The sequence below is a fragment of the Rhizobium sp. SU303 genome (genome assembly GCF_021052345.1).
Lineage (GTDB): Bacteria > Pseudomonadota > Alphaproteobacteria > Rhizobiales > Rhizobiaceae > Rhizobium > Rhizobium laguerreae.
The window spans coordinates 2,237,109-2,291,605 of sequence record NZ_CP088095.1 but is presented as its reverse complement, the minus strand read 5'-3'; the positions used below and the strand labels follow the sequence as shown (position 1 = coordinate 2,291,605).

At 62.1% G+C, this 54,497-nt stretch carries 56 protein-coding genes and 1 tRNA gene (2 of these 57 cut by a window edge); 29 read left to right on the top strand and 28 right to left on the bottom strand.

Annotated features, from left to right (window positions below; translation table 11 throughout):
* The 4 genes from RlegSU303_RS11515 to RlegSU303_RS11500 all read right to left on the bottom strand — a co-directional run.
* Positions 1 to 1,714 carry the 5' portion of an acetyl-CoA carboxylase biotin carboxylase subunit gene (locus RlegSU303_RS11515; RefSeq protein ID WP_094085891.1) on the bottom strand. The gene continues 308 nt to the left of window position 1, outside the view, so 1,714 of the gene's 2,022 nt are visible here — the first part of the coding sequence; its start codon is at positions 1,712 to 1,714; its stop codon lies off the left edge, out of view.
* A 75-nt stretch (positions 1,715 to 1,789) separates the two neighbouring features.
* Entirely contained in the window at positions 1,790 to 2,494 is a 705-nt protein-coding gene (locus tag RlegSU303_RS11510) for a hypothetical protein (protein WP_011652111.1), read from the bottom strand.
* A gap of 97 nt (positions 2,495 to 2,591) precedes the next feature.
* On the bottom strand, positions 2,592 to 3,512 hold the full coding sequence (locus RlegSU303_RS11505) for a DMT family transporter (RefSeq protein WP_168275761.1): 921 nt from the start codon (positions 3,510 to 3,512) through the stop codon (positions 2,592 to 2,594).
* A 130-nt stretch (positions 3,513 to 3,642) separates the two neighbouring features.
* Positions 3,643 to 3,727, bottom strand: a tRNA-Leu gene (locus tag RlegSU303_RS11500).
* A 182-nt stretch (positions 3,728 to 3,909) separates the two neighbouring features.
* Between RlegSU303_RS11500 and lipB the strand changes: the two genes are divergently transcribed.
* Complete coding sequence (lipB, locus tag RlegSU303_RS11495) at positions 3,910 to 4,629, top strand: lipoyl(octanoyl) transferase LipB (RefSeq protein WP_131629937.1); 720 nt, start codon at positions 3,910 to 3,912, stop codon at positions 4,627 to 4,629.
* 94 nt (positions 4,630 to 4,723) lie between these two features.
* Here the strand turns inward: lipB and RlegSU303_RS11490 are convergent, their stop codons facing one another.
* The 3 genes from RlegSU303_RS11490 to RlegSU303_RS11480 all read right to left on the bottom strand — a co-directional run bounded on the left by RlegSU303_RS11490 (position 4,724) and on the right by RlegSU303_RS11480 (position 6,502).
* A complete protein-coding gene (locus RlegSU303_RS11490; RefSeq protein ID WP_131644159.1) occupies positions 4,724 to 5,089 on the bottom strand; it encodes a hypothetical protein in 366 nt (121 codons plus the stop codon).
* A gap of 316 nt (positions 5,090 to 5,405) precedes the next feature.
* Complete coding sequence (locus RlegSU303_RS11485) at positions 5,406 to 5,924, bottom strand: BON domain-containing protein (RefSeq protein ID WP_017960581.1); 519 nt, start codon at positions 5,922 to 5,924, stop codon at positions 5,406 to 5,408.
* 83 nt (positions 5,925 to 6,007) lie between these two features.
* Positions 6,008 to 6,502, bottom strand: a complete 495-nt coding sequence (locus RlegSU303_RS11480; protein ID WP_131644158.1) for a peptide deformylase — start codon at positions 6,500 to 6,502, stop codon at positions 6,008 to 6,010.
* A gap of 242 nt (positions 6,503 to 6,744) precedes the next feature.
* On the opposite strand from RlegSU303_RS11480, the gene mgtE reads away from it, so the two are divergent.
* Positions 6,745 to 8,160 carry a magnesium transporter gene (gene mgtE / locus RlegSU303_RS11475; protein ID WP_017960579.1) on the top strand — a complete coding sequence of 472 codons (1,416 nt, stop codon included), beginning with the start codon at positions 6,745 to 6,747 and terminating at the stop codon, positions 8,158 to 8,160.
* A gap of 63 nt (positions 8,161 to 8,223) precedes the next feature.
* On the top strand, positions 8,224 to 8,616 hold the full coding sequence (locus RlegSU303_RS11470; RefSeq protein WP_017960578.1) for a MerR family transcriptional regulator: 393 nt from the start codon (positions 8,224 to 8,226) through the stop codon (positions 8,614 to 8,616).
* Between the two features lie 27 nt (positions 8,617 to 8,643).
* Here RlegSU303_RS11470 and RlegSU303_RS11465 read toward each other — a convergent pair whose 3' ends face one another.
* Both RlegSU303_RS11465 and RlegSU303_RS11460 read right to left on the bottom strand, forming a co-directional pair.
* The gene (locus RlegSU303_RS11465; RefSeq protein WP_131644157.1) at positions 8,644 to 9,633 is read right to left on the bottom strand and encodes a heparan-alpha-glucosaminide N-acetyltransferase; all 990 of its coding nucleotides are present in this window, start codon (positions 9,631 to 9,633) and stop codon (positions 8,644 to 8,646) included.
* A complete protein-coding gene (locus RlegSU303_RS11460) occupies positions 9,633 to 10,397 on the bottom strand; it encodes a DUF599 domain-containing protein (protein ID WP_131644156.1) in 765 nt (254 codons plus the stop codon). The genes RlegSU303_RS11465 and RlegSU303_RS11460 overlap by 1 nt, the downstream gene beginning before the upstream one ends.
* 358 nt (positions 10,398 to 10,755) lie before the next feature.
* On the opposite strand from RlegSU303_RS11460, the gene RlegSU303_RS11455 reads away from it, so the two are divergent.
* Complete coding sequence (locus RlegSU303_RS11455; protein WP_131644155.1) at positions 10,756 to 11,955, top strand: acyltransferase family protein; 1,200 nt, start codon at positions 10,756 to 10,758, stop codon at positions 11,953 to 11,955.
* Position 11,956: 1 nt separating this feature from the next.
* Here RlegSU303_RS11455 and RlegSU303_RS11450 read toward each other — a convergent pair whose 3' ends face one another.
* A complete protein-coding gene (locus RlegSU303_RS11450) occupies positions 11,957 to 12,394 on the bottom strand; it encodes a VOC family protein (RefSeq protein ID WP_131644154.1) in 438 nt (145 codons plus the stop codon).
* Between the two features lie 357 nt (positions 12,395 to 12,751).
* Between RlegSU303_RS11450 and RlegSU303_RS11445 the strand changes: the two genes are divergently transcribed.
* Positions 12,752 to 14,155 (top strand): L-serine ammonia-lyase, encoded by a 1,404-nt coding sequence (locus RlegSU303_RS11445; RefSeq protein WP_131644153.1) that lies wholly within the window; start codon positions 12,752 to 12,754, stop codon positions 14,153 to 14,155.
* Positions 14,156 to 14,216: 61 nt separating this feature from the next.
* Entirely contained in the window at positions 14,217 to 14,654 is a 438-nt protein-coding gene (locus tag RlegSU303_RS11440; protein WP_003559632.1) for a DUF1489 family protein, read from the top strand.
* Between the two features lie 35 nt (positions 14,655 to 14,689).
* Here the strand turns inward: RlegSU303_RS11440 and RlegSU303_RS11435 are convergent, their stop codons facing one another.
* The 8 genes from RlegSU303_RS11435 to RlegSU303_RS11400 form a co-directional block, all read right to left on the bottom strand.
* On the bottom strand, positions 14,690 to 15,139 hold the full coding sequence (locus RlegSU303_RS11435) for a GNAT family N-acetyltransferase (RefSeq protein WP_131718532.1): 450 nt from the start codon (positions 15,137 to 15,139) through the stop codon (positions 14,690 to 14,692).
* 200 nt (positions 15,140 to 15,339) lie between these two features.
* Positions 15,340 to 15,615 (bottom strand): hypothetical protein, encoded by a 276-nt coding sequence (locus tag RlegSU303_RS11430; protein WP_131718531.1) that lies wholly within the window; start codon positions 15,613 to 15,615, stop codon positions 15,340 to 15,342.
* Positions 15,616 to 15,728: 113 nt separating this feature from the next.
* Positions 15,729 to 17,300 carry a serine hydrolase gene (locus RlegSU303_RS11425; protein WP_131718530.1) on the bottom strand — a complete coding sequence of 524 codons (1,572 nt, stop codon included), beginning with the start codon at positions 17,298 to 17,300 and terminating at the stop codon, positions 15,729 to 15,731.
* A gap of 134 nt (positions 17,301 to 17,434) precedes the next feature.
* A complete protein-coding gene (locus RlegSU303_RS11420; RefSeq protein ID WP_131718529.1) occupies positions 17,435 to 18,220 on the bottom strand; it encodes a hypothetical protein in 786 nt (261 codons plus the stop codon).
* 202 nt (positions 18,221 to 18,422) lie between these two features.
* Positions 18,423 to 19,028, bottom strand: coding sequence for a transglutaminase-like cysteine peptidase (locus RlegSU303_RS11415; protein WP_065280051.1), 606 nt, complete (start codon positions 19,026 to 19,028; stop codon positions 18,423 to 18,425).
* A 374-nt stretch (positions 19,029 to 19,402) separates the two neighbouring features.
* Entirely contained in the window at positions 19,403 to 20,377 is a 975-nt protein-coding gene (gene pip, locus RlegSU303_RS11410) for a prolyl aminopeptidase (protein ID WP_131718528.1), read from the bottom strand.
* Between the two features lie 374 nt (positions 20,378 to 20,751).
* Positions 20,752 to 21,363, bottom strand: coding sequence for a PilZ domain-containing protein (locus RlegSU303_RS11405; protein ID WP_003539887.1), 612 nt, complete (start codon positions 21,361 to 21,363; stop codon positions 20,752 to 20,754).
* Between the two features lie 124 nt (positions 21,364 to 21,487).
* A complete protein-coding gene (locus RlegSU303_RS11400) occupies positions 21,488 to 22,132 on the bottom strand; it encodes a PAS domain-containing protein (RefSeq protein ID WP_094085903.1) in 645 nt (214 codons plus the stop codon).
* A 264-nt stretch (positions 22,133 to 22,396) separates the two neighbouring features.
* Between RlegSU303_RS11400 and RlegSU303_RS11395 the strand changes: the two genes are divergently transcribed.
* Complete coding sequence (locus tag RlegSU303_RS11395; RefSeq protein ID WP_131718527.1) at positions 22,397 to 23,185, top strand: rhomboid family intramembrane serine protease; 789 nt, start codon at positions 22,397 to 22,399, stop codon at positions 23,183 to 23,185.
* Between the two features lie 93 nt (positions 23,186 to 23,278).
* Positions 23,279 to 23,713, top strand: coding sequence for a CBS domain-containing protein (locus RlegSU303_RS11390; RefSeq protein ID WP_072638383.1), 435 nt, complete (start codon positions 23,279 to 23,281; stop codon positions 23,711 to 23,713).
* Positions 23,714 to 23,778: 65 nt separating this feature from the next.
* On the opposite strand, the gene RlegSU303_RS11385 is transcribed toward RlegSU303_RS11390, so the two are convergent.
* The 3 genes from RlegSU303_RS11385 to folE form a co-directional block, all read right to left on the bottom strand.
* Positions 23,779 to 24,741: a patatin-like phospholipase family protein gene (locus RlegSU303_RS11385; protein ID WP_094085905.1), complete on the bottom strand. Its 963-nt coding sequence runs from the start codon at positions 24,739 to 24,741 to the stop codon at positions 23,779 to 23,781.
* 116 nt (positions 24,742 to 24,857) lie between these two features.
* Positions 24,858 to 25,310 (bottom strand): phosphoribosyl-AMP cyclohydrolase, encoded by a 453-nt coding sequence (gene hisI / locus RlegSU303_RS11380; RefSeq protein WP_131619872.1) that lies wholly within the window; start codon positions 25,308 to 25,310, stop codon positions 24,858 to 24,860.
* A gap of 25 nt (positions 25,311 to 25,335) precedes the next feature.
* On the bottom strand, positions 25,336 to 25,950 hold the full coding sequence (gene folE / locus RlegSU303_RS11375) for a GTP cyclohydrolase I FolE (protein ID WP_018495797.1): 615 nt from the start codon (positions 25,948 to 25,950) through the stop codon (positions 25,336 to 25,338).
* Between the two features lie 309 nt (positions 25,951 to 26,259).
* Between folE and RlegSU303_RS11370 the strand changes: the two genes are divergently transcribed.
* From RlegSU303_RS11370 to RlegSU303_RS11345, 6 genes are all read left to right on the top strand, one after another.
* Positions 26,260 to 26,706, top strand: coding sequence for an iron-sulfur cluster assembly scaffold protein (locus RlegSU303_RS11370; protein WP_017960560.1), 447 nt, complete (start codon positions 26,260 to 26,262; stop codon positions 26,704 to 26,706).
* A gap of 5 nt (positions 26,707 to 26,711) precedes the next feature.
* Positions 26,712 to 27,116 (top strand): membrane protein insertion efficiency factor YidD, encoded by a 405-nt coding sequence (gene yidD, locus RlegSU303_RS11365; RefSeq protein WP_131718526.1) that lies wholly within the window; start codon positions 26,712 to 26,714, stop codon positions 27,114 to 27,116.
* 11 nt (positions 27,117 to 27,127) lie between these two features.
* Positions 27,128 to 27,541 (top strand): DUF2267 domain-containing protein, encoded by a 414-nt coding sequence (locus tag RlegSU303_RS11360; RefSeq protein ID WP_206121030.1) that lies wholly within the window; start codon positions 27,128 to 27,130, stop codon positions 27,539 to 27,541.
* Entirely contained in the window at positions 27,538 to 28,065 is a 528-nt protein-coding gene (locus RlegSU303_RS11355; protein WP_131718525.1) for a DUF1697 domain-containing protein, read from the top strand. Before RlegSU303_RS11360 ends, RlegSU303_RS11355 begins: the two co-directional genes overlap by 4 nt.
* A gap of 124 nt (positions 28,066 to 28,189) precedes the next feature.
* A complete protein-coding gene (thrS, locus tag RlegSU303_RS11350) occupies positions 28,190 to 30,175 on the top strand; it encodes a threonine--tRNA ligase (protein WP_131718524.1) in 1,986 nt (661 codons plus the stop codon).
* Positions 30,176 to 30,281: 106 nt separating this feature from the next.
* Entirely contained in the window at positions 30,282 to 31,136 is an 855-nt protein-coding gene (locus tag RlegSU303_RS11345) for a lysophospholipid acyltransferase family protein (protein ID WP_131718523.1), read from the top strand.
* 3 nt (positions 31,137 to 31,139) lie between these two features.
* Here the strand turns inward: RlegSU303_RS11345 and RlegSU303_RS11340 are convergent, their stop codons facing one another.
* On the bottom strand, positions 31,140 to 32,237 hold the full coding sequence (locus RlegSU303_RS11340; RefSeq protein ID WP_131718522.1) for a hypothetical protein: 1,098 nt from the start codon (positions 32,235 to 32,237) through the stop codon (positions 31,140 to 31,142).
* Positions 32,238 to 32,350: 113 nt separating this feature from the next.
* Here RlegSU303_RS11340 and RlegSU303_RS11335 point away from each other — a divergent pair, with 113 nt between their 5' ends.
* The 3 genes from RlegSU303_RS11335 to RlegSU303_RS11325 all read left to right on the top strand — a co-directional run bounded on the left by RlegSU303_RS11335 (position 32,351) and on the right by RlegSU303_RS11325 (position 34,798).
* A complete protein-coding gene (locus RlegSU303_RS11335; protein WP_131718521.1) occupies positions 32,351 to 32,935 on the top strand; it encodes a nitroreductase family protein in 585 nt (194 codons plus the stop codon).
* Complete coding sequence (locus RlegSU303_RS11330) at positions 32,935 to 33,546, top strand: flavin reductase family protein (protein ID WP_131619874.1); 612 nt, start codon at positions 32,935 to 32,937, stop codon at positions 33,544 to 33,546. Before RlegSU303_RS11335 ends, RlegSU303_RS11330 begins: the two co-directional genes overlap by 1 nt.
* Before the next feature lie 109 nt (positions 33,547 to 33,655).
* Entirely contained in the window at positions 33,656 to 34,798 is a 1,143-nt protein-coding gene (locus RlegSU303_RS11325) for a DUF2336 domain-containing protein (RefSeq protein WP_094085911.1), read from the top strand.
* Positions 34,799 to 34,897: 99 nt separating this feature from the next.
* Here RlegSU303_RS11325 and RlegSU303_RS11320 read toward each other — a convergent pair whose 3' ends face one another.
* The gene (locus tag RlegSU303_RS11320) at positions 34,898 to 35,317 is read right to left on the bottom strand and encodes a hypothetical protein (RefSeq protein WP_131718520.1); all 420 of its coding nucleotides are present in this window, start codon (positions 35,315 to 35,317) and stop codon (positions 34,898 to 34,900) included.
* A 128-nt stretch (positions 35,318 to 35,445) separates the two neighbouring features.
* On the opposite strand from RlegSU303_RS11320, the gene RlegSU303_RS11315 reads away from it, so the two are divergent.
* The gene (locus RlegSU303_RS11315; protein WP_094085913.1) at positions 35,446 to 35,904 is read left to right on the top strand and encodes a GNAT family N-acetyltransferase; all 459 of its coding nucleotides are present in this window, start codon (positions 35,446 to 35,448) and stop codon (positions 35,902 to 35,904) included.
* Between the two features lie 19 nt (positions 35,905 to 35,923).
* Here the strand turns inward: RlegSU303_RS11315 and RlegSU303_RS11310 are convergent, their stop codons facing one another.
* The 3 genes from RlegSU303_RS11310 to parE form a co-directional block, all read right to left on the bottom strand.
* Positions 35,924 to 37,141, bottom strand: coding sequence for an AI-2E family transporter (locus RlegSU303_RS11310; protein ID WP_017960548.1), 1,218 nt, complete (start codon positions 37,139 to 37,141; stop codon positions 35,924 to 35,926).
* A 116-nt stretch (positions 37,142 to 37,257) separates the two neighbouring features.
* The gene (locus RlegSU303_RS11305) at positions 37,258 to 38,412 is read right to left on the bottom strand and encodes an esterase-like activity of phytase family protein (protein ID WP_131718519.1); all 1,155 of its coding nucleotides are present in this window, start codon (positions 38,410 to 38,412) and stop codon (positions 37,258 to 37,260) included.
* 195 nt (positions 38,413 to 38,607) lie between these two features.
* Positions 38,608 to 40,707 (bottom strand): DNA topoisomerase IV subunit B, encoded by a 2,100-nt coding sequence (parE, locus tag RlegSU303_RS11300; protein ID WP_094085917.1) that lies wholly within the window; start codon positions 40,705 to 40,707, stop codon positions 38,608 to 38,610.
* Positions 40,708 to 40,926: 219 nt separating this feature from the next.
* On the opposite strand from parE, the gene RlegSU303_RS11295 reads away from it, so the two are divergent.
* The 5 genes from RlegSU303_RS11295 to RlegSU303_RS11275 all read left to right on the top strand — a co-directional run bounded on the left by RlegSU303_RS11295 (position 40,927) and on the right by RlegSU303_RS11275 (position 45,768).
* On the top strand, positions 40,927 to 41,826 hold the full coding sequence (locus tag RlegSU303_RS11295) for an alpha/beta hydrolase (protein ID WP_131718518.1): 900 nt from the start codon (positions 40,927 to 40,929) through the stop codon (positions 41,824 to 41,826).
* Positions 41,827 to 42,013: 187 nt separating this feature from the next.
* Complete coding sequence (gene tpiA / locus RlegSU303_RS11290) at positions 42,014 to 42,784, top strand: triose-phosphate isomerase (protein WP_094085919.1); 771 nt, start codon at positions 42,014 to 42,016, stop codon at positions 42,782 to 42,784.
* 131 nt (positions 42,785 to 42,915) lie between these two features.
* Positions 42,916 to 43,452 (top strand): preprotein translocase subunit SecG, encoded by a 537-nt coding sequence (secG, locus tag RlegSU303_RS11285; protein WP_094085920.1) that lies wholly within the window; start codon positions 42,916 to 42,918, stop codon positions 43,450 to 43,452.
* Between the two features lie 143 nt (positions 43,453 to 43,595).
* Complete coding sequence (locus RlegSU303_RS11280) at positions 43,596 to 45,224, top strand: CTP synthase (RefSeq protein ID WP_012757532.1); 1,629 nt, start codon at positions 43,596 to 43,598, stop codon at positions 45,222 to 45,224.
* Between the two features lie 73 nt (positions 45,225 to 45,297).
* Entirely contained in the window at positions 45,298 to 45,768 is a 471-nt protein-coding gene (locus tag RlegSU303_RS11275) for an SRPBCC family protein (protein ID WP_017960542.1), read from the top strand.
* A 38-nt stretch (positions 45,769 to 45,806) separates the two neighbouring features.
* On the opposite strand, the gene RlegSU303_RS11270 is transcribed toward RlegSU303_RS11275, so the two are convergent.
* Positions 45,807 to 46,895 carry a citrate synthase/methylcitrate synthase gene (locus RlegSU303_RS11270; protein ID WP_131718517.1) on the bottom strand — a complete coding sequence of 363 codons (1,089 nt, stop codon included), beginning with the start codon at positions 46,893 to 46,895 and terminating at the stop codon, positions 45,807 to 45,809.
* Positions 46,896 to 46,979: 84 nt separating this feature from the next.
* Here RlegSU303_RS11270 and RlegSU303_RS11265 point away from each other — a divergent pair, with 84 nt between their 5' ends.
* The 6 genes from RlegSU303_RS11265 (at position 46,980) to RlegSU303_RS11240 (ending at position 53,930) form a co-directional block, all read left to right on the top strand.
* Positions 46,980 to 48,125, top strand: coding sequence for a citrate synthase (locus RlegSU303_RS11265; RefSeq protein ID WP_131718516.1), 1,146 nt, complete (start codon positions 46,980 to 46,982; stop codon positions 48,123 to 48,125).
* A 139-nt stretch (positions 48,126 to 48,264) separates the two neighbouring features.
* The gene (locus RlegSU303_RS11260; protein ID WP_017960539.1) at positions 48,265 to 48,783 is read left to right on the top strand and encodes a FecR domain-containing protein; all 519 of its coding nucleotides are present in this window, start codon (positions 48,265 to 48,267) and stop codon (positions 48,781 to 48,783) included.
* A gap of 5 nt (positions 48,784 to 48,788) precedes the next feature.
* Positions 48,789 to 50,645: a CHASE2 domain-containing protein gene (locus RlegSU303_RS11255; protein ID WP_131718515.1), complete on the top strand. Its 1,857-nt coding sequence runs from the start codon at positions 48,789 to 48,791 to the stop codon at positions 50,643 to 50,645.
* Between the two features lie 99 nt (positions 50,646 to 50,744).
* On the top strand, positions 50,745 to 52,700 hold the full coding sequence (locus tag RlegSU303_RS11250; protein WP_131718514.1) for a DEAD/DEAH box helicase: 1,956 nt from the start codon (positions 50,745 to 50,747) through the stop codon (positions 52,698 to 52,700).
* A 65-nt stretch (positions 52,701 to 52,765) separates the two neighbouring features.
* Positions 52,766 to 53,200, top strand: coding sequence for a GNAT family N-acetyltransferase (locus tag RlegSU303_RS11245; protein WP_131718513.1), 435 nt, complete (start codon positions 52,766 to 52,768; stop codon positions 53,198 to 53,200).
* A 25-nt stretch (positions 53,201 to 53,225) separates the two neighbouring features.
* A complete protein-coding gene (locus RlegSU303_RS11240; RefSeq protein WP_131718512.1) occupies positions 53,226 to 53,930 on the top strand; it encodes a class I SAM-dependent methyltransferase in 705 nt (234 codons plus the stop codon).
* Here RlegSU303_RS11240 and RlegSU303_RS11235 read toward each other — a convergent pair.
* Positions 53,899 to 54,497 carry the 3' portion of a molybdopterin molybdotransferase MoeA gene (locus RlegSU303_RS11235; protein WP_131718511.1) on the bottom strand. Its footprint extends 625 nt past the window's final position, so only the last 599 of its 1,224 coding nucleotides appear in the window; the start codon falls outside the window, past its right edge — the gene reads right to left on this strand; its stop codon occupies positions 53,899 to 53,901. The genes RlegSU303_RS11240 and RlegSU303_RS11235 overlap by 32 nt on opposite strands.

The following is a 54,497-nucleotide window of genomic DNA, read 5'->3' as shown; positions in this document are numbered from 1 at the left end:
TACGCAAGCCGTTCAGAACGGGGCGGATCTGCGCGGTGATGTCGCGACCGCCGACCTTGCCGTTCCAGACAGGGTCGCCCGGTCTCCAATCGGTGGCAACACTCTGGCTCCCGCCCTCGATCGCCCCATCGATCGCGATATCCATATCGAAGGGGATGGTGACGAGGCCGTCGAGCAATCTTGCTGCGACATGGTTGTCGCCGATCTTGACCACCCAATCCTCGCGCAGCACGCCCGCTGCGGCGCGCAGGCGATCGGCGAAACGTTCGCGGCGGTTCGTCTCGATCAGCGAGGCGGAAAGCGCGATGCCGGCAAGCACGGCTTCTTGCGCCCGGTCCGGTTTCATCGGCGCAAAGCCATCGGGATATTCCTCGGCGATGAAGCCTGTGGAAAGCCGGCCCTCGCGCCAGCGCGGATGTTTCATCAGCGCCGACAGGAAAGGCACATTGTGCTCGATGCCGTCGACGACGAAGCCGTCGAGCGCCTGACCCATGGCCTCGATCGCTTCCAGCCGCGTCGGCGCCCAGGTGCAGAGTTTGGCGATCATCGGGTCGTAATACATCGAAATCTCCGCACCTTCGAAGACGCCGGTATCGTTGCGGACGACGACATTGCCGGTCCTGCCTTCCGCCGGCGGCCGGTAGCGCGTCAGGCGGCCGATCGAGGGCAGGAAGTTGCGATAGGGATCTTCGGCATAGAGCCGGCTCTCGACCGCCCAGCCGTCAAGCCTGATATCCTGCTGGGCGAAGGGCAGGGGCTCTCCGGCCGCGACACGGATCATCTGCTCGACGAGATCGATGCCGGTGATGAGTTCGGTCACGGGATGCTCGACCTGCAGGCGGGTGTTCATTTCGAGGAAATAGAATTTGCGGTCCCGGTCGACGATGAATTCGACGGTGCCGGCGCTCTGGTAATCGACGGCTCTCGCCAGAGCCACCGATTGTTCGCCCATCGCCTTGCGGGTGGCTTCATCGAGGAAGGGCGAGGGCGCCTCTTCCGCCACCTTCTGGTTCCGCCGCTGGATCGAGCATTCGCGCTCGCCGAGATAGACGACGTTGCCATGCGCATCGGCCAGGACCTGGATCTCGATATGGCGCGGCTCGACAACGAATTTCTCGATGAAGACGCGGTCGTCACCGAAAGAGCTTTGCGCCTCCGAGCGGGCGCGCTCGAAGCCGTCGCGCACTTCCGCCTCGTTCCAGGCAATGCGCATGCCCTTGCCGCCGCCGCCGGCCGAGGCCTTGATCATGACGGGATAACCGATCCCGCCCGATATCACTTCCGCATGGGCGGCATCCTCGATGATGCCGAGGTGGCCGGGCACGGTGGATACACCGGCGGCATTGGCGAATTTCTTCGATTCGATCTTGTCGCCCATCGCCATGATCGCTTTCGGCTTCGGGCCGATGAAGATGATGCCCTGCTTTTCCAGTTCAGCGCAGAAGGAGGCGCGTTCGGACAGGAAGCCGTAGCCGGGATGCACCGCCTCGGCGCCGGTTGCCTTGCAGGCGGCAATGATCTTTTCGGCGACGAGATAACTCTCCGACGCCGCGGCCGGGCCGATATGAACGGCCTCGTCGGCCATCTCGACATGCAGCGCGTCCCGATCCGCATCCGAATAGACCGCGACGGTCAAAATGCCCATGCGGCGCGCAGTCTTGATCACGCGGCAGGCGATTTCGCCGCGATTCGCGATCAGGATTTTCTTGAACATCGAGACTCCACCCAGAAATGCATCCCGGAGTTTTACGCACAAAACACCGGAACGCACAATCAGGCTTGCGGAGCGTCAGGCGACGGCAGCTTCTGCGACGGGTTCCTCGTCGACGATGCGCAGCCAGCGGCTGCGCCGCGGCTCGGCATAGTCGCGCAGCTCGACGGCAGCCATGATCCCCGCCCAGTGCGGATGATTGGCGCCGCGCAGCGTTGCCTGCTCGATCTGCTGGAGAACGCCGTATTCGACCGACGAGACCGGGATGACGCCGCCTTCGGCGACGCTTCTGAAGATGCGCATCGCATAGTCGATGTCCTGGCGGGTGATGCCCCGGCGATCGATGGCGCGCGACAGCTTGTAGCCACCGATATTGTCGGTGATCGCCAGGCGGAGCTGATCGAGGGCGAGCGCTCTCAACTCGACTGGGACATCGGCCGAAATCTCCATGACGTGGAGAATGAGTTCGAGCTCGAGCGCCGAGTTGACGACACCATCGGTCGTGAACATGCGCATGATCCAGGCGACGTTGATTTCATCCAGCGAGCCCTGCGGATAGGTGTAATGGACGATGAAACCGGCGAGCTGCTCCACGAAGAAAGCGTTCCAGTCGGCACACTTTTCAGGGCAGGAATTGTTGAGCGCCAACATCGCCACGACATCGTCGGATGTCCGGATTCCCTCCGGAAAACTATGTTTGCGCAGCAGTACTATATCTTCGGCCGTCAGCCGATGCTTGCCGGCCACGACACAGGCCGGAAAAGCGAGACGAAATTCGCTCATGTTTTAACTCCAGGCTTCATCATGAAGCCGGAAACGGTTTTACCGCCTGCGAATTGACGATCCCTCAAGAAGAGGAGTTAACCCGATATTCCCCGGGTCAGGAAGATTTTAACGATTGCGCCTGCAGCCGCTCGCGCCAGATGATGAAGAGGCCTGACGCAACGATGATGAAGATGCCGATCCATTTGGAAAAGCTCGGGAAATCGTTGAACAGCGCATAACCGAGAACGGTCGCCGAGATGATCTCGAAGTACTGGAACGGCGCAAGCAGCGACAGCGGCGCGAGGCGGAAAGCCCGGACGACGAGCATATGCGCATATCCCGAGATCGAGCCAAGGGCGAGAAGCAGAACAAGGCCGAGGCTGGAGGAGGGCAGAGAGACGGCAAAATCGGCATTGCCGGAACTGCTGCCGACGAGAAGGGCGGCCGCCATGAAGACCGTTCCGCCGATGCCGGCCATCGTCTGCATGGTCAGCGGCGAATCGGCCTCGCCGATGGCGCGGTTGAGGAACAGATAGAGCGAGAACAGAAAGGCACAGGCGACCGGCAGCAGCGCCTTCAGGCCGAAGATTTCGTAGCTCGGCTGAATGACGATCATCGCGCCGCCGAAACCGACGACGATCGCCGTCCAACGCCGCCCGCCGACCTTCTCTCCGAGAAACAGCGCCGACAGGGCAGCCAGCATGAAGGGCTCGACGAAATAGATGGCGAAGACATCGGCGAGCGGCATGTATTTGACGGCAACGAAGAACAGCAGGCTCGCACCACCATGCAGCGCACCACGCAGCAGGTTCATCCACGGCCGTTGGGCCGAAAGCGCCTTCAGCCCGAAAAGGGCGAAAAGAATCGGCAGGGTGCAGGCGATTTGGAAGAAGAATCGGTAGAAGGTCACCTGACCCGGCGACATCGCCTCGAAGGTCGCCATATATTTGGCGATGGCATCCATGATCGGCAGGATGAACATGGCGCCGGACATGATGGCCATGCCCTGCAGGGAGTTTTGATGGGGCTCTGACATGGCTGCTGATTCTTGCGAGGATCACGCCATCAACCATGAGAAGGCCGGGCATTCAAGCCGAGCAATCGCAAATGGCTTCGAGGTGAAAACGAAATCGTCGCTTAGAGAAGAGCGTTTCCCTGAAGGGAAATGGTGCGGTCGAGAAGACTCGAACTTCCACGGGTTGCCCCACAGCGACCTCAACGCTGCGCGTCTACCAATTCCGCCACGACCGCATCGTGGTAGGTGCCGATTTGCGTCGGCGGGGCAGCATGTAGCAAAAGCATCTGGGGTGCACAAGGGCGGATATGACAGTTTTTTTGAAATCCGCTCACAGCATTTGAATTGGCCCCGAAACGGGTCCATATAGCTGTGCTGCCGCCCCTTTTTTCAGGCATTTCGGGGAGAGCGGCAAGGAATGGCCATGCTTCGCACCGATCTCGAATTTTCCATGCTTCCCCAACTCGGAACCCGGCCGGTACGCTGGCGCATCACCGATGGCCTCGTCCCCTATGAGGAGGCGGTGGAGACGATGGAGCGCGAGGTGGCGGCAATCGCCGATGGCGGTGATGAGCTCGTCTGGCTCGTCGAACATCCGCCGCTCTATACTGCCGGCACCAGCGCCAATGCGAGGGACCTCGTCCAGCCGAACCGGTTTCCGGTCTTTGCGACAGGGCGTGGCGGTGAATACACCTATCATGGACCCGGCCAGCGCGTCGCCTATGTCATGCTCGATTTGAAGAGGCGGCGCCAGGACGTGCGCGCCTTCGTCGCTGCCCTCGAAGATGTCGTCATCCGCACGCTGGACATGATGAATGTGCGCGGCGAGCGACGTGAAGATCGCGTCGGCGTCTGGGTGCGCCGGCCGGAAAAGCCATTGCTGGCCGATGGGACGATGGCCGAGGACAAGATCGCCGCCCTCGGTATAAGGCTGCGGAAATGGGTGACCTTTCACGGACTGTCGCTCAACGTCGACCCCGATCTCGATCATTTCGGCGGCATCGTGCCCTGCGGGATTTCGGCCTACGGCGTGACCAGCCTCGTCGATCTTGGCTTGCCCGTGATGATGGCTGATGTCGATATGCGGCTGCGCACCGCCTTCGAAGCGGTTTTCGGCGAAACGACGGGCGAAATCTGACGCTTTAGGGAACAATCGCCGGCGTAGAGATGGATTGAAAAAGAGAGGGCCGATTTCCGGCCCTTTCTTTTATCGGATCCCAGCCTTTATTGGATCAATGCGTCGCGCGGCATGCTTCGGTGCGGGAGGCGCCGCTGTCTGCACCCTTGGTGTGGGAGCCCTTCGGGCCAATCATGCTGTGGCATGGGGGCAGGGGGTTGATACCGGCCGTTGCGGTCTTGTCGACGACAGGAGTCGCCATGGCGCTTGGGGCGAAGCCGTCGCTGTCATTGGTGTAGTCGCTGGAATAGGCCGGGGCCTTGTGGCTGCTATAGTGGACCGGAGCCGGCTTCGACATCGGGCTCGGGGCGAAGCCGTCGCTGTCATTGGTGTAATCGCTGGAATAGGTCGGCTGGGCGAAGGCAGCGCCTGCGAGGCTGACGGCGAAAATGGACGCGGCAAGGGCAAATTTGATGCGCATGATCTATCTCCTCAATCTACTGTTGAATTCCACAGCATAAAGTAACCCTCGGCACACACGAGTTCGCGCTCCAATTCAGGCAATTTTGTGATAATATGGCGGAGCAGCCGCGACCATTTGTCCGAATGAAATCACAGTGTTGTCAACGGAATTGACGTTCTCGTGACAGAAGCCGCCTAACAGAAACCGGCGATTAGACTCGTGAAAAGACAGTCGTTGCTACAATCTTAAATTGTTAACTTTTGGTAATGTTGAGAACGATCATCAACGGAAGGCGGCAGCCCTCCCGTTGATGATCTGCGCTGTGCGTAATGCGTTAGTCCTCGTTCGGGATATGCGCGTCGACACCGGTCAGCTGCAACTTATTGCGGACATGATGGACGCCATCGACCGAAAGCGCGCCGAGTTCGACCTTGCGGGCAATGCCGATCGTCTCCACCGATCCTTCCAGGGTAACGACGTGACCGTCTGCATGAACCTCGACGCTGTCGATATCGACCTCGGGAATGTTTTCGAGATTGTCGTTCACCCGCGCTTCGAGATCGTCGCTTTCATCGCGGTCGATCGTATCGGCGCGCAGCGAATCTTTCAGGCGGTTCTCGTTGCCGTCTTCATCCGTGCCATCGATCCGAAAGCCCTTGTTGGGATCGCTGTCGAAATTGGCCGCGGTCTCGCCGTAAGGACGATTATCCGGGCCGCCGGTGCCGGCGCCGCTGCCATCGGCATAGGGCCAGCCTTCGTCGAGATTGCGCTCTTCGAGGTCGCGATAATCTTCCTCCCGGGAAAGCTCAGGCTTCTCCCGGGAAAACTGGGTCTTGTCACCGATCCTTGCCATTGCACTCGCTCCTTGTTTCTTTGCTGGAAACGCCGGCGACGGCGAATGGTTCGGCGTGGACGGCGATTTGGCAGCCGTGATTGTCAGCCCTGGGCCTTCCCCCATTTCTTCACGAGACGGTCGCGCTTCAGCCGTGAGAGGCGCTGCAGCCAGAAAATGCCGTCGAGCTGGTCGACTTCGTGCTGGATGCAGATAGCGAGGAAATCTTCGGCACCGTCCTCGTGCACGGCGCCCTCGGCGTCCTGATAGCGGAAGCGGATCGCCCGCGGGCGCGTGACCTCGTCTGTCGCGCCGGGCATCGAGACGCTGCCTTCGGTATGGTTCATCGTCTCCTTCGAAAACCAGGTGATATGAGGATTGACGTAAAGGCGCACGCCGTCGGCCTTGTCGAGCTCCAGCACCGTGACACGGCTGAAGACGCCGATATGGGCGGCGGTGATGCCGACGCCGGGGGCTGCGCGCATCGTCGCCAGCAGGTCCTCGGCAAGCGCTGTGAGCGAGGAATCGAAGACCGTCACCGGCGCGCAGACAGTCTTGAGGCCCGGATGCGGATAACGCAGAATCGGACGGATGGGCATGGGGCAGGCTTCCTCTGCTTGGACGGGTGAGGAAACTATCGCCGGCCGCATGCATTGTCATCACGAAGCACGGTTTAGCGCTTTACGGCACGGATGCTTTGGGCTAGCAGGGGCCAAGAATTCCGGCTGCGGGAGCCTCGCGCGGGATTCGCTTATCCGCTTGTTGACAATGTGTTTTCGGCCGACATTTGCGAATGCGGCGCGGCAGTCGTTGAAATTCGAACCAGATGCGAGGGCGGCATATGACGACGACCGACACAGAAGATCGCATTCGCCGGCGTCCCGATGATGAGGATGCCGATATTTACGACGAGGACGGCAATGTCCGCGGCGACTTCCTGGCGCTTGTCGGCGCTGCGATCGCCGACCGCGACACGCTGTTCCTGCGCCAGAACGTTGCCCGCCTGCATGAATCCGAAATAGGCGACCTGCTGGAATCGATCCAGCCGGATCAGCGCCTGGCGCTGGTGCGCCTGCTCGGCGACGATTTCGACATGACGGCGCTGACCGAGGTCGACGAGGCGATCCGCCGCGAAATCGTCGACCAGATGCCGAACGCGCAGATCGCCGCCGCGATTGGCGAGCTCGATTCGGACGATGCCGTCTACATTCTCGAAGACCTCGACAAGGAGGACCGCGAAGAAATCCTCGCGCAGCTGCCGTTTACCGAGCGGGTGCGGCTGCGCCGGGCGCTCGACTATCCGGAAAGCTCGGCCGGGCGCCGCATGCAGACGGAATTCGTCGCCGTGCCGCCATTCTGGACGGTCGGCCAGACGATCGACTACATGCGCGATGAAGAGGATCTGCCCTATTCCTTCTCGCAGATCTTCGTCATCGATCCGACCTTCAAGCTGCTCGGCGCCGTCGATCTGGACCAGATCCTGCGCACCAAGCGGCAGACGAAGATCGAGCAGATCATGCGCGAGACCAACCATCCGGTTCCGGCCGAGATGGACCAGGAGGAGGCGGCCCAGCTCTTCGAGCAGTACGACCTTCTCTCGGCCGCCGTCGTCGACGAAAACGGCCGGCTGGTCGGCGTGCTGACCATCGACGACGTCGTCGACGTCATCCACGAGGAGGCGGACGAGGACATTAAGCGCCTTGGCGGCGTCGGCGACGAAGAGCTGTCGGACAATGTGCTCTCGACGGTGCGTTCGCGCTTCCTGTGGCTTTTGATCAATCTCGGCACGGCGATGCTGTCGGCAAGCGTCATCGGCCTGTTCGACGCCTCGATCGAGAAGATGATCGCGCTTGCAGTGCTGATGCCGATCGTCGCTTCGATGGGCGGCAATGCCGGCACGCAGACGATGACGGTGACGGTGCGCGCGCTCGCCACCCGCGATCTCGACATCTACAATGCCGGCCGCATCATCCGCAGGGAGGCGGGCGTCGGCATCCTCAACGGCATCGTCTTCGCGACGATCATGGGCGCGATCGCCGGCACTTGGTTCCACGACTACCAGCTCGGCGGGGTGATTGCGGCGGCGATGATCATTAATCTGATAGCGGCGGCCCTTGCCGGCATCCTGCTGCCGCTGTTGCTCGACAAGATGGGAGCCGACCCGGCGATCGCCTCTTCGGTCTTCGTGACGACGGTGACGGACTGTACCGGCTTCTTCGCCTTTCTCGGCATCGCCACATGGTGGTTCGGCATCTGAACCGCCAAAAATTGACTATTACGTAAAAGTCAATATTATCGTCTGTCCGACGACGGGGAACACATGCCGGTGAACAAATTTTATAGCATAACGGAACTGACGCGCGAATTCGGGGTCTCGACGCGCACGCTCCGCTTCTACGAGGACGAGGGACTGATCCATCCGGAGCGGCGTGGACGCACCCGTCTGTTCCGGCAAGCCGACAGGCGGCTCATCGCAGAAATTCTCCGCGGCCGGCGCATCGGTTTCACCATCGCCGAGATCCGTGAGATCATCCAGGTCTACAAGGAGCCGCCGGGCGAACTCGGCCAGCTGAAGCTCCTGATGAAGCGCGTCGATGAGAAGCGCGACGACCTGCGCCAGAAGCGCAAGGATATCGACGACACGCTGGCGGAACTCGACGCGATCGAAGAGACCTGCCTCGGCCGCCTCGCCGAAATCGGCGTCAACACCTGAAAAGCGCCGCAGAGCGATTACCGGCCTTTATTGCGCCTCGGCGCTGCATTCGGCAGCAATCGTCTGAACCCGCTCGTCGTTCTGTATATCGATCGCGCCCTCCTGCAGCGGCATGAACAGGGCTTGCGCCTGCAATTTCCCCAGCGTGCACTGGCAGAAGCTGTGGCAGAGCGCTTCGCCTTGCTGCATGACGCAAGAGGCGTTGCATTGCCTTAGGTAAGTTGCGACCGGATCCGGGGCTTGCGGCGGGAGGACGAGGGAAATCCCATAGGCGACGCCAATCAATACGGGCTGGTGGATGAGATAGAAGGCAAGGCTGTGGCGGCCGAGCCTTGCCGGCCACCAGGAGCCGGTGCCGACGGCGGCAAGCCGGTGCGGCAGCTTGGTTCTGATGGCGATCGAGGCGATACTCAATCCAGCGAAGAAGGGCGTTGCCCAGGGAAACAGCGGCACGTAGTCGTTGGACCGTTCCGGCGTCACCGCAAGGCCGATCCAGGCGAGATATCTGGGATCGAAGAAGGATGAGCGAAGCAGGCCGGGTGGCCCGAAATTATCGGTGATCCAGGCGGCAAAGAGCACGAGCGTAGCGATGAGCGTGACGGCGAGCGGCAGTCTCAAAAAAACGACGCCGACGAGCGTGAGCACCGCGATGCAGTGCAGGATGCCGAAATAGATCCACTCGTTCGGCATCGCGATGCGTGTGGCAATCGAGATCACCGCGGCTGCCGCGGCGATCATGCCGAAACGCTTCCAGAAGGACGGCCAGCGAATCTCAGGCGTGCTTGAGAGCACCAGGCTGATGCCGACGATGAAGAGAAAGGTCGTGGCGATCGCCCGGGCATAGATCTTCAGCCAGCCGGTTTCGGCCGTGCCCGGCGCGAGATAGCCCATGAACTCCATGTCCCAGCTGAAATGGTAGCTCGCCATGGCGATCAGCGCGATGCCGCGCGCCGTATCCAATAGACCGATGCGCGGCGGTTTTGCCGTTGCATCGGCTTCGCTTGCCGGCATTGTCATCAAAGTTCCTCGGACAAATCATTTCCGTCGCTCGACGGCCTATCGCGGCGAATAGAAGAAAGGTGGAGATTTGATGGCGGTCCGCTATCCATGATCGCCAGCCGCGCTTGCGAAAAAAATTGCCGTCGTGTCAGCACGACGATGACGATCGCCGTCGTCAGCATGAAGACATAGGGGTTGATGAACCAGCCGAGATAGCCGATCGACAGGAAGATTGCCCTGAGGCCCTCGTTGAAATTGCTGCCGGCAATGACGTTCATGCGGATGACGCGTTCGGCCGCCCGCTCAGCGGCGATGACGTCGCGCTCGGTGTCGCGCATCATCGGGATCGAGCCGAAGAGGATGGTGCAATAGTTGAACAACCGGTAGGACCAGCCGAATTTGAAGAAGGCGTAACCGAAAAGTGCTGCCAGTCCGCCGACCTTCATCTCGAAAACGGCATGGCCGCCATGGAAGACGAAGGGCAGGTCGGCGAAGACTGCGTCGACCTTCTCCGTCGCGCCGAGCAAAGCAAAGCAACTGCCGATCGCGAAGATCGAAGTCGAAGCGAAGAAGGCGGTGCCGTTCTGAAGGCCGGCCATGATCTGCGTGTCGATCATCTTCAGGTCGCGGCGCAGCGAATTGTAAATCCACTCCCGGCGCCGTTCGGTCATCGCATGGGTCAGGCTGGTGCGCCCGAAGAAGGTACGGCCATGCAGCAGCCAGGAATAGCCCATCCACACAAAGGCAAAGAAAGCCAGAGCGATATAATCCGCCGTCGTCATCAGTGATTCGGTCTCCGCATGAACGCGGCCACTATGCCGCAAGTCGGATTATGCCGCATGGCCGAGTTCGGCGGCTTTACGCGGGCTTTCGGCCATGCGGCAGTTCGGCATAATCGAGCCGTCGGGAAACGACAAGGTTTGGTGGATCGTCGACCGGCACTTCTGGACTAAAAATGGCAATGCGGCGTCCGTCAGCTCGCAGATTGAGGGCGGGGACCTAGCGCTCTCACGCTGGAGCGAAGTCAGTGCCATCGATCGCGCCTGCAACCGCCAGATGAGTGCGCCGCGTTAACCGCTTGTAAAGTCGTGATGGCCAATTGTCAGGACTGAACCTGAACTCCGAAATCAAAAGTGACCCATGAGTCGGCCGGATTACATCCCGAGTCTTGATGGCCTGCGCGGTGTCGCTGCGCTTCTGGTCGTTGGAGCCCATATTGGCCTTATCTTTCCGATCACAGCTCCGCATCTCGTGACGATGGGCGACGAAGCTGTCGGTTTGTTTTTTGCTCTCAGCGGCTTCCTGATGGCTCATCTTTACGGCTCACGGCCGGTCACGAAAGAAAATGTGCTGGATTTTCTTGTGAGCCGCTTTGCCCGCATCTATCCGGTTTACCTGGTGGCCGTCGTTCTCGTAGCGATGCTGTCGAGCATGCCAAATCTGGATTTTGTTCAGCCGATCGCTGGCGTCACGGATTTTCTGCGCCATGTCTTTCTTCTCGGCTCGAGTGGTGTTTTCTGGTCGATACCACCCGAGATCCAATTCTACCTGCTCTTTCCTGTCCTGTGGCTCTGCCTGGCTCAGCCGCAGCGCTATAGCGGCATGATTGTGGGCCTCACCGTGGTCGTCGTGGTGGATGGCCTGGTTGAATTGCCAGGCCCGGGAATAGTGCTCGTCTCCAAGCTTCCTTACTTTCTTTTCGGCGCACTTGCCGGGATCATGCATTCCCACTGGAACAGATGGATTCCATCCGCCCTCACAGGAATTCTGACGCTTTTCCTTGTTGCGGTGTTTTTCACTTACCGGCATATCTTGCCCGGCTTTTCCCCGGAATTTTGGAGCCTGCAAAGTGCGGTGGCCGCTGCCGTCATTGTCGGGCTCGTCGCTCGACAACCTCCGATCGCAGCAGATGTCCTGGCAGCGGCACCGGTGCGGTTTCTAGGGAAGATCAGCTTTTCGCTTTACCTTTTCCATGTCCCCATCATGTTCCTGGCGCGTCTGACCTTTGATGCCTTGATGCCCGAACCGGCGCTCATCGTGGTGACGCTTTGCATTGCGGTCGTCGGGGCATGGTTCATCCACGAGACGATAGAGGTTCCAGGCCGGCGGCTGCTGGTCCTGATATGGCAGGACAATCGCTGGCGTCCGGTTTCGCGCGAAACTCCGGCCGACCAAATGGACCGCGCAATTCTCGACCTGCAGGAGATCGAAAAGCGCCTGGGGAACGGCGCAACGTCAGCCATGGCCGATCAACGACAAATCTCGACGACGGCCGAGCCCTGGGATGGAGGCGACGGCACGGTCATTCAAGATGATCGCAACGGGAAGCTTCGCGCATAGGTCAGCTAAGTTCTTGGGCGAGTCCGATGAGAAGCCCTCCAGGCCCGCGGATGTAGCAGAGCCGATAGGTGTCTTGATAATCCACGACTTCGCCGACGAGCTGCGCGCCGCGCTTGCGGAGCCTCTCAAGCGTCTCGTCGATGTCATCAAGGGCGAACATGACGCGGAGGTAGCCTAGAGCGTTCACCGGGGCATTGCGGTGATCCGCAACGGCAGGCGGCCTGATGAAGCGGGAGAGCTCGAGCCGGCTGTGGCCATCAGGCGTGCGCATCATGGCAATCTCGACGTGCTGATCGCCCAGTCCAGTCACCCGTCCAGCCCATTCTCCTTCGATCATGGCCCGCCCTTCGAGCTCGAGGCCGAGCTCGCGAAAGAAATCAATCGTCTCTTCGAGGTCATCGACGACGATTCCCACGTTGTCCATCCGTTTGAGCGCCATGTGTCCAATCTCCCAATCTGCAAGGTGTCGTCTAGCATCGACGTCAGCAGGACATTGGGAGTCGGGGCAGACTGTCAAGATAAGGCTACCGGTTCTTCCGCCGCATAGGCTTCATTGAATGCAGCAATGAGTGGCAAGGTGGACCACTCGGTTTAGCGCATAATCCTTCCCGAAAATCGGATTCGATTTTCGGGAAGGATTATGCGCACACTCAAAGTGCCTGCGCGTCCTATTGGACACGCGGCGCTCCAGTGTGCAGCCGGAATGTCGCACCGGCTCCATGCGATGTCGGTGTGCTGCACGGATTCGAAACCGACCTCGCTTAAACTTGCATCCTCGTATTCAGAAGGCGCACCCATGTTTCTCTCGGTATTCGATGTCTTCAAGATCGGTGTCGGGCCGTCGAGCTCGCACACGATGGGTCCGATGTCGGCGGCCAACCGGTTTCTTGAGCTGATCCTCTCGAACGAATGGCCGCGCCCGTCGTCGGGCGCGCAGGTCACAGCCATCAAGGTCAGCCTGCACGGCTCGCTCGCCCATACCGGTATCGGCCACGGCACGGGCAGGGCTGTTATTCTCGGGCTGATGGGCGAGGCGCCCGACAGCGTCGATCCCGACCGGATGGACGGCATCGTCGATGCGGTGGAGCGCACCGGCCGCATCACGCCGGAGGGCCATCCCGCCTATCAGTTCCAGCCGAAGACCGACCTGATCTTCGACAAGAAGCAGCCGCTGCCCGGCCATGCCAACGGCATGGTGTTCTCCGCCTATGACAGGGACGGCCGGCTTCTCGTCAAGCGCATCTATTATTCGGTCGGCGGCGGCTTCGTCGTCACCGACACCGAGCTCGAGCAGATGCGGGCGAAGAAGAACGCGCCCGGCGGCACGCGTGTGCCCTATCCCTTCTCCACCGCCAAGCAGATGCTCGAGATGGCGGAACGCTCGGGGCTGTCGATCGCCCAGATGAAGCGGGCGAACGAGGAGAGCCAGCGCAGCCAAGAGGAACTCGACCAGGGGCTTGACCGTATCTGGGAGGCAATGCGCTCCTGCATCGAGCGCGGCCTCAAGGTCGACGGCATCATGCCGGGCGGCCTCAACGTCAAGCGTCGCGCCCGCAGGATTCACGACAAGCTGGAGGAGGAGTGGCGCAGCAACCGCGTCAATCCGCTGCTCGCCAATGACTGGCTGAGCGTCTATGCGATGGCCGTCAACGAGGAGAATGCAGCGGGCGGGCGCGTCGTCACAGCGCCGACCAATGGTGCCGCCGGCGTCATTCCGGCGACGATCCGCTATTATGAGCATTTCCACGAGGACTGGGACCAGAACGGTATCCGCGACTACCTGCTGACGGCCGCTGCCATCGGCGGCATCATCAAGCACAATGCCTCGATCTCGGGCGCCGAGGTCGGCTGTCAGGGCGAAGTGGGATCGGCGGCGGCGATGGCGGCCGCGGGCCTTGCCGCCGTCATGGGCGGCACGCCGGAGCAGATCGAAAACGCCGCCGAGATCGCGCTCGAACATCATCTCGGCATGACCTGCGATCCGATCGCCGGCCTCGTGCAGGTTCCCTGCATCGAGCGCAACGCGCTCGGCGCCGTCAAGGCCGTCACGGCTGCCTCGCTCGCCATCAAGGGCGACGGCCAGCATTTCGTGCCGCTGGATGCCTGTATCGAGACGATGCGCCAGACCGGCCATGACATGAGCGAGAAATACAAGGAAACCTCTACGGGAGGTCTTGCCGTCAACGTCGTCGAATGCTGAGTTTGTGGACGCTGCATGCTTGGCGCTTGACGCTCGCTGCCAAAAGGATTTCAACGGCAGCATGGCATTGCATCTCATCAAACTCTGTGTCGGCGCCGACTCGATAGACGATCTGCGCGAATGGGTGGCGGAACGCTCGCTGCGCGCCATCGCCGCCGGGCTCGAGCCGCATTCGGTGCATACGACGCGCATGGCGCCGAAGCGTATGGAGGAGCTGCTTGACGGCGGCTCGCTCTACTGGGTGATCAAGGGGCAGGTGCAAGCGAGGCAGAAGCTGCTCGACATCGAGACCTTCACCGACGGCGAGGGGATTTCGCGCTGCCGCCTGATGCTCGGTCCTGAGGTCATCGAGACGGCCGTGCAGCCGAAGCGTCCCTTCCAGGGCTGGCGTTATTACACTGAGGACGACGTGCCGCGCGACCTGACAAGCCTCGGCGCCGGCATTGCCGAAATGCCCGCGGATCTTCGCCGCGAGCTTACGGACCTTGGTCTGCTCTAATCCCTGAAAATCGTAAACGTCCGGTGACATGTTGATCAGCGTTTCAGGGATTGATCCATCTGAACGGATCGGGCGGCCAAGCCCATTCTTCGATAAAATGCTTGAGCCGCTTCGTTTGAAGCCGACACGTTGAGGCTGATTAGATCGACCTCTTCTTCAGATAACCATTTCCGCATGTGATCGAAGAGCGCCGTCCCATAGCCACAACGACGTTCGATTTCATCAACGCCGAACGCCATGATGAAGGCCATCTTTCGGTAGCGGGATCGAGAATGTTCGGACAAGTCCACTATTCGGACGGCATTGATGCCGATTAACCGATCATTCCTTCCGAGCACAAACGTCTTGCAGTTTTCAATGACGCCAAGCAGTTGTTGATCACTGCTGCCAGGCCCATACTCAGCATCACTGGAGCAAACGGCTATTTGACGAAGCAGCCGCAACATTGCAGCAGTATCATCGGCGTTGGCGTCGCGGATGAACATTTATTGACCAACCCTCCACCAGCAAAAGGGGTTGATGATCCTTCCACATTCCAAGGCAATAATTCGTCTATCCTTTTGATGGAGCAATCTCAAAAGCTGCTCTACCGGACGTTACCGAAAGTCGGAGCTGATTTCCGGAAAGGTTATGCATGAATTGAACGTTTTTCGCGCGTCCTTTCGGACGCGCGGCGCTTTGCGATTCAGCGCAGGCGCAGTTGCACCGGCGCACTGCCGTCCGGCGAGGTCACATGCAGATGGATGCGGGCTTCAGGTTGGGAATAGCGCCAGGCGCGTGCACCATGGCACAGCAGCAGATTGATGAGATCCCGGGTCTTCGGAGACTTCGCCTTCGGCCGCTGCAGGCCGATCTCGGCGAGGCGCAAAGCCGCCTCGTGCAGCGGATGCAGAGATGAGCGCCCCTTGGCCGCCGTGCGGCGGTCTGAAGGCATTCCCGGAACATTCTCATTGATCGCCATGGTTTTCCCCGTACGCAATACTGATCGAGTTCAAGAACGGTGGCCGGAAACGCAAACACCGATTCCGGCCGTCACCGATGCCGCCGGCCATTTAGCAGGCAGCAACGAATAGCTCATTGGGCAGCCGCCCAGCACTTGATGCCTGCCTTCTTCAGTGCTTTGCAGGCGTTGACGGCATCGCGCTGATCGTCGAAGCCGCCAAAGCGGGCGCGGAAGAGTTGGTCACCGCCAGCGGCATAGGCGACCGCGAAGGGCTTTGCCGAGGCCAGCGCCTTGCCGGCCTTGCTCTTGGCGCTTTCCAAAAGGTCCATGGCCATCTGCCGGCTCGGTGAGACGCCGACCTGCACCACCCAGCCGGTCGGAGCGCTGCTAGTTGAAGCAGCACGAGTCGGGGAGGGAGTGGTCGACGCAGTGGTGAGGTTATCGACCGACGTCTCGCCCTGTTCCGACGGCATAGATGCGGGCGTCGGCTTTGGTGCGGCGACCGCTGCCTGCGGCTTGAAGGCCATGGTCTTGACCTTGGTCGGCGCCGGCATCGGTTGTGCTACGAGTGGATTGTCGGATTTCGGCGCAGCGGTCTCGGCATAGGCGACCTCGGTCTCGGCGACCTGATAGCGCGCATCCGGCAGCGGGCCTTTGTGCGGCAGGCTGAGATCGGCAGCGGCTGCCGAAACCGGCGGCTGCGCTGCGGTGATGGTCTTCGCCATTTGCTGAGCCTTCTTGGGCTGGACCGGAGCGGGTGTCTCGATCATCGCCGGGGCAGGGGCTGCCTCGGCGATCAGCGCCGACGATCCGCCACGGCTCGATGCCTTCGGCAGATAGGTGGCGATCAGATTGCGCATCTGGGCATCGCGGGCGGGCGTCGAGGCGCCACCCATCACGACGCCGACGATCGACTTGCCATCGACCTGCACCGAGCTTACCAGGTTGAAACCGGCAGCCCGCGTGTAACCGGTCTTGATGCCGTCGACGCCGCGCACTGAACCGACCAGGCGGTTGTGGCTGCGGATCGTCCGGCTGCCGAACTTGAAGGCGCGGGTAGAGAAATAGCCGTAATATTGCGGGAAATGCTGGCGAAGGGCGATACCGAGGCGGGCCTGGTCGCGCGCCGTCGTCATCTGCGCCGTATTCGGCAGGCCGTTGGCATTGCGATAAGTGGTGCGCGTCATGCCGAGCGCATGCGCCTTGGCGGTCATCAACTGGGCGAAGCGATCCTCGCTGCCGCCGCCCAGCATTTCGCCGAGCGCGGTTGCCGCATCATTGGCCGACAGGGTGACGAGACCGAGTATGCCCTGTTCGACGGTGATTGTACCGCCGGCGCGCACGCCAAGCTTGGTCGGCGCCTGTGCTGACGCATAGGCGGAGAAGGGAACCGGCGTATCGAGGCGGATGCGACCCTGCTCCAATGCCTCGAAGGTCATGTAGAGGGTCATCATCTTGGTCAGGGAGGCGGGGTATTGCAGCCGGTCGGCGTTCTCACTGTAGAGAACGTTGCCGGTCTTGGCGTCGACGACGATGCCTGCATATTTCGGATTTGCCGCTTCCGCGTCGGCATTCACCGAATCGACCATGACGATCGTGACGGCCACCGAAAGGATCGCCAGCAGCCTTGCGAAAAAACTGCCGGATCGGGACGATGATACGGAGGAGACTGACCTTGACACTATTTCACTCTTCGCTTGCATTTCAGATATTTGGCGCTTCAGATTTTGGCAGGAACCGCACACCTCCCGCCGCACAGCTCGTCTTTTAAAATTACCGGCTGGGCGTTACCAATCCGTTTATGATGAATCGTTTATTTCGCTGTCCGGGGAGCATTTTACGGTGTTGTTGCAGAACGGTTCACAAGACGCGCGTCTACAAAGGTGCGGATAGCGGCATCAATATGTTCCCACTCGTCGAGATGGCTGCTTGAGAAGCGGTAGAGAACGCTGAGATCCCTGCCGACTTTGATATCGCGCTGACAATCTCCGCCCGCCGCCTTATCCGGGGCTGACGGCAAGATGCAGCGCACGACGTAATCCGGCCCGCCCTTGACGGGCGCCGTCAGCAGCACCTCGTCGCCGTACCCCGCATCGGCGCGAAGACGGTGCAGCGTCAGCCCGTTGCGGAAGGGTTCGGCCGGTCCTTCGAGCAGATGCGAATAGATCGGCTCCAGCCGCCCGGACATGTCGCGCGACATGGTGCTTTGGGTGATCTGCAGGAAAATCAGCCCGGAGGATTGGGCGATATCGTCGAATCGAAGGTGATTTTCCTTCCCGTAACCCTGCATTTCCGGCCAGGCGAGGTAGAGATCAACGCGTTCGGCGGCGCCTTCATGCCTTTGACTCGGGAAACGGATGGCATTCTCGGGGAATTTTACGGTGTCGCGGCCGATGGCTAACTGGATTTCAACCGTGCTGTCGGTGTTGCCGGCAAGCGAGATATGCCGGCCGAACCAGCGGCCGCCGATGCTGATGGCTATGGTCAGGACCGCCAGGACAGCAATCACCGCCATCGTGCGGAGGAGAAACCCCATGGAAAGAAGCGGCTGCTCGTCGGGTGCGCTGCGCGCGGCATGGCTCATGGCGGTTCTTCGCGTTTCGGTCCGCCGCAGGAAGAACATGAGCCGCCGGTGCCGATGATGATTCTCACCGTCATGATCGGACCGGCAGGGTTAACAATTCACTAATGCGCTGGTGGGGAATCCTTAAAGGGGCGAGCCGTTCCCGGGACAGCGGGAACGGCTCTTGGGCACCGGTCGGGGACGGGATGCGGGGACTGACCGGGCCGCAGGCAGCAACCGGCAAATAGCCGGCAGGCTGTTCTTACTTGACGCTACCGACCGCGACGGCGCGGCCATCCTGAAGCTTGGACCAGCGAGCCGGATCGTCGGCGGACTGGCGCTTCAGATAGGTGTATTCGGTGTCCGACCACAGCAGCACCTTGTTGCGCATGTTGTCGAGGATGAAGTCGCCATGATCGGTACGGACCGTCAGCACGGCATGGCCTTCGCCATTCGGCTGCAGCACGACGGTGATCAGCGTGTCGGAGGGCGAGAAGCCGTCATCGATCAGCATCTTACGCTTCAGCAGGGCGTAATCCTCGCAGTCGCCGACGGTGCGCGGATAGGCCCAGCGCTCCTCGACACCGTAGATCTGCTCATCCGTCATCGGCTGGATCGACGAATTGACGGCGTAATTGACCTTGAGAATTTCCTTCCAGCGATCCTCGGTGAGGATGGCCGGTCCGGCATCGCCGCCGACCTCGACACATTCGGTCGGGTTGGCTTTGCAGAATTCGTAGTGTCCGATAGGCGGGCTGGCATTGCCTGCCAGGGCCATGCTGGCGGGCATCGCCTGTCCCGAACCCGCCATTGCCATCATGATCGCACCGGCCAGGAGGCCGCCTTTCAGGATATTCGCAGTTGTCATTGCCGTCTCCCCGTAAGTTGAGGTGACAATGGCACAGACGTTTTTATCCCACGCAAAATTACGTAATAGAATTAAATGCTTAGTTGATTCAAATGCCGTGAAAACTCGACTAAAAACAGATTCGAATTCGCATAAAATTTGACGCGGATTTGTCTGGAAATCGATTAAAATTGTAATCGACGCAACAAGGCTTTCGCCCGCGAAAGGGTTGCGTTGCCGTCCTCATGTTAAGGATTTTCGTTGAGCCGGATAAATTTCAGCTGCCGGCTGGCTATCTGCGGCGGCGTGCCGCCGGCCGACGATGCCGCCGGAATGGGCCGATTCGGCCGGTTCAAAAGCAGAATATCGCTCAGATCTCCGATCCCGGCGGGAAATTATTTTTGAGGAAAATTGCGAAATCGATCGGTGGCAGCGGCAATTGCCGCGCTCATATCGGGATTTGCGGTGGAATGGGCAGCATGCGCAAGGATGTTAAGCTCGCTTTGCGGCCAGGCGCGGGCCAGTTCCCAGGCGGTGACGAGCGGCGCCTCGATGTCGAGCCTTCCCTGCAGCAGGATACCGCGGATGCCGGTGAGCCGCGCCGCGTTCTTCAAAAGCTGGCCGTCCTCCAGCCAGGCGCCATTGCTGAAGTAGTGGGTGATGATGCGGGCCCGCGTCAGCAAATAGGCCGGATCGGCCCAGCGGCGCGGCAGGCCGTGGGGATCGGCGAGCAGAATCGAGGCGGCCTCCCAATCATGCCAGTCGCGCGCCGCCTTGAGGCGCGTTTCCTGGTCCGGATCGTTGAGGAGACGATGATAGGCGGCAACCATGTCCTCGTCTCTTTGCTGGATGCCTGGGGGAGCTGCCTGGCGGAAACTGTGCCATTCTTCCGGAAAGAGCGGCGCCATGCCGCGATAGAGCCAGTCGATTTCCGAACGCCGGGTGGTGGTCACGCCTGACAGGACGATCGCCGCGACGCGCTCCGGATGGGTTTCGGCATAGGCGAGCGCCAGCGTCGAACCCCAGGAATTACCGAAAAGCAGCCAGGTGTCGATGCCGAGATAGGCCCGCAGCCGCTCGATATCGGCAACGAGATGCCAGGTGGTGTTGACGGAGAGATCGGTTTCAGGATCGGCAGCACTCGGCAGGCTGCGGCCGCAATTGCGCTGATCGAACAGAATAATTCGGTAGGCGTCAGGATCGAAGTAGCGCCGCGCCGCGGTCGAACAGCCGGAGCCAGGGCCGCCATGCAGGACCAGCGCCGGGCGACCCGCCGGATTGCCGCAGGCTTCCCAATAGATCAGATTGCCGTCGCCCATATCGAGCTGACCATGATCATAGGGTTCGATTTCGGGATAAAGAGCTGACATGGGCGCACCTGCGATCGAGGCAGGCCTTATCCGTCATATCCGTGACGAATGGATGACGGGCGAGGGCGAGGCATTCCCGGACGCAAAATCACTGCACAAGTTGGGCGACCTCATTGGTGCCGATCGGTGTCGCAGCTTGTTCCACTCATAATATTACCTACCGACTGGGTGGAACGACTTGCGACAGGATTTCGCGCTTGCTTTCCAAAGCCAAATTCGTTGCCGCTTGCAAATCTCGAGCCGTGAAGTGGAAGCTCTTCAACACGACCTGACCGGGTGCGCACCGGACCTGGCAATCGCATTCGATGGAAGTCCGTCGAGAATTGCAACCCGCCACGGAATCCTCGGCAAGGCAGCGCCATTTCGGCGGCCTGTTAAAGGAATTCCCGCAGCGTCTCGCGGGACTGGATCGACAGGAATTCGATTGCCACACCTTCGACGAAATGGCGCACGACGCGACCGCGCATGTTGCCGAGGCGCACGGCCGTTCCGATCGAAGGGCGCATCTCGACGTCGACGGCAGCGCCCGATAGCGAAAGATCCATGATGCGGCAGGAATAGCGCGTGCCGTCCTCGAGCGTCAGCTCGGTCTTTGTGTCGCGTGGCGTCAAACGGTCATGGCGGCGATCCTCGGGCAGGCCGAGTTCGTGCTTGTTGGCAAGCCAGGTGAGCTGGGCCGCGAGCTTCTCGCGCTTCCGGTCGGTGGCGTTGATCGACATGGTGAAGCCGCGGCCATCGATCGTCTGGACATAACCTTCGACGCGGCCGAGATGGTCGATATAGGCGACGACGCGTTCGTTGGCGCGCGGCCGGCCGAGGCAGGTCACGTACATATCGCCAGGCGACATGTCGATCACCATGCATTCGAATTCCTCGTAGTTCGCAAGCATCAGCCGGCCCTGCATATTGATGGGCACGCGCTGAAAAACGCCCTGTTCAGGGCGCGGCGCAGGTCGTTGCGTCTGAGCTGGCTGGAACGAGTGCATCAAAGGGCTTCTTCATGAAAATCACAGAGACCGATCTTTACCCACAATCCATTAACAGAAGGTTGTTTTGCCCGGTCCCAATATAGCGGAAAACGAGTATACGGGCTGTCCTAAAATGGGACCGTCAGCGCGCCTCGGCGCTCAGCAGCTGCGACACCATGCGGCGCATGACCTGCCCGAAATGGATGCTTTTGCCAGCGACGATCCTGTTGATCGGGCGCGGTTCGGCCGGTGCTGCCTTGTCGAATTTTCCGGGCAGCAGGCGGCTGCGGTCGAGCGCCAGGAATTCGAGCGGTACGATCTCCAGCCAGCTCGCGGCCGCTGCCGGCGCGATCGCGCCGAGCAACCGGTCGCAGGCGCCGTCCGGCGAACGCAGCGGCATCATGATAATCTCGAAGGAGGCCTGATGACCGACGGTGCTGTAGCCGGTGGCGTTGAACAGGGCCGGCATGGCATGGTCCATGACGCCCATCGCCGTGCGTTCGATGTCCGCGAGCTGACCATTTGCCCAGAGAGACGAAAAACGTTCGCCGCGCAGGTCACGCCCAAAGAGATCACAGATGCGGGTGCCGGCGAGCCGGAAACCGATGTCTCCGCCCTCGCGCCTCTCAAGAATGAATAGACTCTGGAGAAGATGCGGGACGGCGGAGGGTTCGACCTGTGATTTCAGCGGCGCATCGGCAGCGCCGCGGATACGGTTCCAGTAGTCAAAAATCTCGATGGTCGTTTGCACACGCATTTCACACCAACCTGTCCCATTCCGGAGCATTTTCGGGCAGTCATTGCCCTTACAGGCTCTACCTTGCGGATTTCATGCCAGATCGCGGCCGTTAAGGTTAAGAGATGGTTTCGGTTGAGGTGCAGTGCCCGTCGTGACACTGTCCTGCCATCGCTTCGACTTTCGAAGTTCAGCACAACCCGCCCGGGCCGAGGTCTTTCCTGGAGCTCAGGGTCATGCCGTCCGGCCCTTCGGACGGCTTTTTTTTTGACAGTCGCTCCTGTATGGCTGTGGCCTCAACGAGGCGAAACACAGATGAATGAGCAGACGGCCGAGCCGCACAAGGCGCCCGAACCTCCCGAGGTCCAGCCGCCGGCACGACCGCGTGAACCGGTCTTCAACCTTCCGCCGGCGTTGTTCTTCAGCCTTTGCCTGCTTGGTGTCATCTATGCGGTGCAGGAGCTCCTGCTGTCCGACGATGCGCAGAACTGGCTGCTCTTCACCTTCGGCTTCGTTCCCGCCCGCTATGTGATTCCGCTGTCGCAGCAGGGGCCGGAGCTGTTCTGGACGCCCGTTACCTATTCGCTGCTGCACGGCAGCTTCCAGCATATCGTCTTCAACGCGTTCTGGCTGATGGCCTTCGGCGCGCCGGTCGTGCGCCGCATCGGGACGCTGCGTTTCGTGCTCTTCTGGTTTTTTTCCGCCGTCGCGTCCGCCATACTGCACGCGGTCCTGAACTGGGGAGACGTGACGCTGCTGATCGGCGCATCGGGCGTCATCTCCGGGCTGATGGGCGCCGCCTGCCGATTCGCCTTTCCAGCCGAACGGCGGCCGATGCTGCCTGCGCATCTCAACCCTCGGCTTTCCATCTTCGCGGCGCTGAAGAGCCGTACCGTCATCATCTTCATGCTGCTCTGGCTGGTCGGCAATGCGTTGATCGCCGTCGGCATCCCGCTCGTCGGCGACAGCGACCAAGCGATTGCCTGGGACGCGCATATCGGCGGCTTCGTCTTCGGCTTCCTGTTGTTTTCGCTGTTCGACCGGGCGCCGCGCCCGCCGGTGATGGAACCTGACGGAACCGAGAAGGATGTGTTGCAATCCTGAGCCGGGCAGTGCACGATCGACCTATATCCGTGCCGGGGGGAGAAACCGCCGCGGATGCCTGTGACAAGTGTTTCACGGACATAGGAGGTTAGAATGACCAGTTCAGTCAAAGCAATCCTCGACCTGAAGGGCAGGGACGTCGTCACCGTCGGGCCGAACGCAACCGTCGCCGAGGCGGCCGCCATCCTCAGCAAGAAGAAGATCGGCGCCATCGTCGTCGTCGGCATGGAGAACCGGATTTCGGGCATGTTCACCGAGCGCGATCTCGTGCATGCGATCGCCAAACACGGCAAGGAAGGCCTCGACCAGCCGCTGGCCCAGGTCATGACCGCGAAGGTCTATCGCTGCCATGAGGAGACGACCGTAAACGAGCTGATGGAGCTGATGACCAGCCGACGTTTCCGTCACGTGCCGGTGGAAAGCAATGGCAAACTTGCCGGCATCATCTCGATCGGCGACGTGGTGAAATCGCGTATCGCCGAAGTCGAGCGTGAGGCCGAGGAAATCAAGGCCTATATCGCCGGCTGAGGTTTTCGCCTGCCTCGCTTGACTAACGTCGTCGTCCAAACCCTCACGCTTTCGGACGACGTGCATCAGGGGTTGCTTGCGTAGACTTCCTGCATGCGCTGGATCTCGGGGAGCCGGGCTCTGGCTTCCTCGTAGCCGCGTTCGATCGCCTCACCGGCCCGGTGGAATTCGGAAAGGCCGATATAGCTGAGGCGCGGCTGCAGCGAAATATCCGGTGGGTCGCCGGCAAGGCGGGCGCGGGCGATCCTGTCCTGGATGATGTTGAAGGCCTGCACCATGACGCCGGTCATGCCGAGGCGCGCATAGGGCGCCTCTTCCTGTTTCTGCACTTCCTGGGCCGACAGGCTGGCATTGTGCCGGACGACGGCCGAGCGGCCGTAGAGATCGTAATTGAGATTGACGGCGACGACGAGCGGCTGCTCGTAGGCGCGGCAGACGGAGACGGGGACGGGATTGACCAGCGCCCCATCGACCAGCGTGCGGTGATTGCTGCGCACCGGCTCGAAAATGCCGGGCAGGGCATAGGAGGCGCGCAGCGCCGTGATCAGCGAACCATTGGCGATCCAGACCTCATGACCGGTATTGACCTCGGCCGCGACCGCGACGAACGGCCGGTCGAGATCCTCGACGTTCAGGCCTTCGAGATGTTCCTGCATGCGCTTGGTCAGCCGCATGCCGCCGAACAGGCCGCTGCCGCCGATGGTGAGATCGAGGAGACTTGCGATGCGGCGCATCGTCAGCGAGCGCGCGAAACTTTCGAGTTCATCGAGCTTGCCAGCGAGATAGCAGCCGCCGACCAGCGCGCCGATCGAGGTGCCGGCAATCATGCCGATCTCGACCTTTGCCTCGTCGAGGGCGCGCAGCACGCCGATATGGCCCCAGCCGCGGGCAGCGCCGCCGCCGAGTGCCAGCGCAATCTTGATTTTCTTTTGAGGCGCCGGAGGCGGGAGCATATCGAGCGTGGTCGACATGCCGGAACCGGAACCCTCGCCTTCAGAGCTTTGACGATGCAGACTCCAGCTCAGCATGGCGCTCTCCCCTCCCAGCAGAACACTTGATTTCCGATAGTGTGCCCGATCAGTTTCCAAATGGTATATAGATGCGGTTTCTGGCGCAATAAGGAGCAATGCCGGGGAATTTCAGGCTATTTTCCGTAGACACCCTGCGGATCGAAATGAAGCTCGTCGTCAACGATATCAAGCATCGGCTTTCCGTCTCGAAGCGTGATCGTCCGGTAGAAGCAGGAGCGGCGACCGGTGTGACAGGTGGCGTCGTGGCCGGCGACCTCGACCTTCAGCCAGATGGCGTCCTGATCGCAATCGGTGCGGATTTCCTTCACCGTCTGGAGATTACCCGAGGTCTCGCCCTTCTTCCAGAGCTTGCCGCGCGAACGGCTGAAATAGTGCGCCGTGCCGGTCTGGATGGTCAGCGCCAGCGCCTGGGCATTCATGTGCGCCACCATCAGCAACTCGCCGTCGCCGGCGTCGGTGACGATCGCGGTGATCAGGCCGCGGTCGTCGAAACGCGGCGTGAAATCGCCGGCGTCTTCCAACGCCGACTTGTCCTCGGATGGTTGATTGAAGATCAGTTGACTCATCGCGGCCCTCCTGAGGGAGCCGGTATCAGCGGCTCCGCACCATGGTCATGAAGCGGGCCTGATCGGCCGGCTCAGTCTTGAACGTTCCCGTAAATGTCGTCGTCAACGTGGTCGAGCCCTGCTTCTGAACGCCGCGCATCGCCATGCACATATGTTCGGCCTCGATCAACACGGCGACGCCGCGCGGATTCAGCGTATCGTCGATGGCCCGGGCGATCTGCGCAGTCATCGTTTCCTGCGTCTGCAGGCGGCGGCCATAGATCTCGACGACACGGGCAATCTTCGACAGGCCGAGCACACGCCCGTCCGGCATGTAGGCAACGTGGGCCTTGCCGATGATCGGCACCATGTGGTGTTCGCAATGCGAGTAGAACGGAATATCCTTGACGAGGACCATGTCGTCGTAACCGGCGACCTCCTCGAAGGTGCGGCCGAGCACGTCTTCCGCCGCCATGTCGTAACCGGCAAAAAGCTCGCGGTACGATTTGACGACGCGGGCCGGCGTTTCGAGCAGGCCTTCGCGCGTCGGGTCGTCACCGGCCCAGCGCAGCAGAACGCGAACGGCTTCCTCCGCCTCCTGCTGGGAGGGGCGATCAGAGTCGCGGTTCGTCTGCGGAAAATTCTTTACGATGGCGTCCATGAACAATGGTCTCCTGGTCCGCACCGCGGACCCATCTGTCGGAATCGCCACTGGTCAATCCCATGCGGGAATTCATGCACCTTTGGCAGGCTCCGGGGCTTTCAGGGCAATTTCAACGCCCGTCCGGCACGGTTTCCCAATCAAACTTACACCAGGCCATTGCATTTTCATGGCCTTCGAACGACATACATATAGGAAGACGGCCATTATATGTAAGTATCCTCACACGACACGGTGTGTTTTTTGTTTTGACGACAATAACGCCCTCAGAGAGGCCGATCCGCAGCGATTTTGGAGCGGAAATCCAGCATGGACGATATCTACAACAGCAAAATCCTCGAATTCGCCGGCAATATTCCGCTGACCGGCACGCTTGATGATGCCGATGCGAGCGCCCAAGCCCATTCGAAGCTCTGCGGCTCGAAGGTGCGGATCTGGCTGAAGATGGATGGCGACACCGTGACCGGTTTTGCCCATGACGTGAAGGCCTGCGCGCTCGGCCAGGCCTCGTCCTCTATCATGGCCCGCCATGTGGTCGGCGCCACGTCGGACGAATTGCGCCAGGCCCGCCAGGACATGCTCGCCATGTTGAAAGCGGACGGGGCGGGGCCTCATGGACGATTCGAAGATATGCGTTATCTGCTGCCGGTGCGGGACTACAAGGCCCGCCATGCCTCGACGATGCTGACCTTCGATGCCGTCGTCGATGCGATCGGGCAGATCGAGGCGAAACGGGCGGAAGTTGTCGAGGCGTAACTGACATGTGCGAGTTCTGCGTTCGGCAGGCTGACGATGAGGACGACGGCGGCGCCGCCGGATCGGACAAGCCGCGTGAAAAGGCCGCACGCACTTCCCGCAACTATACCGGTCCGTTCCGCAAGACGCCCGACCGCCTGCTCGGCATGGGGCTGATCCGCCTCTACCAGCTGACGCTTTCCGGCTTTATCGGCAATTCCTGCCGCCATATCCCGACCTGCTCCGAATATGGCTACGAGTCGATCGCCCGCCACGGTCTTTGGGCCGGCGGCTGGATGACGTTGTTTCGCGTCGGCCGCTGCGGCCCGGGCGGCACCAGCGGCCTCGACCAGGTGCCGGAGATGCTCGGCGACAGCTTCCGCTGGTGGACGCCGTGGCGCTATCTCGCCCTCGGGCGGAAGAAAGGGTGAGCGTCGTGACGATGCCCGGCGAATACAGGCGTGCATCGGAAGACTTCGACCATTATCTCGATGATGTGAGAGCCGATACGCTGATCGACAGCCGCAATGTGGTCTACACTATGACCCAAGGGGTCTTTCAGACGTTCCGCCGCCGCCTCGATTTCGCAGATGCACTCCGGTTTGCCGATGTACTGCCGCCGGTGCTGCGCGCGATCTTCGTCTCCGACTGGAATCCCGACGAGGCCAAACGGTCCTTCGAGGATCGTTCGGCGATGACGCGGGAGGTGCGGTCACTGCGCGGTGACCATAATTTTGCGCCCGACACCGCCATCCGAGACGTGGCGATGGCCGTTCGAAAACATGTCGACGCAGCCGCATTTGACAAAGTGCTGAAGACCTTGCCCGACGGCGCAGAGGAGTTCTGGCAGCCATGAGCACCTTCATCGCCCTTCTGCACAGCATTGTCCTGACGCCCGACCGCCGCGTCATCATGCAGGATTTGCGTGCCCTTGCCGAAGAGCTCGGCTATCGCGAGCCGCGCACGCTGGTTTCTACAGGCAATCTTGTCTTCGAGGCCGACGAGATGCGGCCGCACGAACTCGAGACCCAGCTGGAAGAGGCCTTTGAAGAAAAGTTCGGCAAACATGTCGATATCATCGTGCGCAGCGACTGCACCTGGATGGCGCTTTGCAGCACCAATCCCTTCAAGGACGGCAATGGCGACCAGGTCATCGTCCGGGTGATGCGTCTGCCGGTCGATCCCAAGAAGGTGGAGGCGCTGAAACCGCTGATGACGGAGGGACAGCGCATCGCCGTCGTCGGCGGCGATCTCTGGATCGATTTCGCCGGCAAGCCGAGCCAATCCAAGCTGCTTTCGGCGCTGACGACCAAGCGGCTCGGCGTCGGTACGATGCGCAACTGGAACACCGTGCGCGGGCTGACTGAAATGATTATATAGCCCCCGCTTTTTCTTTACTCAGACAGGAAATCTGGCTATCAGGCGGCAGCGCATTCAGCTCCGCGGAGGCGCTTTCATGTCAACCACCCGCATTCGTTGGCGGGACTGGACAAGGAGAATTTCGATGTCCCAAGCTATTTCCCTGACATTTCCCGATGGTTCCGTGCGCGGCTATGATGCCGGCGCAACCGGCCGGGATGTCGCCGAATCCATTTCCAAGTCGCTCGCCAAGAAAGCGGTCGCCGTTGCGATCGACGGCACCGTGCGCGATCTTTCCGATCCCGTGACGGCCGGCAGGATCGAGATCATCACCCGCAATGACGACCGCGCGCTCGAACTCATCCGCCACGACGCGGCGCATGTCATGGCCGAAGCGGTGCAGGAGCTGTGGCCTGGCACCCAGGTGACAATCGGCCCGGTCATCGAAAACGGTTTCTATTACGACTTCGCCAAGAACGAGCCTTTCACACTCGACGATCTGCCGAAGATCGAAAAGAAGATGAAGGAGATCATCGCCCGCAACGCCGCCTTCACCAAGCAGGTCTGGTCGCGCGAGAAGGCGAAACAGGTCTTCGCCGACAAGGGCGAGCAGTACAAGGTCGAACTCGTCGATGCGATCCCGGAAGGGCAAGATCTCAAGATCTATTACCAGGGCGACTGGTTCGACCTCTGCCGTGGCCCGCACATGGCCTCGACCGGCCAGATCGGTTCCGCCTTCAAGCTCTTGAAGGTAGCCGGCGCCTATTGGCGCGGCGACAGCAACAATCCGATGCTGAGCCGCATCTACGGCACGGCCTTCGCCGAACAGTCGGAACTCGACAACTACCTGCATATGCTTGCCGAAGCCGAAAAGCGCGATCACCGCCGCCTCGGCCGCGAGATGGATCTCTTCCATTTCCAGGAAGAGGGTCCCGGCGTCGTCTTCTGGCACGGCAAGGGCTGGCGCGTATTCCAGACGCTGGTCGCCTACATGCGCCGCCGGCTTGCCGGCGATTATCAGGAAGTCAATGCGCCGCAGGTGCTCGACAAGTCGCTGTGGGAAACCTCCGGTCACTGGGGCTGGTATCGCGACAACATGTTCAAGGTAACGGTTGCCGGCGACGACACCGATGACGACCGCGTCTTCGCGCTGAAGCCGATGAACTGCCCCGGCCATATCCAGATCTTCAAGCACGGGCTGAAATCCTACCGCGAGCTGCCGATCCGGCTCGCCGAATTCGGCAATGTCCACCGCTACGAGCCGTCGGGTGCGCTGCACGGGCTGATGCGCGTGCGCGGCTTCACGCAGGACGATGCTCATATCTTCTGCACCGACGAGCAGATGGCCGCCGAATGCCTGAAGATCAACGACCTGATCCTTTCGGTCTACAAGGATTTCGGCTTCGACGAAGTCACCATCAAGCTCTCGACCCGGCCGGAAAAGCGCGTCGGTTCGGACGAGCTCTGGGACCGCGCCGAAAGCGTGATGATGGGAGTGCTGGAGACGATCCAGCAGCAGTCCAACAATATCAAGACCGGCATCGTGCCGGGCGAGGGCGCCTTCTACGGTCCGAAGTTCGAATATACGCTCAAGGATGCGATCGGCCGCGAATGGCAGTGCGGGACGACGCAGGTCGACTTCAACCTGCCGGAGCGGTTCGGCGCCTTTTACATCGACAGCAACTCGGAAAAGACGCAGCCGGTGATGATCCATCGCGCCATCTGCGGCTCGATGGAGCGTTTCCTCGGCATCCTGATCGAGAACTTCGCCGGCCATATGCCGCTCTGGGTATCGCCGCTGCAGGTGGTGGTCGCAACGATCACCTCGGAAGCCGACGCCTACGGGCTTGAGGTGGCCGAGGCGCTGCGCGAGGTCGGCCTCAACGTCGAGACCGACTTCCGCAACGAGAAGATCAACTACAAGATCCGCGAGCATTCGGTCACCAAGGTTCCTGTCATCATCGTCTGCGGCAGGAAGGAAGCCGAGGAGCGCACAGTCAATATCCGCCGCCTCGGCAGCCAGGACCAGGTTTCGATGGGACTCGAGGTCGCCGTCGAGAGCCTTGCCCTCGAAGCGACACCGCCCGACATCCGTCGCAAGGCCGAAGCAAAAAAAGCTAAGGCGGCCTGAACAAATGGCCGGTATCCGACAGCGCCGAACCCGGCGCTGTCGGAAATCTGATATGTAACTGCAGTATTGTCGCCACGAACGGGGAGCGGGTCATCCCGAGGCCGGAGTGCGCTTCAAAGAATTATCCTATGCCAATGATCGCGATCCGCGCCTGAAGCGTTGGTTGATCCGTTCGATCGAAGGGCTTTCGGGCCGCGACCGCTATCTCAGGCTCTACGACATCTGGCGCAGCGACATCATCGGCAAGAGCGATCGCGTGTTCGCGAGGACGCTCGATCTCATCGACGTTTCGGTCGACGTCAAGGGCAACTGGCCACTTCAACCCGTTCCCGCCGAGCCGATCGTCATCGTCGCCAACCACCCCTTCGGTATCGGCGACGGCATCGCCGTGCTGGCGCTTGCCGAACAGCTCGGCCGTCCCTTCAAGGTGCTGATCCACAGCGACCTCCTGAAGATGCCGGAGATGGCGCCCTATTCGCTGCCGATCTCCTTTGCGGAGACCAGGGAGGCGATGGCTGTGAATATGAAGAGCCGGCACGAGGCGGTGCGGCTGCTCAAGGAAGGCACCACCATCATCGTCTTTCCGGCGGGCGGCGTTGCAACCGCCAAGAAGGGATTCGGCCGCGCCGAGGATCTGCCGTGGAAGATGTTTCCGGCAAAACTCATCCAGGCGACGCATGCCAGCGTGCTGCCGATCTATTTCGAGGGCCAGAACGGCCGGCTGTTTCATCTGGCAAGCCAGGTGTCGATGACGCTGCGGCTGTCGCTGCTGATCGGCGAGTTCCGCCGGCTGTCCGGCAGCACGATCACGGCGCATATCGGCGAGGTGCTGACCTGGGAGGCGCTGAGCAGTGGTGCCGATCGCAAGGGTCTGCTTGCCCGTCTCTATGAGGCCGTCTTCTCGATGGCGCCGAAGCGCGCCTTTCAAACGTCTCGGCCGAGCCGAAGCCGCTCGCGGTAAAAATCAATCGAGGCTGGTGTCGTCGCCGCCCTGCGGCACGAGCTGTTCGTAGGAGGGCAGCGGCGCCACCGGAGCCGGCTGGACGCCTGGCGGCGGCGGTGTGCCGACCGGCACCTGCTGCACCGTGCGGGCCGCGCTGACCGGCGGCTGCGGCTGCTGGTCCTTCATCAGAACCTCGACATCGGTGTTCCTGCCGGCGACGACGGTGAAATCGCGCTGGTAGATCTTGTCCTTGTTGCGGGCGACGGCGGAATATCCGCCTTCGGCGAGAACCATGGTCGGGAAGGCGCTGACACTTTCGCCGACACTGTCGCCGGCCGCCGTCAGGATCGACCATGCCGTATCGGCGATCGCCTCGCCGCCGGCGTCGGAGACCAGCTTGAAGGTGATCTGCGCGGCACGATGCTGGATCGTCGCCTCGGTCAGCTTGCCGGCCTCGACCTGGATGTCGGCGCGGATCACGGCGTTGACGCTGCCATATTCAGAAACGATGTGATAGGTGCCGGCATTGAGACGGACGACGGTATTCGGCGAGACATCGGCCACGACGAGGCCGCGCTCGCCATCGTCGCGCACTTCCGAGGAATAGATCGAAAAGCTCAACTGGTCGGGGCGAATGCGGGCGTCGGCGCCGGAGACGGCATTGAGCAGCAGGCCGCCGGCATCGAGCACCATCACCTGCTTGTCGACCTCGCCTTCAGCGGGCACGGTCAGTTTCTTGGTGACCCCGGCGCGGCCGAAGGAGACATTGACGAAATAATCGCCGGGGGCGAGCTGGAAGGCGGCAGGCCCGCCCTTGGCACTGGCGATCAGCGGCAGCTTGCCATCGGTTCCGGCGATCGGGCTGAAGACGTACCAGGAAAGGCCCTCCTCAACCGGCGTGCCGTCCGCCGTCAGCTTGGCTTCCATCGGGACGTCGCGCAGCTTGACCCCTTCAGGCACCGTGCCGGGCGCGATGAAGGCATCGAGCTTCGGCATCTTCGGTGTCGATTCAAGCTGTTTGAATTCCTTGAAGGCATCCTGAGCGCCGGCGCCGAGGGGCATCAATACCATCAGGGCAATGGCAAGGCCGATGCGTGCAAAAGGCAAAATGCCAAACATCTGTTTCGTGAACCGATTGACTTCTGAAATAGCAAAGGTCACTTCAAGACCAACGCGATGGCAAATTCAAGACCCACCCTTTGCAGCAGCATAAAAATGAGAGCTTCTCCCGTATGAAATCCGATATCAAGCTGATCGACTACCTCGCCGTGCGCCGCTCCATCCCCGCTTTTCAGATGTGCGAACCAGGCCCCGAGAAGGCCGAGATCGAGGAGATCCTGCGTCTCGCCTCGCGTGTTCCCGATCACGGCAAGATCGCGCCCTGGCGCTTCATCGTCTATCGCGGAGAGCAGCGCGTGCGTCTCGGCGAGGAGCTTCTGACGCTGGCGCTTCAGACAAAGCCCGACCTTTCCGAAGAGATGATCCAGGTCGAACGCAACCGTTTCACCCGTGCGCCCGTGGTCGTCGCCGTCGTCAGCAAGGCGGGGCCGCATATCAAGATCCCGGAATGGGAGCAAATGATGTCGGCAGGCGCGCTTTGCTTCAACGTCATCCTCGCCGCCAATGCCAATGGTTATGTCGCCAACTGGCTGACGGAGTGGTTCGCCTATGACGAGCGCGCTTATCCGCTGCTCGGCGTCGGGCCCGATGAAAAAGTAGCGGGCTTCATCCATATCGGCTCGACGACATTTCCGGCGATCGAGCGGCCGCGGCCGGAGCTTGCCGATACCGTGACATGGGTCGGCGGAGAAGACTGATGTTCTACACCACCGACAGCAACCGGCATGGGCTCGCGCATGATCCTTTCAAGGCGATCGTGTCGCCGCGCCCGATCGGCTGGATCGGCAGCAAGGGCAGGGACGGATCGATCAATCTGGCGCCCTATTCCTTCTTCAATGCCGTTGCCGACCGGCCGAAGCTGGTGATGTTTTCTTCGGCCGGGCGCAAGCACAGCCAGCGCAATGCGGCAGAGACCGGCGTCTTCACCTGCAATTTCGTCAGCCGCGATCTCGCCGAGAAGATGAACCTCTCCTCGGCGGCGCTGCCCTATGGCGACAGCGAATTCGACTTCGCCGGCCTGACGGCGAAGCCGGCCGAACTGATCGACGCGCCCTATGTCGGCGAGGCTTTTGCGGTGCTCGAATGCAGGGTGACCGAGATCATCGAGCCGAAGACGCTGTCGGGCGAACCATCCGAAAACGTCCTCGTCTTCGGCGAAGTGGTCGGCATCCGTATCGACGAAGCGATCGTCAGGGACGGCCGTCTCGACATGTCGATCGCCCGACCTTTGGCCCGCATGGGCTACATGGATTACAGCGAAGGCAGCGATGTTTTCGAGATGATCCGGCCGAAGACGCAGCAAGGCTGAGCCGAACCCGGCAAGGCGCCCAAAGGCTTAAGAAACATGGTGAACCAATCTTAAACCTTTTGCCGCTACGGTCGCAGCAGTGAATGGAGCGCGAGGGAATCGCGTTCAAATGCTGGGGCGTCGCGTGATCGTAGAAGCTTTCCTTCGTTGGATCGAAACGGCCAAGACCGGTGACCGGGCCCGGGCCGCAAACGCCCTCGGGCGCGCCTATCTACAGTCCGAAATGTCCGCGGACGAGCGGGCGGCGGCCGAAATGGCGATGACCTTTCTTCTCGACGATCCGTCGCCGCGCGTGCGGCTTGCGCTTGCCGAGGCGATCGCCTGGTCGCCCGATGCGCCGCGCAACTTGATTCTTTCGCTTGCCGAGGACCAGCCCGAGGTCGCCTGCCACGCGGTGACCTGCTCGCCGCTTTTGAGCGACACCGATCTCGTCGACCTTGCCGCGCGCGGCAACGGCGCCACCCGCATGCTGATTGCCGCGAGAGCGCATGTGACGCGCCCGGTCTCCGCCGCCCTTGCGGAGGTCGGCGACGAGGAGGAACTGCTCTGCCTGCTCGAGAATGACGGCGCGGTGATCTCCAGCCTATCGTTGAAACGCATCGCCGAACGGTTCGGCGACTGCTGCGATATTCGCAACCTGCTTCTCGACCGCAGCGATCTTCCTGCCGATGCCCGCCAGCTGCTGACCCAGCATGTCAGCAATGCGCTTGTGGGATTGCCGCTGGCGCAGGCGGCGATCGGCCTGCAGCGGCTTCAGCGCATCAGCCGCGAGGCGACCGAGGCCGCCATCGTTTCGATCGCCGGCGATATTGCGCCGCGCGAAATACCCGACCTCGTCCAGCATCTGCGCCTCAACGGCCGGCTGACGCCGTCCTTCCTGATGCATGCGCTTTGTGCCGGCAAGGTGGATTTCTTCGCCGGAGCGATCGTCGATCTGACCGCGTGCAGCGAGCGCCGCGTGCGTTCGATCCTGGCAACCGGGCGCATGCATGCCGTGCGCGCGCTCTATGAGTCCGCCGGCCTGCCGAGGGATATCAGCGTGATCTTCGTCGAGGCGACGATGCTGTGGCGCGACGCCGCCAGAAAAGCACCAGGCAGCGTGCTCGGCAATGTCCGCGGCCGTCTTCTCGAAAAATTCCGCCATCACGACGCGCATGGCGCGATCGGCGAGTTGCTCGACATGGTGGAAAAGCTGCACGTTAACGAGCAGCGACAATCGGCCCGCGTCTACGCGGCGCTTGCGGCGGCTTAGCGCATCGGCCCGAAAATCGGAATCGACTTTCGGAAAGCACGATGCGTAGATTCAAAGTGTTAGAGCGTCCTTTGTGCGTCCGAAAGGACGCACGGCGCTCTAATCCGCCAGCCGCGTCACCACCCAGGAATAGCTGGCGGAGACGAAGTGCACGGGCTTGGTCAGCGTGTCCTTGACGCTTCTGCCCGAGGGGAGGTGGGCGCGGACCTGCCCGGCGATGTCTTCAGCAAAACCGGCAATCCTTCCTGCGGGTTGGGGCGCTGCGACAGCGACCTCGTGCGCGGTGGCTGGCACGGGCGCCGGTTTCGGCGGCTCGGCGGCGGCGACGGCTTTCGGCGCCTCGCATACCGCGATCACCGAGGGATAGTTGACATTCGCATAGGTCTTCAGCCGTCGTTCGGCTTCGACATCGCAAGCGGCAACGGTTTCCCAGCGTTTATCGACCGTCGCGACATAATTGCACTGGCTGATGGAATCGTCGCAGCCGAGAATGGTCATCGCGATCAGCACCGCTTGCATATTCTGCTTCCTTGATTATTGAGCACCTCATCGTCTTAGAGGGCGCAATTCCAACCGAATGAAGGCAAGGGCATTAACTCTTCGTCATATCGGGGAAAACTTGTCCCGCGCCGGCAGAGGGAGCCAACATGTCAGTCACCATCGCTCTTGAACCGCCGCGCCAGGAGGGCGTTATCCGACTTCTCGATCTCTCCGATGACTATGCGCAATCTCTCTATCCTGCGGAGAGCAACCATCTGGTCGACCTTTCCGTGCTGGAGAAACCTTCGGTGAGCTTCCTGGTCGCGCGCAATGGCGATGCGATCGTCGGCTGCTGCGCGCTGGTCGAGACCGGCGACGGCACGGCGGAGATCAAGCGCATGTTCGTCGATCCCGAGGCGAGGGGCCTGAGGATCGCCAGCGGCCTGATGAATGCGCTCGAAGCGATCGCCGGAGAAAAGGGTCTGACGGCGATCCGGCTCGAAACCGGCATCTACCAGCCCGAGGCTATCGCGCTCTACCGCAAATATGGATATCGGGACATCGAGCCTTTCGGCAGCTATCTGCCGGATCCACTCAGCCTTTTCATGGAAAAGCAGCTGCGGTAGCCGGTCTCTTCAGGCATGTTCAGCCTTCGGCGACGCGCGGCATGGTTTTCGGCGAGCCGGGGACCGGCGGCGGGGCCTGTTCGTCGATGATGATCTGCGGTCCGGTTTCGCTCTTGTCGGCGTTGCGGGCTTCGTGGATCCATTCGCGCCAGATGGCGACGATCAGCGCCATCAGCACCGGGCCGATGAAGAGGCCGAGGAAACCCATCGTCTTGACGCCGCCGACGAGGCCGAAGAACGTCGGCAGGAAGGGCAGCTTGATCGGACCGCCAACGAGTTTCGGCCGCAGCGTCTTGTCGACGATGAAGAGCTCGACAGTCCCCCAAACGAAGAGACTGATGCCGGCGACATGCGAGCCGCTCGCCAGCAGATAGATGGAGACCAGCGTGAAGGAGAGCGGCGCACCGCCCGGTATCAGCGCCATCACGCCCGTCAGGACGCCGAGCGTCACCGGCGACGGCACGCCGGCAATCCAGTAGGCAAGACCAAGCACGATGCCTTCGCCGATCGCGATCAGCGTCATGCCCATGACGGTGGAGCTGATCGTCGCCGGCACGACGCGGGAAATGCGCTCCCAGCGATTGGGCAGGATGCGCTCGCCCAGCATGTCGATCTGCTTGGAGAAGGAAAAACCGTCGCGATAGACGAAGAACAGCGCGATCAGCATGAAGAGCAGCGTCAGCAGCAGGTGGAAGGCGCCGCCGCCGGCCGCAAGCACGGCACGGTATATGTTGCCGATATTGGCGCCGCTGACCGCCTGGATGACTTCGCCGAGTGCGCCGGGACTGCCGATATATTTTGTCCAGACTTCATCGAGATAGGCGCCGGCCCAAGGCAGCGCGACGATCCAGTTGGGTGTCGGGGCGCCGGCGCGGTTGGCGTGGATTGCCCAGGCGACCCAGGTGCGCACTTCGCCCGTCGTATAGGTGACCGCAAGCCCGATCGGGATGACCAGGAAGGTGATGATCAGGATGATGGCGATGGTCGCGGCGATCGTCGTATTGCCGCCGACGCGGGCAAGAAGCTTGCGGTAGAGCGGCCAGCTGGCAAAACCGATGACGAGGGCTGCGAGCACCGGCACGAGGAAGCCGTAGAAGAAATAGACGCCGGCAGCGACGACCAGGACCAGCAGCCAGCGCGCCGCCGAAATGGAGGGAATCAGCGGCGTGCGCGTCTGCGCCGACGATCCGAGCCATCGCGGTTCATGATTGCTTTTCTGACGGTCGAACACACCCACGCGCGCCTCTTCTTTTTCTTGTACTCTGGTTATGGGCCATCACCCCGGCGGTTTCAAGGTCCGCACCATGAAAGCGTATTCAAACCGTCGCTATTCGACCCTCAGATCCGGACGTCTTACTGCTGCGGGCGGTTGAGAACCTTGAAGGCATAGAATTGCGTCTTTTGGCTGGCTGAGAAATTATTGTCGGAGCCGAGAATGAGAACATCGGTGCCGTCCTTGGCCTTGCCGAGCGACATGGCCTCGATATTGTCGGGAACGAGGCCGATCGCCCTCAAATCGAGGACCTGGCTCTTGCGGACGGGGACGACGCGCTGGTCGTTTTTGGCGAGCGAAGCGATGGCGGATACATCGGTGGCACCAGTCAGATCCATCATCATGATCTTGATGTTGTTGCCGAAGCCCTGGGCATAGCTGCGTTCGACGGCGAGCAGGCGGTGATCGTCGAGGGCAAGCATCTCCGACATGCCGTTGTCATTGCCGCCATCGGCCTTGGTGGCGGCCTGCGGGATCGGCGAGACCGGGTAGACATATTCAGCTTTCGGCTCGCCGGTGGCGCCGTCGTAGCGGACGATGCGCGACAGGCTGCCTGACGTCAGCGAGGATTTCGGACCATCCTGGTAAAGGGCCGCTTCGACACCGACGAAAACGTCGCCGGAGGGCGCGATGGCGAGATCTTCGAAGGCGAGGTTGTCACGGATGCCGGTCGACTTGTCCGCGGTCGGCGCAAAGCCGTCCGGAAGCTTGAATTCGCGGACGAAGGAACCGTCCGACGACGCGACGCGGACGAAGGGCGCCAGCAGCGCCTTGCCGTCGCCTTCGCTGCCCCAATAGATGCCGTCCTTGCCGAGGCGGATCGACTCCGGATCGACGGTCCGGGCAGCGAAGGGCTCGCCGTTCTTGTCCTTCAGCGTCACCTGCTTGACGACCGAAACGCCCTTGAGGCCCGACGCGTCGAGATCGACGTCGAGTTCATAGAAGCGGGCCGGGCCTCTTTCCGAGCGGTCGTCGCTGATGGCAATATAATGGCCGGTGGCGGCATCGAAATCGAGCCCGGAAATGCCGCCGAACTCAACGCCGTTTTCCAGGTGGCCGGTTGGGATGACGAATTCACCGAGATAGGAGAGGGAGATACCGGCTGCGCAATCGCCGAAGGGGCAGGCGGTCTCGAAGGTGGCGCCGATATCGGTGGCCCCAATATCTGTGGTGCTGGCGGTGACGGTGCTGGACAGGAGAACGAAAGCGGCAGCCGCGAGAAAACGCTTGGTCATGACAAATATCCGGCAAGGGTTAAAAACGGTTCGACCGGCGCCAATGCTCCCTTGGGAGCACGCCGACCGCTTCATGCGCCGGTTGTTTGACGGAGTTGTTACGGTTCTTCGTCAGTTCCGTGAAATCGTGAATGCTAAAATGCGGTGCGTCGAACCTGTGTCTATCCGACCGTTCGGCGCGCTCGATGGCATATTCTAGATATCGAGGTTCTCGGCGAAGGCCGCGCGGTCCTGGATGAAGCGGAAGCGGGCTTCCGGCTTGGTGCCCATCAGATCGTCGACGGCGGCGCGCGTGCCTTCGAAATCCACCTCGTCGATCAGCACCTTGAGCAGGGTGCGCTTGGACGGATCCATGGTGGTTTCCTTGAGCTGGGCGGGCATCATTTCGCCGAGGCCTTTGAAGCGGCTGATCTCGACCTTGGCCTTGCCCTTGAACTCCGTCTGCATCAGCTCGGCGCGATGATTGTCGTCGCGGGCATAGGCGGATTTCGCCCCTTGGGTGATCTTGTAAAGCGGCGGCACGGCAAGGAAGAGATGGCCGCCGCGCACCAGCTCCGGCATCTCCTGATAGAAGAAAGTGATGAGCAGCGAGGCGATATGGGCGCCGTCGACGTCGGCATCGGTCATGACGATGATGCGCTCGTAACGCAGGTCTTCGTCGCGGTATTTCGACCGCGTGCCGCAGCCGAGAGCCTGGACGAGATCGGCGAGCTGCTGGTTGGCGCCAAGTTTTTCGCGGCCGGCGCTGGCAACGTTGAGGATCTTGCCGCGCAGCGGCAGAATTGCCTGATTGGCGCGGTTGCGCGCCTGCTTGGCCGAACCGCCTGCCGAATCACCCTCGACGATGAAGAGTTCGGCGCCTTCAGCGGTGTTCTGCGAGCAATCGGCGAGCTTGCCGGGCAGGCGCAATTTGCGCACCGCGCTCTTGCGGTTGACTTCCTTTTCCTTGCGGCGGCGCAGGCGCTCCTCGGCGCGCTCGATCACCCAGTCGAGCAGCTTGGCCGACTCGTTCGGATTGTCGGCGAGGTAATGGTCGAAGGGATCGCGCAGCGCGTTCTCGACGATGCGCTGCGCCTCGACGGTCGCAAGCCTGTCCTTGGTCTGGCCGACGAATTCCGGCTCGCGAATGAAGACCGACAGCATGCCGACGGCCGAGATCATCACGTCGTCGGTGGTGATCTGCGCGGCGCGCTTGTTCTGCGTCAGCTCGGCATAGGCCTTCAGGCCCTTGGTCAGCGCAATGCGCAACCCCGCTTCATGTGTGCCGCCTTCGGTCGTCGGGATGGTGTTGCAATAGGAATGCACCTGCGGATCGCCGCCATACCAGGTGATCGCCCATTCCATCGAGCCGTGGCCGCTCACCTTCTCCGTCTTGCCAGCGAAAATCTCGCGGGTGACGGTGAACTCCTTGCCCATCGTCGCCTGGAGATAGTCCTTGAGGCCGCCGGGGAAGTGGAAGACGGCCTTGTCAGGGACCTCGGAGCCTTCGGGCAGCACGCCCGCCTCGCAGCTCCAGCGGATTTCGACGCCGCCGAACAGATAGGCTTTCGAGCGCGCCATGCGGAAGACGCGGGCGGCATCGAACTTCATGTGATCCCCAAAGATCTGGGGGTCGGGATGGAAGCGCACGCGGGTGCCGCGGCGGTTGTGAACGTCGCCCAACTCTTCGAGACCGCCCTGCGGCAGGCCGCGGGAGAAGCGCTGGCGGTAGAGCTTGCGGTTTCGCGCCACCTCGACTTCGAGGTCGTCGGAAAGCGCGTTGACGACCGAAACGCCGACGCCGTGCAGGCCGCCCGAGGTCTCATAGGCCTTGCCGTCGAATTTACCGCCGGCATGCAGCTTGGTCATGATGACTTCGAGCGTCGACTTGCCCGGTACCTGCGGATGGTTCTCGACCGGGATGCCGCGGCCGTTGTCGGAGACCGTCAGGTAACCCTCTAGGTCGAGATAGACCTCGATGAAATTGGCGTGCCCGGCGACCGCCTCGTCCATCGCATTGTCGATGACTTCGGCAAAGAGGTGGTGCAGCGCCTTTTCATCGGTACCGCCGATATACATGCCCGGGCGCATGCGTACCGGTTCGAGGCCTTCGAGGACGCGGATCGACGAGGCGCCGTAATCATCCGAGTTCGAGGCGGCAGGTCCCGGGCGCGCTGAGGCCCCGGCAGCAGGGGGTGCTGCGGCGACCGGCGCAGCCGGAGCCGGCGGCCGTTCGGCCGGCACGGCAGGCTTCTGCGCCTCCTCGCGTTTTTCAGAGAGGGGCATTCCGGAAAAAAGGTCGTTGCTATCGTCCATGGAGCCGTTCAGATCTTCATCCTGTCTTAGGTCTGGCTTGGGCGGGCATCCGCCGCCGACCCAAAATCACCGCATTTCATGCCACGTTTGCGAATCAGGCAGATTTTGCCAGAAAGCACCTCTATACGCGACACCGCCTGATTTGGCGGGATTTTCCCAAATGATTTGCGTTGCCGGGCGCGGAATGGCAAGCGGCGGCAGGCTTCAGGAACCATCCGAATGCGAATGTCCACAAGTCATTGCACCATCTTCACCGCAATTGCGGCGTTTTTCTTGTCCGCGGCCGTCCTCTCCGCTGCTGGCCCGGCGCAGGCAGCCGATGCTTTGCCGCCTTTCAAGGACGATCTGTTTTCGAAGCAGACCGTGCTGCAGACAGGCGACGACGGCACCTTCGAGGTCATCGACTATGACGAGATGCGCGATATCAACGGCCGCGACCAGATCCCGCAAAAGCGGGTGCAGCAGAAATATGTGACGCTCGGCATCCGCAACGCGCAAGCGGACGAGACGCTGTCTCTCGACGGCATCAAGCTCGATGTCACCAGGGTGGGACCGGCCGGGAATGCCGCCTTCACGGTGATTTTCATCCATGGGCGCGATGGCGACCGGCGGCTCGGCGCCAACGACTACAGCTTCGGCGGCAATTTCAACCGGCTGAAGAACCTCGTCGCCGGCAATGGCGGCGTTTATTATTCGCCGACGGTCAGAAGCTTCGACAGCAGCGGCGTTGCGGCGATCGCCGGCCTCATCCGCTATGCCAGCGCGCAATCGCCCGGCCGGCCGATCATCCTTTCCTGCGCCTCGATGGGCAGCCAGGTCTGCTGGGGCATTGCGCGCGATGGTGACAGCGTCAAGCGGCTGAAGGGCATGCTTGTTATGAGCGGGGTGACCGATCCCGATTTCACCAGGAGCGCCTTCTACAAGGCGAAGCTGCCGCTCTGGTTCGCCCACGGCAGTCGCGACCCGGTCTATGCTGCCGCTAACCAGCAGGCGCTGTTCGAAAGCCTGCACAAGGCAAAATATCCGGCGCGTTTCACGCTGTTTCAGACCGGCAATCACGGGACGCCGATCCGGATGATCGACTGGCGTAAGGTGTTGAACTGGATTCTGGCCGGCTAAGGCATATCGCGAAAAACTGTGCGGCGGTTTTTGCGATAACGACATGCGTAATAATACCGAAAGGGCGGTTTTCGGCAGAAATATGCGCGGGATCGACGAGATTCCCCTTACGTCAAGGGCATGATGCTTTTCTTTGCTGCAAGCTTTTGATATTGCCCAAGGCATATGCAGATTGTGGAAGGCCAGCATGACCCCTGACGTGCGCCCGCTTGTGGCGGGAAACTGGAAAATGAATGGCATGCGTGCCTCCCTGGATCAGATCAAGGCGATCGCCGAGGGTGTTCGCCCGCCGCTGGCCGACAAGGTCGAAGCGCTGATCTGCCCGCCGGCGACGCTGCTCTATGTGGCGACGGCACTGTGCACCGACAGCCCGCTGGCGATCGGTGCTCAGGACTGCCATCAGAACCCATCCGGTGCGCATACCGGCGACATCTCGGCCGAGATGATTGCCGATTGTTTCGGCACCTATGTCATCGTCGGCCATTCCGAGCGGCGCACCGACCATGCCGAAACCGATCATCTGGTGCGCGCCAAGGCGGAGGCTGCCTTCGCCGCAGGGCTGACGGCGATCATCTGCATCGGCGAGACGGCGGATGAACGCCGGACAGGCCAGGCGCTCGACGTCATCAAGCGCCAGCTTTCCGCCTCGGTTCCGGACGGCGCCACCGGCGAGAGCACAGTCATCGCCTACGAGCCGATCTGGGCGATCGGCACCGGCGTGACGCCGACATCAGGTGATGTCGAAAAGGCGCATGCCTTCATGCGGGCAGAGCTTGCGGCCCGCTTCGGCGACGAAGGCCGGAAGATGCGTCTTCTCTATGGCGGCTCGGTCAAGCCGGCCAATGCCCATGAGCTGATGGGCATTGCCAATGTCGACGGCGCGCTGATCGGCGGAGCGAGCTTGAAAGCGGCCGACTTCCTCGCCATCTACCGAGCCTATGAGGCGCTGCTCGCCTGAGGCATTTTTTACTCCTGGGTTTATTCCCGAGTTTATTCCGGGCTGAAGGGCTTGGAATAGATGAAAGCCTCATGTAAAGAGCCGCCAGAATTCTTACTTATGTCCGTCTCCAGGCGGGCAGGACTGGACCCATGCAGACCGTATTGATTGTCATCCATCTCATGATCGTGCTCGCCCTTGTCGGCGTCGTGCTCATCCAGCGCTCGGAAGGCGGCGGCCTCGGCATCGGCGGCGGTTCCGGCTTCATGTCGGCCCGCGGCACGGCCAATGCGCTGACGCGCACGACCGCGATCCTTGCGACCCTGTTTTTCCTGACCTCGCTCGGCCTCGGCATCCTGACGCGTTACGAGGGCCGACCGAGCGACATTCTCGACCGCATTCCGGCAACAGGCGGCCAGGGTAACGGTATTCTCGATTCGCTCGGCGGCGCGCAGGCTCCGGCAACCCCGCCGGCCGGCAACGGCGTTCCGAGCAGCGGCGCGGCAGCACCCGCACCGCAGGCTCCCGCCGCTCAGGCGCCAGCAACTGGTGCTCAGGCCCCGGCGGCCACCGCGCCTTCAACGACCGCCCCGGCAACGACCGCCCCGGCAACGACTGCCCCGGCAACGCCCGCAGCTCCGGCCGCGCCGGCACCGGCTCAGCCCTCCGGCGTCCCGACGGGACAGTAAACCGGTCTTCGACATAAACCGCCGGCAGGCCCTCGGGTCTGCCGGTTTTCTTTTGTTCAGATTCCTGCGCCACGCATCGAAAGTTCTGGAAAAGAATTTTTGGGCTGGTGGAATCGTTTTTGAAAAGGTATCCGGTGAATCCCATGGCGCGATACGTATTCATCACTGGCGGCGTGGTTTCCTCTCTCGGAAAAGGAATTGCGGCCGCGGCTCTCGGAGCGTTGCTGCAGGCCCGTGGATATCGGGTTCGGCTTCGCAAGCTCGACCCCTATCTAAACGTGGATCCGGGCACGATGAGCCCGACCCAGCACGGCGAGGTCTTCGTCACCGACGACGGCGCGGAAACCGATCTCGATCTCGGTCACTACGAACGCTTCACGGGGCGTTCGGCGACCAAGACCGACAACATCACCACCGGCCGCATCTACAAGAACATCATCGACAAAGAACGACGCGGCGACTATCTCGGCGCGACGGTGCAGGTCATTCCGCACGTCACCAACGAGATCAAGGATTTCGTCATCGAGGGCAATGACGACTACGACTTCGTCATCTGCGAGATCGGCGGCACGGTCGGCGATATCGAAGCGATGCCGTTCATGGAGGCGATCCGCCAGCTCGGCAATGACCTGCCGCGCGGCACTGCCGTCTACGTCCATCTGACGCTGATGCCCTATATTCCGGCGGCCGGCGAGCTCAAGACCAAGCCGACGCAGCATTCGGTCAAGGAACTACAGGCACTCGGCATTCATCCCGATATCCTGCTGGTGCGCGCCGACCGCGAAATTCCGGAAGCCGAACGCCGCAAGCTGTCGCTGTTCTGCAACGTTCGCCCGTCCGCCGTCATCCAGGCGCTCGACGTCGCCAACATCTATGACGTGCCGATAGCCTACCACAAGGAAGGCCTCGACGACGAAGTGCTCGCGGCCTTCGGTATCGAGCCGGCGCCGAAGCCGCGGCTCGACCCGTGGGAAGAGGTCTGCAACCGCATCCGCACGCCGGAGGGCGAGGTGACGATCGCGATCGTCGGCAAATATACCGGCCTCAAGGATGCCTATAAGTCGCTAATCGAGGCGCTGCATCACGGCGGCATCGCCAATCGCGTCAAGGTCAATCTTGAATGGATCGAGTCGGAAGTCTTCGAAAAGGAAGATCCGGCGCCCTATCTCGAAAAGGTGCACGGCATCCTCGTACCCGGCGGCTTCGGTGAACGCGGTTCGGAAGGCAAGATCCACGCTGCCCGCTTTGCCCGCGAGCGCAAGGTGCCGTATTTCGGCATCTGCTTCGGCATGCAGATGGCGGTCATCGAGGCGGCGCGCAATCTCGCCGACGTGTCAGGTGCCTCCTCGACCGAATTCGGCCCGACGAAAGAGCCGGTGGTCGGCCTGATGACCGAATGGGTCAAGGGCAACGAGTTGCAGAAGCGTACGGCAGCCGGGGATCTCGGCGGCACGATGCGCCTCGGCGCCTACAAGGCGGCCCTGAAGAAGGGCACGAAGATCTCGGATATCTACGGTTCCACCGATATTTCCGAGCGTCACCGCCACCGCTACGAGGTCAATATCGACTACAAGGACCGGCTCGAGAACTGCGGCCTGGTCTTCTCCGGCATGTCGCCGGACGGCGTGCTGCCGGAGACGATCGAATATCCCGATCATCCCTGGTTCATCGGCGTGCAGTACCACCCGGAACTGAAGAGCCGGCCGCTCGACCCGCATCCGCTGTTTGCCAGCTTCATAGAAGCGGCGACGGAACAGAGCCGTCTCGTCTGACGACTGACAGCACCAGATCGCGTTGTTTGAGGCGCGATCTGGATAACATCCATGCCTGCGCTAACTTGCCGGCATGACCCCTTCACGCAGCACGACCGTCTCACGATTCATCGCAGCGCCGCGCGAGCGCATCTACCGCGCCTTCCTCGATGCAGATGCGGTCGCCACCTGGCTTCCGCCTGATACCATGAAGGGCATCGTCCATGCCTTCGAGGGCAGGGAAGGCGGCGCCTTCAGCATGTCGCTTGTCTATCCCGACGACGAGACATCGCAGCCGGGCAAGACCTCCGACAAGACAGACAGGTTCGAAGGCCGCTTTGCCAAGCTCGTGCCGGATGAACGAATCGTCTGGGCAACGGTCTTCAATTCCGAGGACGAAGGTTTTTCCGGCGAGATGACCGTCAGCACGATGTTGTCGCCTGCGGATGGAGGCACCGATGTTGCGATGGTCTGTGACAATATTCCCTCCGGGATCCGCCTCGAAGACAATGAGGAAGGGTGCCGCTCGACGCTCGACAAGCTGGCCGCTTTCGTCAGCGGTTGAGAATCGGCGGCAGGACATGCTGCCGCCGAATTCAACCTTCACGCAGCCGCTGGCAACGGCCCGATATAGACCGAGCGTGGCCGGATCAACCGGCCGTCGAGTGCCTGTTCGCGCGCATGCGCCAGCCATCCGACGGTGCGGCCGATCGCGAAGACGCCGGTGAAGGCCTCACGCGGAAAGGCGAGCGCTTCGAGCAGCAGCGCGGTATAAAACTCGACATTGACGTCAAGCGGCCGGTTCGGCTTGCGCGCCTTCAGGATCGTCAATGCAGCGACCTCCACGGCTTCCGCCAGCGCACTGCGGGCGCTGTTTACCTGTCCGGTTGATATCAGCGGCTTCAGCGCGCCCTTCAGCGCATCGGCGCGCGGATCGCGGACGCGATAGATACGGTGGCCGAAGCCCATCAACCTGTCGCCGCGATCAAGCGCTTCACCGAGCCAGTGGCCGGCATTCTCCGCGGTTCCGATCGCATCCAGCATGTCGAGTACAGGACCGGGCGCGCCGCCATGCAGCGGCCCTTTCAGCGCGCTCAGTGCGGCGAGCACGGACGAAGTGAGGCCAGCCTGCGTCGAGGCGATGACGCGCGATGCGAAGGTCGAGGCATTGAGGCCATGGTCCGATATCGTCACGAGATAGGTATCGAGTGCTGCTGTCTGCTCCCTGGTCGGCAATTTTCCGGTCAGCATACGCAGGATATCGGCCGCCTGCGGCAGCGAGGCGTCGGGCGCGATCGGTCTTTTGCCGCGTTGCTTGCGAAGGATCGCCGGCAGGAAAACTGCGGGCGCAGCCAGAAGCCTGAGCGCGGTATCGAAATCCTCGCCGTCGGGCAGCCGGGCAATCAGCGCCCGCATTGCATCGACCGGAGGCAAAGCGAGCAGGGCGGCGTCAGCGGCCTTGATATGGTCGAAAACCCTCGTTCGCGCCTGCGCCAGCCAGGCGCGCACTTCCGCTTCGTCGAAGCTCTTTTCCATCAGCCCATCGAGCAACAGGGCGGCGACGCCTTCATAGGTGCCGTCTGCAACCAGATGTTCCAGCGATACGCCGCGGATGACCAGTCGTCCCGCTTCGCCATCGACATCCGAAAGCTGCGTTTCGGCAGCAATGACATCTTCCAAGCCGTTTTTCATGTTGTTTTCTCCTTTACGACCGGGATGATCGAACCTAGTCTCATTGACGTCAATCTTGATGCAATTGATCAATGTGAGGTTCCGATGTCGTGGCTGACTGCCGAGGAGGCGTTGCGGACGCTGAAGACCAAGCCGCAGACGCTCTACGCCAATGTCAGCCGCGGGCGCATCCGCGCCAAGGCGGATCCCGCCGACCCGCGCCGCAGCCTCTACCAGGCTGCCGACGTACAGCGGCTTGCCGAACGCCATGCCGGCCGCCGCAAGACCGAAACCGTCGCCGCCGAGGCGATCCGCTGGGGCGATCCGGTTCTGTCCTCGGCAATTTCCACCATCATCGGCGGACGGCTTTTCTATCGCGGAAAAGATACGGCCGGTTTCGCTGAAGTCGCGACGCTGGAGCAGACGGCGACGCTGCTCTGGAACGGTGCGGAGCCACTCTCCCCCGGCAGCGAGACCAGACATGCCTCTCCGTCGCTTCAGGCGGTGTTCCTGGCGCTGGCAGGGCGAGTGACATCGGATCTGCCGTCGCTCGGCCGCTCGCAGGCAGCACTTCGGCGTGAAGCAAGCCGGGTTCTCTACACAGTAGGCGATGCGCTGGCGCCTGGGTCGTCGGACCGGCCGCTGCATCTGAGGCTAGCAGCAAGCTGGCAGCGGCCGGAGGCTGCCGATTGCCTGCGCCGCGCGCTGGTGCTGCTTGCCGATCACGAACTCAACGCATCCGCCTTCGCGGCGCGGGTCACGGCATCGGCGGGTGCAGCCCTTTCAGCCACCGTGCTGTCTGGTCTGGCGACGCTGACAGGGCCGCTGCACGGCGGCGCCTGGCAGGGCGTCGACGCTTTGATCGAGAACGCCTCCACTCTTGGGGCGGCGCAGGCGATTCGCCGCACGCTTGCCCAGGGCAATCGCCTGTCGGCCTTCGGTCATCCGCTCTATCCCGATGGTGATATCAGGGCCTTAGCGCTGCTGTCGCACCTCCCCCTTCCGCCGCAGTTTGCCGAAGTCCGGGAAGTGGGCGAGGAGATGGTCGGCGAGAAGGTCAACGTCGATTTTGCGCTTGCCGCAATGGCCGCCGCCTTCGATCTCCCAAGGGAGGCGCCGATCATCATTTTCTCGCTTGCCCGTTCAGTCGGTTGGCTTGCCCATGCGATGGAACAGATCGACAGCGGCGAATTGATCCGGCCGCGGGCGCGTTATACCGGGCCGGAGCCTGAAACGGATAATAGAACGTAATAATTCCGCCGGCGATTGCGTCGGTTTGCTTTTTTTGCCTAGGGAAATATTTGAATTCGGCTATCATCCCTCATATGGAAGAAGACGGTTGGCGGGCGCTTTCGAAAAGAACTGTTCCGCACGGTCAAGGGGACTTTCCATGAATACGACGCTTCGCAGCATACTTGCCGCCGCACTCGCTCTCGGCCTCATTCCGCATGGGGCGGCCTTTGCGCAGTCTGCCGGCTGCACGGTATCGCGTGATGCCGACGCCCGCCAGGTGCTCAGTTGTCCCGGCGGCGTGACGGTGACAGCGGAAGCCGGCGCGGCCTACAGCCTTGTCGACCGCAACCGTGACGGCAGTCCCGATTCGGCATCGCTGCGCCGCAAGGCCATTCTTGTCGATGTCGATAACACCCAGCACGCTGGTGGTTTCCAGGTCGTGACGCCGCAGGCGATCGCGGCCGTGCGCGGCACCCAATGGGCCGTCGATGTCGCAGGCGGCCAGACCTCGGTGCTGGTCGTCAGAGGCAGCGTCGCAGTTCGCCGACCGGCCGGCGAGCCGGTGGTGCTGTCGCCGGGCGAGGGCGTCGACGTTACCGCCGGAACAGAACCCCTCGTCGTGCGTCGCTGGCCGGCGCCGCGCGCCGCTGCCCTTCTTGCCCGTCTCGGCCAATAAGTCCCATGAACCATCGCCTGCTGACTGTGATCGCGCTGCTGCTCGCCGGTCTTTGGGGAGCTGCGCTCGGCTATACCAATCTCCATGCCGGAAGTGGCCTTCTCGACCGGATGGAGGCCTCGCTTGCCGATATCCGCAGCGCCATCGTCGGGGCGAAGACACCGCCTCCCGTCGTCTCGATCGTCGCGATCGACGATCGCACCGCGGCAGCCCATGGCTATCCGCTCGATCGGGCGACACTTGCGCGCCTCATCGTTGCGATCAACGCGTTGAAACCGAAGGCCCTGGCGATCGACATTCTGCTGGTCGATCCGGGGCCGGAGGCGGGTGACGCGGCGCTGACTGCCGCCCTTCGCCAGGGGCCAAGCGTGATTGCGGCCGCGGCCACGTTTGCGCAAAGCAGCCAGCGGGTCACCGATGCGGCCGAGGATCCGCTTGCCGCCATCCCGGAGGCAAACCAGCTGCTGTTGCCGCTTCCCCGCTTTGCCGAGGCCGCCGCGGTAGGTATTGTCAATGTCGCAACCGACCAGACCGGCACGCCGCGCTTCATTCCGCTGATCTCGCGTGCCGCAGACCGGCTGGATCCGGCTTTTCCGCTGCGTGCCGCGTCGGTGGCGCTCGGCGTCGATCCCACCATCGAACGCGACGCCATCATGCTCGGAAAGCTGCGTATTCCCACTGATATCGGCCAGCGCCTGCCGGTGACATTCTATGGCGGCCACGGCAGCATCGCCACCTTCAGCGCCGCCGATGCGCTGGATGGCAAGCTTTCGGCGGATGCGGTGGCAGGCCGCATTGTCGTCATCGGTTCGACTGTCACCGGCGGCGGCGACGTCTTCCCGACGCCGTTCGATCCCGTCATGCCCGGCGTCGAGGTGATGTCGACGGCGATCACCCATCTTGTTACCGGTGACGGCATGGTGCGCGACCGCAGGATGCGGCTGATCGATGCCACCACCGCCGTCGGACTGCCGATCGCGCTCGTGTCGCTGGTCGCCTGGCGCCGGAGCGCGGCAGGTTATGTCATCATCGTGCTGACCCTGATCGTCTGGGCGATGCTCAATCTGTCCGCCTATGCGCATGGCTACTGGCTGAGTGCGGCGCTGCCGATCGCCGCGGCGCTGCCGCCGGCGTTGGTTTATGGCGCGGCCGAACTCTGGCTCGACCGCGGCCGCGCCCGCCATTATGCCGAGCAAAGCGCGCTCCTGCAGCGCATCGAGGCGCCCGGGCTCGGCGAGTGGCTGGCGCGCGATCCGAATTTCCTCGCCGCGCCAGTGCGCCAGAATGCCGCCGTCATCTTCATCGATCTCTCGGGCTTCACCGGCCTCAGCGAAAAAGTCGGGCCGGTGGCGGTGAGCGAGATGCTGAGCGGCTTCTTCGAATTGGTCGACGAGGAGGCGCGCGCCCATGGCGGCGCCATCACCAGCTTCATGGGTGACGGAGCGATGATCTTGTTTGGCCTGCCGGAGCCCGCCGATGACGATGCCGCCCGCGCTGCCGCCTGCGCGGTCAGTCTGTGCGAGCGCACAAGAGCCTGGCTTCAAGCGCATGCGGGCTTTGCCCAGAAGAAGATCGGCTTCAAGGTCGGCGCCCATTGCGGCCCGATCGTTGCCTCGCGACTGGGCACCGGCGACCGGCAGCAGATCACGGCTGCAGGCGATACCATCAATGTCGGCAGCCGGCTGATGGAGGTCGCCGCCCGCCATGGCGTCGAGCTGGCGCTGAGCGCGGAAATCGTCCGCGCCGCCGGCCCCGATAGCGTGCTCACGCAGTCCGGCCACATGGAGGGACCGTTGGAAACGGCGCTGCGCGGCCGGGCAAGCCGCATCGACGCCTGGCTGTGGCGCAGCCGCACGCTTTGACAATCGCTGCGGGAGCGGCTAGGAACGGCGCAAATACCCAGCCGGCTGGCTCCGGCCATGGCGCAGCAACGCGCCTGACAGCTCCGAAAGATCGAACTCATGACAGAATTTAACGGCGTCGTTCCGGCGATCGCCAAGGCGTTGCAGAAGCGCGGTTACGCCGAACTCACCCCGGTGCAGAAGGCGATGCTCGATCCGGCGCTCGCCGCTTCCGACGCGCTGGTTTCGGCCCAGACCGGTTCCGGCAAGACCGTCGCCTTCGGACTGGCGCTGGCGCCGACGCTGCTTGAAGGCAGGGAGCGCTTCGGCAATGCCGGCGCACCGCTCGCCCTCGTCATCGCCCCGACGCGCGAGCTTGCCCTGCAGGTCAAGCGCGAGCTCGACTGGCTCTTTGAGATGACCGGCGCGGTGATCGTCAGTTGCGTCGGCGGCATGGACATCCGCAGCGAACGCCGGTCGCTCGAGCGTGGCGCCCATATCGTCGTCGGCACGCCCGGCCGGCTTTGCGACCATATCCGCCGCAGGGCGCTCGACATGTCGGAACTGAAGGCCGCCGTGCTCGACGAGGCCGACGAGATGCTCGATCTCGGTTTCCGCGAAGATCTTGAATTCATCCTCGATGCGGCGCCGGACGAACGCCGGACGCTGATGTTTTCGGCAACCGTGCCGGCGGCGATCGCCAAACTTGCCAAGAGCTACCAGCGCGATGCCGTGCGCATCAGCACCGCGGCCGAGGAAAAGCAGCATATCGACATCGAATATCGCGCACTGATGGTTGCCCCGAGCGATCGCGAGAATGCGATCATCAACGTGCTGCGCTATTACGAGGCGACCAATGCCATCGTCTTCTGTTCGACGCGCGCGGCCGTCAATCATCTGACGGCGCGGTTCAACAACCGCAATTTCGCCGTGGTGGCGCTGTCCGGCGAGCTGACGCAGAACGAGCGCACCCACGCGCTGCAGGCGATGCGCGACGGGCGCGCCCGGGTCTGCATCGCGACCGACGTTGCCGCCCGCGGCATCGACCTGCCGGGGCTCGATCTCGTCATCCATGCCGACCTGCCGACCAATCCGGACACGCTGCTGCACCGCAGCGGCCGAACCGGCCGGGCCGGACGCAAGGGCATCAGCGCCATGATCGTGCCGCTGAATGCACGGCGCAAGGCAGAGCGCCTGCTCGAGAATGCCGGTATTTCGGCTGCCTGGGCGCGGCCGCCCTCCGCCGAGGAAGTGAGCGAGCGCGACGACCAGCGTCTGCTCGCCGATCCGATCTTCAACGAAACGCCGCAGGAGGAAGAGCAGGGGCTGGTACAGCAGCTTCTCGCCAGCCATGGCGCCGAAAAGCTTGCCGCCGCTTTCTTACGTCTTTACCGCACCAATCACTCGGCGCCGGAGGATCTGCTCGAGGTCACCGTGCAGGACGATCGCAGCCGCAAGCGCCGCGACAATGCCGAGCCTTACGAGCCGGCGCAGAAGGGACCGCGCGAAGATTTTGGCGCCAGCGTCTGGTTCTCCGTCTCGGTCGGGCGCAAGCAGAATGCCGAGCCGCGCTGGCTAATCCCGATGCTCTGCCGCAACGGCAATGTGACGAAGCGCGAGATCGGCGCGATCAAGATGCAGCCCGAGGAAACTTTTGTGGAGATTGCTGCGGCGAGCGCCGAAAGCTTCCTGGCGGCGATCGGTCCGAACAAAGCGCTCGAACGCGGTATCCGCGTGACCAGGCTTTCCGGCACGCCGGATTTCAGCCGGGCGCCTGCGCCAAAACCCTATGCCGGCAAGCCATCCCGTGACGAGCGACCCGACGACGCGTTCCGTAGCGAGCGGCCGAAGAACAAGTTCGGTAAGGGTCCGGGCGGCGGATATGCTGCCGCCGACAATAGCGGCGGGGACAGACGGGATAGCAAGCCCTGGAGCAAGAAGCCGGGCAAACCCGGCTTCGATGGCCCGAAGTCCGACAAGCCGAAATTCGAAGGTCCCAGATCCGAGGCCCCCAAATATGAGGGTAAGGGCGGCGCAGGACCAAAAGCTAAGTTCTCGAAGAAGAAGCCCGGCTGATTTTGCCGGCAACCCTTCGCTGGTCCGGCGGAGGGTTTTGGGCCGTATCCCTGAGGGAGGCAAGGATGGTGATGGAAACGGCAATCCTCAGCGTCCCGGTTTTCAGTACGCTCTGCAATGAGGCCTTCCGGCTACGACGCGCCGTTTTCGTGCACGAGCAGAAGGTTCCCGAAGCCGAGGAATTCGATGCCGACGATCTCAGCGCCCATCATCTCGTCGCCGTCACGGCGGGCGAAGTCTCCGGCACGCTGCGAGCCATTTACACCGAGGAACATGTGAAGATCGGCCGGGTTGCGGTTGCCGGCCGATGGCGCGGCCAAGGCATTGCAGCCGCAATGATCGAGCGAGCGATGGACCTCCATCGCGCTGCCCGCGACAACCGCTTCTATCTCACAGCGCAGGCGGACAAGCTGCCGCTCTACGAGCGTTTCGGCTTCGTCGCCTATGGCGCGGAATTTCTTGACGGTGGCATGCCGCATCTTGCCATGAAGAATTACTGAGCTTCGCCGGCAGGAGCAAACCTCGATGAAACGCCCCGGTATGCCGACTCCCGACCCGACCGCCTTCATCAAGGCCAACCTGCCGATATCACCGGTTCCCGCTGTCCCCGAGATCCTGCTCCATACGGCAGGGCCCGCGAGCGGGCTCTGGCGGCTTGCCGGCCGCGGAGAGGCCGATCCGCCGCCTTACTGGGCCTATCCGTGGGCCGGCGGCGCGGTGCTTGCCCGCCATCTGCTCGATCGACCGGAAATGGTGAGCGGTCGCCGGGTGCTCGATCTCGGCGCCGGCTCCGGGCTCGTGGCTATTGCCGCGGCGAAGGCCGGAGCAGCTACGGTGACCGCTATCGACATCGATGCCAATGCCATTGTCGCGATCGGTCTCAACGCGGCGATCAACGCCGTCGACATCGCGGCCGTCGCCGCCGATATCATCGAGGAGTCGCCACCGGTGACCGATCTTCTTGTTGTCGGCGATCTGTTCTACGATCCCTCACTTGCCTTGCGGGTTATGGCCTTCCTGCGGCGTTGCCAAGCCTCTGGCATCGAGGTGCTGATTGGTGATCCCGAGCGGGCCTATCTGCCGCAGGGCGAACTCAGCCGAATCGCCACCCATGCAGTTGCGGATTTTGGCGGGGGCACTGGCGGCGGTGCGGTGCAGGCGGGCGTCTTTGCGCTCTCCGGCAAAGCTGACGGCGAGACTATGCCAGGAGGTCGGGCCGCAACAGCATGACCGGGCAGGGCGCTCCGGCCGGCACCTCCGGCGCATGCGGCGGGCGGATGACAAGGCAATCGGCGGCAGCGAAGACCTTCATCATTGAGGAATCCTGCTTGCCGAAGGGTTCTGCGAGCCAGTGGCCGGCGGCGGATCTCGAAAGTTTCGCCCTGATATAGTCCTGCCGGTGGTCGTTGGCACGCAGCGTGACGGCTGCCCCTACCGTTACCTCGCGCTGCACCGGTGGCAGGGAGGCGAGCTTGCGGATCAGCGGCTCCAGGAAGAGCAGCGAACAGACGAGGCTGGAGACCGGATTGCCGGGCAGGCCGAGCACATGCGTCTCGCCGAAGCTGCCGACCATCAGCGGTTTGCCGGGGCGCATTGCGATGCGCCAGAAATCGAGCTGCATGCCAGCTTCGATCAGCGTGGCCTGCACCAGATCATGGTCGCCGACCGAAGCGCCGCCGAGGGTGACGATCACATCGACCTTGGCGTCCCGCGCCGTGTCGATCGCCGCGGTGATCCTGGCCTTGTCGTCAGGCACGATGCCGAGATCGAGCACATCGGCGCCGGCTTTGCGGGCAA

Excerpts from the sequence above, each read along its gene's own strand:
- RlegSU303_RS11510 (WP_011652111.1), bottom strand. The coding sequence starts at position 2,494 with ATGAGCGAATTTCGTCTCGCTTTTCCGGCCTGTGTCGTGGCCGGCAAG.
- RlegSU303_RS11505 (WP_168275761.1), bottom strand. The coding sequence starts at position 3,512 with ATGTCAGAGCCCCATCAAAACTCCCTGCAGGGCATGGCCATCATGTCC.
- lipB (WP_131629937.1), top strand. The coding sequence starts at position 3,910 with ATGGCCATGCTTCGCACCGATCTCGAATTTTCCATGCTTCCCCAACTC.
- RlegSU303_RS11490 (WP_131644159.1), bottom strand. The coding sequence starts at position 5,089 with ATGCGCATCAAATTTGCCCTTGCCGCGTCCATTTTCGCCGTCAGCCTC.
- RlegSU303_RS11485 (WP_017960581.1), bottom strand. The coding sequence starts at position 5,924 with ATGGCAAGGATCGGTGACAAGACCCAGTTTTCCCGGGAGAAGCCTGAG.
- RlegSU303_RS11480 (WP_131644158.1), bottom strand. The coding sequence starts at position 6,502 with ATGCCCATCCGTCCGATTCTGCGTTATCCGCATCCGGGCCTCAAGACT.
- mgtE (WP_017960579.1), top strand. The coding sequence starts at position 6,745 with ATGACGACGACCGACACAGAAGATCGCATTCGCCGGCGTCCCGATGAT.
- RlegSU303_RS11470 (WP_017960578.1), top strand. The coding sequence starts at position 8,224 with ATGCCGGTGAACAAATTTTATAGCATAACGGAACTGACGCGCGAATTC.
- RlegSU303_RS11465 (WP_131644157.1), bottom strand. The coding sequence starts at position 9,633 with ATGACAATGCCGGCAAGCGAAGCCGATGCAACGGCAAAACCGCCGCGC.
- RlegSU303_RS11460 (WP_131644156.1), bottom strand. The coding sequence starts at position 10,397 with ATGACGACGGCGGATTATATCGCTCTGGCTTTCTTTGCCTTTGTGTGG.
- RlegSU303_RS11455 (WP_131644155.1), top strand. The coding sequence starts at position 10,756 with ATGAGTCGGCCGGATTACATCCCGAGTCTTGATGGCCTGCGCGGTGTC.
- RlegSU303_RS11450 (WP_131644154.1), bottom strand. The coding sequence starts at position 12,394 with ATGGCGCTCAAACGGATGGACAACGTGGGAATCGTCGTCGATGACCTC.
- RlegSU303_RS11445 (WP_131644153.1), top strand. The coding sequence starts at position 12,752 with ATGTTTCTCTCGGTATTCGATGTCTTCAAGATCGGTGTCGGGCCGTCG.
- RlegSU303_RS11440 (WP_003559632.1), top strand. The coding sequence starts at position 14,217 with ATGGCATTGCATCTCATCAAACTCTGTGTCGGCGCCGACTCGATAGAC.
- RlegSU303_RS11435 (WP_131718532.1), bottom strand. The coding sequence starts at position 15,139 with ATGTTCATCCGCGACGCCAACGCCGATGATACTGCTGCAATGTTGCGG.
- RlegSU303_RS11430 (WP_131718531.1), bottom strand. The coding sequence starts at position 15,615 with ATGGCGATCAATGAGAATGTTCCGGGAATGCCTTCAGACCGCCGCACG.
- RlegSU303_RS11425 (WP_131718530.1), bottom strand. The coding sequence starts at position 17,300 with ATGCAAGCGAAGAGTGAAATAGTGTCAAGGTCAGTCTCCTCCGTATCA.
- RlegSU303_RS11420 (WP_131718529.1), bottom strand. The coding sequence starts at position 18,220 with ATGTTCTTCCTGCGGCGGACCGAAACGCGAAGAACCGCCATGAGCCAT.
- RlegSU303_RS11415 (WP_065280051.1), bottom strand. The coding sequence starts at position 19,028 with ATGACAACTGCGAATATCCTGAAAGGCGGCCTCCTGGCCGGTGCGATC.
- pip (WP_131718528.1), bottom strand. The coding sequence starts at position 20,377 with ATGTCAGCTCTTTATCCCGAAATCGAACCCTATGATCATGGTCAGCTC.
- RlegSU303_RS11405 (WP_003539887.1), bottom strand. The coding sequence starts at position 21,363 with ATGCACTCGTTCCAGCCAGCTCAGACGCAACGACCTGCGCCGCGCCCT.
- RlegSU303_RS11400 (WP_094085903.1), bottom strand. The coding sequence starts at position 22,132 with ATGCTCCGGAATGGGACAGGTTGGTGTGAAATGCGTGTGCAAACGACC.
- RlegSU303_RS11395 (WP_131718527.1), top strand. The coding sequence starts at position 22,397 with ATGAATGAGCAGACGGCCGAGCCGCACAAGGCGCCCGAACCTCCCGAG.
- RlegSU303_RS11390 (WP_072638383.1), top strand. The coding sequence starts at position 23,279 with ATGACCAGTTCAGTCAAAGCAATCCTCGACCTGAAGGGCAGGGACGTC.
- RlegSU303_RS11385 (WP_094085905.1), bottom strand. The coding sequence starts at position 24,741 with ATGCTGAGCTGGAGTCTGCATCGTCAAAGCTCTGAAGGCGAGGGTTCC.
- hisI (WP_131619872.1), bottom strand. The coding sequence starts at position 25,310 with ATGAGTCAACTGATCTTCAATCAACCATCCGAGGACAAGTCGGCGTTG.
- folE (WP_018495797.1), bottom strand. The coding sequence starts at position 25,950 with ATGGACGCCATCGTAAAGAATTTTCCGCAGACGAACCGCGACTCTGAT.
- RlegSU303_RS11370 (WP_017960560.1), top strand. The coding sequence starts at position 26,260 with ATGGACGATATCTACAACAGCAAAATCCTCGAATTCGCCGGCAATATT.
- yidD (WP_131718526.1), top strand. The coding sequence starts at position 26,712 with ATGTGCGAGTTCTGCGTTCGGCAGGCTGACGATGAGGACGACGGCGGC.
- RlegSU303_RS11360 (WP_206121030.1), top strand. The coding sequence starts at position 27,128 with ATGCCCGGCGAATACAGGCGTGCATCGGAAGACTTCGACCATTATCTC.
- RlegSU303_RS11355 (WP_131718525.1), top strand. The coding sequence starts at position 27,538 with ATGAGCACCTTCATCGCCCTTCTGCACAGCATTGTCCTGACGCCCGAC.
- thrS (WP_131718524.1), top strand. The coding sequence starts at position 28,190 with ATGTCCCAAGCTATTTCCCTGACATTTCCCGATGGTTCCGTGCGCGGC.
- RlegSU303_RS11340 (WP_131718522.1), bottom strand. The coding sequence starts at position 32,237 with ATGTTTGGCATTTTGCCTTTTGCACGCATCGGCCTTGCCATTGCCCTG.
- RlegSU303_RS11335 (WP_131718521.1), top strand. The coding sequence starts at position 32,351 with ATGAAATCCGATATCAAGCTGATCGACTACCTCGCCGTGCGCCGCTCC.
- RlegSU303_RS11330 (WP_131619874.1), top strand. The coding sequence starts at position 32,935 with ATGTTCTACACCACCGACAGCAACCGGCATGGGCTCGCGCATGATCCT.
- RlegSU303_RS11325 (WP_094085911.1), top strand. The coding sequence starts at position 33,656 with ATGCTGGGGCGTCGCGTGATCGTAGAAGCTTTCCTTCGTTGGATCGAA.
- RlegSU303_RS11320 (WP_131718520.1), bottom strand. The coding sequence starts at position 35,317 with ATGCAAGCGGTGCTGATCGCGATGACCATTCTCGGCTGCGACGATTCC.
- RlegSU303_RS11315 (WP_094085913.1), top strand. The coding sequence starts at position 35,446 with ATGTCAGTCACCATCGCTCTTGAACCGCCGCGCCAGGAGGGCGTTATC.
- RlegSU303_RS11305 (WP_131718519.1), bottom strand. The coding sequence starts at position 38,412 with ATGACCAAGCGTTTTCTCGCGGCTGCCGCTTTCGTTCTCCTGTCCAGC.
- parE (WP_094085917.1), bottom strand. The coding sequence starts at position 40,707 with ATGGACGATAGCAACGACCTTTTTTCCGGAATGCCCCTCTCTGAAAAA.
- RlegSU303_RS11295 (WP_131718518.1), top strand. The coding sequence starts at position 40,927 with ATGCGAATGTCCACAAGTCATTGCACCATCTTCACCGCAATTGCGGCG.
- tpiA (WP_094085919.1), top strand. The coding sequence starts at position 42,014 with ATGACCCCTGACGTGCGCCCGCTTGTGGCGGGAAACTGGAAAATGAAT.
- secG (WP_094085920.1), top strand. The coding sequence starts at position 42,916 with ATGCAGACCGTATTGATTGTCATCCATCTCATGATCGTGCTCGCCCTT.
- RlegSU303_RS11280 (WP_012757532.1), top strand. The coding sequence starts at position 43,596 with ATGGCGCGATACGTATTCATCACTGGCGGCGTGGTTTCCTCTCTCGGA.
- RlegSU303_RS11275 (WP_017960542.1), top strand. The coding sequence starts at position 45,298 with ATGACCCCTTCACGCAGCACGACCGTCTCACGATTCATCGCAGCGCCG.
- RlegSU303_RS11270 (WP_131718517.1), bottom strand. The coding sequence starts at position 46,895 with ATGAAAAACGGCTTGGAAGATGTCATTGCTGCCGAAACGCAGCTTTCG.
- RlegSU303_RS11265 (WP_131718516.1), top strand. The coding sequence starts at position 46,980 with ATGTCGTGGCTGACTGCCGAGGAGGCGTTGCGGACGCTGAAGACCAAG.
- RlegSU303_RS11260 (WP_017960539.1), top strand. The coding sequence starts at position 48,265 with ATGAATACGACGCTTCGCAGCATACTTGCCGCCGCACTCGCTCTCGGC.
- RlegSU303_RS11255 (WP_131718515.1), top strand. The coding sequence starts at position 48,789 with ATGAACCATCGCCTGCTGACTGTGATCGCGCTGCTGCTCGCCGGTCTT.
- RlegSU303_RS11250 (WP_131718514.1), top strand. The coding sequence starts at position 50,745 with ATGACAGAATTTAACGGCGTCGTTCCGGCGATCGCCAAGGCGTTGCAG.
- RlegSU303_RS11245 (WP_131718513.1), top strand. The coding sequence starts at position 52,766 with ATGGTGATGGAAACGGCAATCCTCAGCGTCCCGGTTTTCAGTACGCTC.
- RlegSU303_RS11240 (WP_131718512.1), top strand. The coding sequence starts at position 53,226 with ATGAAACGCCCCGGTATGCCGACTCCCGACCCGACCGCCTTCATCAAG.